This is a genomic window from Planktothrix paucivesiculata PCC 9631, from assembly GCF_900009265.2.
Classification (GTDB): Bacteria; Cyanobacteriota; Cyanobacteriia; order Cyanobacteriales; family Microcoleaceae; genus Planktothrix; species Planktothrix paucivesiculata.
The window spans coordinates 1-57,671 of the sequence record NZ_LR735023.1; the positions used below are offsets into that span (position 1 = coordinate 1).

Annotated in this window: 41 protein-coding genes; 17 read left to right on the top strand and 24 right to left on the bottom strand. The window is 40.5% G+C overall.

The features are described 5' to 3' along the window. Positions 1-195, bottom strand: a 195-nt coding sequence (locus PL9631_RS19505; RefSeq protein WP_156090636.1) for a DNA ligase-like domain-containing protein, incomplete at its 3' end; no start/stop codon positions are given. A gap of 62 nt (positions 196-257) precedes the next feature. Here PL9631_RS19505 and PL9631_RS19510 point away from each other — a divergent pair. From PL9631_RS19510 to PL9631_RS19520, 3 genes are all read left to right on the top strand, one after another. Next, on the top strand, positions 258-1,418 hold the full coding sequence (locus PL9631_RS19510) for a hypothetical protein (RefSeq protein ID WP_083622911.1): 1,161 nt from the start codon (positions 258-260) through the stop codon (positions 1,416-1,418). A 71-nt stretch (positions 1,419-1,489) separates the two neighbouring features. Then, positions 1,490-2,848, top strand: a complete 1,359-nt coding sequence (locus PL9631_RS19515) for a hypothetical protein (protein ID WP_083622912.1) — start codon at positions 1,490-1,492, stop codon at positions 2,846-2,848. A 39-nt stretch (positions 2,849-2,887) separates the two neighbouring features. Beyond that, on the top strand, positions 2,888-5,533 hold the full coding sequence (locus PL9631_RS19520) for a hypothetical protein (protein ID WP_083622913.1): 2,646 nt from the start codon (positions 2,888-2,890) through the stop codon (positions 5,531-5,533). 367 nt (positions 5,534-5,900) lie between these two features. On the opposite strand, the gene PL9631_RS19530 is transcribed toward PL9631_RS19520, so the two are convergent. Further along, positions 5,901-7,211: a hypothetical protein gene (locus PL9631_RS19530; protein ID WP_083622914.1), complete on the bottom strand. Its 1,311-nt coding sequence runs from the start codon at positions 7,209-7,211 to the stop codon at positions 5,901-5,903. A 380-nt stretch (positions 7,212-7,591) separates the two neighbouring features. Between PL9631_RS19530 and PL9631_RS19535 the strand changes: the two genes are divergently transcribed. From PL9631_RS19535 to PL9631_RS19575, 9 genes are all read left to right on the top strand, one after another. Then, on the top strand, positions 7,592-9,565 hold the full coding sequence (locus tag PL9631_RS19535) for a S8 family peptidase (RefSeq protein WP_083622915.1): 1,974 nt from the start codon (positions 7,592-7,594) through the stop codon (positions 9,563-9,565). A gap of 105 nt (positions 9,566-9,670) precedes the next feature. Beyond that, on the top strand, positions 9,671-9,922 hold the full coding sequence (locus tag PL9631_RS19540; RefSeq protein ID WP_083622916.1) for a cyanobactin biosynthesis system PatB/AcyB/McaB family protein: 252 nt from the start codon (positions 9,671-9,673) through the stop codon (positions 9,920-9,922). Positions 9,923-9,974: 52 nt separating this feature from the next. Further along, positions 9,975-10,217: a cyanobactin biosynthesis PatC/TenC/TruC family protein gene (locus PL9631_RS19545; RefSeq protein WP_083622918.1), complete on the top strand. Its 243-nt coding sequence runs from the start codon at positions 9,975-9,977 to the stop codon at positions 10,215-10,217. 55 nt (positions 10,218-10,272) lie between these two features. Continuing rightward, complete coding sequence (locus PL9631_RS19550; protein WP_083622920.1) at positions 10,273-12,600, top strand: TOMM precursor leader peptide-binding protein; 2,328 nt, start codon at positions 10,273-10,275, stop codon at positions 12,598-12,600. Between the two features lie 136 nt (positions 12,601-12,736). Continuing rightward, the gene (locus PL9631_RS19555; protein WP_083622922.1) at positions 12,737-12,985 is read left to right on the top strand and encodes a DUF5837 family cyanobactin class RiPP; all 249 of its coding nucleotides are present in this window, start codon (positions 12,737-12,739) and stop codon (positions 12,983-12,985) included. A gap of 257 nt (positions 12,986-13,242) precedes the next feature. Continuing rightward, on the top strand, positions 13,243-14,181 hold the full coding sequence (locus PL9631_RS19560) for a LynF/TruF/PatF family peptide O-prenyltransferase (RefSeq protein ID WP_083622924.1): 939 nt from the start codon (positions 13,243-13,245) through the stop codon (positions 14,179-14,181). A gap of 82 nt (positions 14,182-14,263) precedes the next feature. Next, positions 14,264-15,184 carry a LynF/TruF/PatF family peptide O-prenyltransferase gene (locus PL9631_RS19565; RefSeq protein WP_083622926.1) on the top strand — a complete coding sequence of 307 codons (921 nt, stop codon included), beginning with the start codon at positions 14,264-14,266 and terminating at the stop codon, positions 15,182-15,184. Positions 15,185-15,293: 109 nt separating this feature from the next. Further along, entirely contained in the window at positions 15,294-16,097 is an 804-nt protein-coding gene (locus PL9631_RS19570) for a DUF5829 family protein (protein ID WP_083622929.1), read from the top strand. An 89-nt stretch (positions 16,098-16,186) separates the two neighbouring features. Continuing rightward, positions 16,187-20,104 (top strand): PatA/PatG family cyanobactin maturation protease, encoded by a 3,918-nt coding sequence (locus PL9631_RS19575; RefSeq protein ID WP_407947598.1) that lies wholly within the window; start codon positions 16,187-16,189, stop codon positions 20,102-20,104. 895 nt (positions 20,105-20,999) lie between these two features. Here PL9631_RS19575 and PL9631_RS19580 read toward each other — a convergent pair. From PL9631_RS19580 to PL9631_RS19610, 7 genes are all read right to left on the bottom strand, one after another. Next, on the bottom strand, positions 21,000-28,049 hold the full coding sequence (locus PL9631_RS19580) for a LamG-like jellyroll fold domain-containing protein (protein WP_083622931.1): 7,050 nt from the start codon (positions 28,047-28,049) through the stop codon (positions 21,000-21,002). A gap of 336 nt (positions 28,050-28,385) precedes the next feature. Then, on the bottom strand, positions 28,386-28,940 hold the full coding sequence (locus PL9631_RS19585) for a hypothetical protein (RefSeq protein ID WP_083622933.1): 555 nt from the start codon (positions 28,938-28,940) through the stop codon (positions 28,386-28,388). Between the two features lie 229 nt (positions 28,941-29,169). Continuing rightward, positions 29,170-29,424: a UPF0175 family protein gene (locus PL9631_RS19590; protein ID WP_026794451.1), complete on the bottom strand. Its 255-nt coding sequence runs from the start codon at positions 29,422-29,424 to the stop codon at positions 29,170-29,172. A 63-nt stretch (positions 29,425-29,487) separates the two neighbouring features. Further along, positions 29,488-30,168, bottom strand: a complete 681-nt coding sequence (locus tag PL9631_RS19595; protein ID WP_083622935.1) for a type 1 glutamine amidotransferase domain-containing protein — start codon at positions 30,166-30,168, stop codon at positions 29,488-29,490. Between the two features lie 19 nt (positions 30,169-30,187). Then, complete coding sequence (locus tag PL9631_RS19600) at positions 30,188-30,580, bottom strand: YybH family protein (RefSeq protein WP_083622937.1); 393 nt, start codon at positions 30,578-30,580, stop codon at positions 30,188-30,190. Positions 30,581-30,813: 233 nt separating this feature from the next. Next, positions 30,814-31,230 (bottom strand): pepsin/retropepsin-like aspartic protease family protein, encoded by a 417-nt coding sequence (locus tag PL9631_RS19605; RefSeq protein WP_083622939.1) that lies wholly within the window; start codon positions 31,228-31,230, stop codon positions 30,814-30,816. Beyond that, positions 31,223-31,456, bottom strand: coding sequence for a hypothetical protein (locus PL9631_RS19610; protein ID WP_083622941.1), 234 nt, complete (start codon positions 31,454-31,456; stop codon positions 31,223-31,225). The genes PL9631_RS19605 and PL9631_RS19610 overlap by 8 nt, the downstream gene beginning before the upstream one ends. A 280-nt stretch (positions 31,457-31,736) precedes the next feature. On the opposite strand from PL9631_RS19610, the gene PL9631_RS19615 reads away from it, so the two are divergent. Further along, entirely contained in the window at positions 31,737-32,039 is a 303-nt protein-coding gene (locus PL9631_RS19615; protein WP_083622944.1) for a fertility inhibition FinO-like protein, read from the top strand. Between the two features lie 222 nt (positions 32,040-32,261). On the opposite strand, the gene PL9631_RS19620 is transcribed toward PL9631_RS19615, so the two are convergent. The 9 genes from PL9631_RS19620 to PL9631_RS19660 all read right to left on the bottom strand — a co-directional run bounded on the left by PL9631_RS19620 (position 32,262) and on the right by PL9631_RS19660 (position 49,471). Then, a complete protein-coding gene (locus PL9631_RS19620) occupies positions 32,262-33,149 on the bottom strand; it encodes a hypothetical protein (protein ID WP_083622946.1) in 888 nt (295 codons plus the stop codon). A 308-nt stretch (positions 33,150-33,457) separates the two neighbouring features. Beyond that, positions 33,458-34,636, bottom strand: a complete 1,179-nt coding sequence (locus PL9631_RS19625; protein WP_083622948.1) for a cysteine desulfurase family protein — start codon at positions 34,634-34,636, stop codon at positions 33,458-33,460. Continuing rightward, entirely contained in the window at positions 34,636-39,996 is a 5,361-nt protein-coding gene (locus tag PL9631_RS19630; RefSeq protein ID WP_083622950.1) for an FtsK/SpoIIIE domain-containing protein, read from the bottom strand. Before PL9631_RS19630 ends, PL9631_RS19625 begins: the two co-directional genes overlap by 1 nt. Continuing rightward, positions 39,996-41,558 (bottom strand): hypothetical protein, encoded by a 1,563-nt coding sequence (locus tag PL9631_RS19635; RefSeq protein ID WP_083622952.1) that lies wholly within the window; start codon positions 41,556-41,558, stop codon positions 39,996-39,998. The genes PL9631_RS19630 and PL9631_RS19635 overlap by 1 nt, the downstream gene beginning before the upstream one ends. Then, positions 41,555-43,414, bottom strand: coding sequence for a hypothetical protein (locus PL9631_RS19640; RefSeq protein ID WP_083622953.1), 1,860 nt, complete (start codon positions 43,412-43,414; stop codon positions 41,555-41,557). The genes PL9631_RS19635 and PL9631_RS19640 overlap by 4 nt, the downstream gene beginning before the upstream one ends. Next, a complete protein-coding gene (locus tag PL9631_RS19645; protein WP_083622955.1) occupies positions 43,411-44,211 on the bottom strand; it encodes a phosphoadenosine phosphosulfate reductase family protein in 801 nt (266 codons plus the stop codon). The genes PL9631_RS19640 and PL9631_RS19645 overlap by 4 nt, the downstream gene beginning before the upstream one ends. Before the next feature lie 117 nt (positions 44,212-44,328). After that, positions 44,329-47,841, bottom strand: a complete 3,513-nt coding sequence (locus PL9631_RS19650; RefSeq protein ID WP_083622957.1) for a hypothetical protein — start codon at positions 47,839-47,841, stop codon at positions 44,329-44,331. Beyond that, a complete protein-coding gene (locus tag PL9631_RS19655) occupies positions 47,838-48,773 on the bottom strand; it encodes a DUF4007 family protein (RefSeq protein WP_026789256.1) in 936 nt (311 codons plus the stop codon). The genes PL9631_RS19650 and PL9631_RS19655 overlap by 4 nt, the downstream gene beginning before the upstream one ends. Before the next feature lie 401 nt (positions 48,774-49,174). Further along, positions 49,175-49,471: an HNH endonuclease gene (locus PL9631_RS19660; RefSeq protein WP_083622960.1), complete on the bottom strand. Its 297-nt coding sequence runs from the start codon at positions 49,469-49,471 to the stop codon at positions 49,175-49,177. A gap of 136 nt (positions 49,472-49,607) precedes the next feature. Between PL9631_RS19660 and PL9631_RS19665 the strand changes: the two genes are divergently transcribed. Further along, a complete protein-coding gene (locus tag PL9631_RS19665; RefSeq protein WP_083622962.1) occupies positions 49,608-50,567 on the top strand; it encodes a tyrosine-type recombinase/integrase in 960 nt (319 codons plus the stop codon). 271 nt (positions 50,568-50,838) lie between these two features. Here the strand turns inward: PL9631_RS19665 and PL9631_RS19670 are convergent, their stop codons facing one another. The 6 genes from PL9631_RS19670 to PL9631_RS19695 all read right to left on the bottom strand — a co-directional run bounded on the left by PL9631_RS19670 (position 50,839) and on the right by PL9631_RS19695 (position 55,308). Then, positions 50,839-51,582 (bottom strand): class I SAM-dependent methyltransferase, encoded by a 744-nt coding sequence (locus PL9631_RS19670; RefSeq protein ID WP_083622965.1) that lies wholly within the window; start codon positions 51,580-51,582, stop codon positions 50,839-50,841. A 48-nt stretch (positions 51,583-51,630) separates the two neighbouring features. Next, positions 51,631-52,752: an iron-containing redox enzyme family protein gene (locus tag PL9631_RS19675; protein WP_083622967.1), complete on the bottom strand. Its 1,122-nt coding sequence runs from the start codon at positions 52,750-52,752 to the stop codon at positions 51,631-51,633. Between the two features lie 339 nt (positions 52,753-53,091). After that, on the bottom strand, positions 53,092-53,958 hold the full coding sequence (locus PL9631_RS19680) for an endonuclease/exonuclease/phosphatase family protein (RefSeq protein WP_197046440.1): 867 nt from the start codon (positions 53,956-53,958) through the stop codon (positions 53,092-53,094). A 76-nt stretch (positions 53,959-54,034) separates the two neighbouring features. Beyond that, positions 54,035-54,259 (bottom strand): hypothetical protein, encoded by a 225-nt coding sequence (locus PL9631_RS19685; RefSeq protein WP_083622969.1) that lies wholly within the window; start codon positions 54,257-54,259, stop codon positions 54,035-54,037. A gap of 34 nt (positions 54,260-54,293) precedes the next feature. Further along, complete coding sequence (locus tag PL9631_RS19690; protein ID WP_083622971.1) at positions 54,294-54,989, bottom strand: hypothetical protein; 696 nt, start codon at positions 54,987-54,989, stop codon at positions 54,294-54,296. Next, positions 54,949-55,308: a hypothetical protein gene (locus PL9631_RS19695; RefSeq protein WP_156090637.1), complete on the bottom strand. Its 360-nt coding sequence runs from the start codon at positions 55,306-55,308 to the stop codon at positions 54,949-54,951. The genes PL9631_RS19690 and PL9631_RS19695 overlap by 41 nt, the downstream gene beginning before the upstream one ends. Positions 55,309-55,684: 376 nt before the next feature. On the opposite strand from PL9631_RS19695, the gene PL9631_RS19700 reads away from it, so the two are divergent. The 3 genes from PL9631_RS19700 to PL9631_RS19710 all read left to right on the top strand — a co-directional run bounded on the left by PL9631_RS19700 (position 55,685) and on the right by PL9631_RS19710 (position 57,528). Further along, positions 55,685-56,116, top strand: a complete 432-nt coding sequence (locus PL9631_RS19700) for a hypothetical protein (protein ID WP_083622975.1) — start codon at positions 55,685-55,687, stop codon at positions 56,114-56,116. Further along, positions 56,037-56,816, top strand: coding sequence for a hypothetical protein (locus PL9631_RS19705; RefSeq protein WP_156090638.1), 780 nt, complete (start codon positions 56,037-56,039; stop codon positions 56,814-56,816). The genes PL9631_RS19700 and PL9631_RS19705 overlap by 80 nt, the downstream gene beginning before the upstream one ends. A gap of 178 nt (positions 56,817-56,994) precedes the next feature. Next, the gene (locus PL9631_RS19710) at positions 56,995-57,528 is read left to right on the top strand and encodes a hypothetical protein (protein ID WP_083622978.1); all 534 of its coding nucleotides are present in this window, start codon (positions 56,995-56,997) and stop codon (positions 57,526-57,528) included. Positions 57,529-57,671: the final 143 nt, after the last annotated feature.

Consider the following 57,671-nt stretch of genomic DNA (forward strand, 5'->3'; position numbering starts at 1 on the left):
GCCTTGTTGCTTACAAATAGCTAGGATATGGTCTATCCCAACGAATTTTGATTTCAATGTTCGACTAAAAATTGATTGTTCTGTTGGTAAGTAGAGTCCCCGTACTCCGTCGAGTTTCGGTGAACTCCACCAACTCGAAACCCCATAGTTTTTGGTGGGATAGTAGGTATTTGCCAGTTGACAAGATAGTGCCATTTTTGTTGTCCTAAAAATCAACTTTATGATACGATAATACTATCAAATTACCAGGTAAAATTATGGCTGCGGGGAAATTAAGTTTCACTCAAACTGAGTTTAGAATCCGAGAAGATGGAACTTATATTGGAGCTAAAGTTTCTGTTGAAAGAACTGAAGGAAATGTTGGATTAGTTAGCGTAAAAGTAACAAATAGTTCGGCTTCTAGTTTGGGTCGTGCTACTCGAAAATTAGATTTTCTTCCAATTAATCCAACAACTTCTACTGGGAGTTCTCAATTATTAACTTGGGCTGATGGAGAGGGCGGAATAAAAACCCTTGAATTTACTATTATTCAAGAAAACCTTGTTGAAGGAGACGAGTTTATTCCTTTGAGTTTAGGAAGTTATAAAGGCGGTGCGGTTGCTGGTGAGATTCCTAAATGCAGCCTGATTATTGTTGATGATGATTCGGCTAAAGGTATTCAAGGTATTCAAGGAGAGAAAGGGGAAAAAGGGGAAGGAATAAGATGGAAAGGAGTTTGGCAATACGGCCCTTATCAAGTCGGGGATTTAGTTAGTTATTTTGACGCTGTTGAATGGGCGGTTTATATCTGTACTAATCCACCAGTAATTAACTATCCAATTGGATTAACCGAGGCAGATTATTCTGGTTTTGAGGACTCCAGCATTTTCCCTAATGTTTCCCCTAGTTGGGAATTGTTCTGCAAGGGAGCAAATGGTCGGGATGGTCGAGATTACATAATGACCTTCAAAGGGGTGTGGAACCCAGAAACCCTTTATGTTCAAAGGGATGCGGTACTTTTTAATGGAAGTTCCTATGTTTGCATCAAAGAGAATGGCAGGGGACGTAACCCAGTTTCTGAACCTACTTTCTGGGCATTGGTGGCTCAAGGAACCCAGGTATTTTTTGGTAGTGGATTTGCCACACTTAAAAAACATTTATTTGCCTGCCGAACCTCAGATACTGCTGGAGGCACGAGAACTTTCCCCCATGGTTTGAGTAGCTCCGGTGTTAAGGGTTATTCTGCCGTATTAGCAATGTCTGAACCTGTTGGACAGTTTGGATATGCGCCGCTAATTTTACCAGGAGGTTTCCGTACTCTACCGGGATACTCTTACGATATTGCTGTTAATGATACCCACATTGTAATTGTTACTACTGCCTCGGATAGCTCAAAGATTCTCTCTAAAGAAGTCTTTGTGACCCTTGACACTTTCTAATCCATTCTGTTGTCCCTAATTCTAGCTTTTAGGGATAACAAACCAATAACAAACTAATAACAAATAACATTATGGCATTATTAACAGCAAAATATCTACAAAAGTTAAAGAGTCGGGTTGTTGATTCTGAGGATTCTAAGAATTGGTTAGGAAAAGATGTTTTGGAAATTCCCATTGATTTGTACAATCTCGTCAATAATGGGGTTAATAATTTTCCTCCCGCTAGGATATTAACAGGATTAACTGAACCAATATTAGAACCAATAAAACAAATAGCAGAAAAACTTTTAGCCCTTCCTGATATTGGAATTATGAGTGGATTATTAACCCTAGAAAGTATTTATGGAATCAACAAAGCCTACAATACAAAACTCTACAAGGGACAAAATCTATTAGCTTATGCGAATAGTATTATGAATCGTGATATCCCATCTTCAGATGATGATTATTATTATATTATGGGGATTTCTGCTTACAATGAAACTCTCAATATTCCCTTACTAAATACTCAGATAAATAGTCTTCAATCTCAAGTTGGAAATATTCAATCTCAAGCTCAATCAACAATAGATAGTTTTGAATCTAAATTTGGCATTGATTATATTCAAGATAAAATTACTGAACTTGAAGGATTAATTTTAGAAGCCGGAGACAGTGCATCGTCAACTATTAAAAATCAACTCTATCGTCTCAGAAGTTTTGTTAAAAAATTTATGGGCATTAGTTCTAGTTCTCAATCAATACCAATATCAAGTTATGGGAGTTTTGGAGCAATTGAATTAATAGTACCAACATTAACACCAAAGTTAGGGGATGTTATGGGGGTAATTAATCAGTTAGCAAATTGGTTCCTATCAATGTTTTCAATACCAAATCAAATCCTAGAAGTATTAACCCATACGGTGACATCGGTTGTTTGTAAGGCTATTGGTTCAGCAGGTGCAGAAGTTAGTCGGTATTTGTCGGCAGGACTATTACAATCTTTACCTCAATTAGTTCCTGCTGTTGGCTCGGCAACGGGAACTTTATTTGGTGGTGCGTGGGCAGTTCTAATGGCTTATGCTCCTTGGATTGCTTTGGTTGCAGGATTGATTCTGGTTGCCCTTAAATTAAGTGATAAGAAAGTTAAGTTCGGGAACCTTGTTTATCTTTTTGGAACTAGGTTGGGAGATTCTCCTGATACTGGATTTGGCGTTACTTACGATATGAATGAAAAACAAATGAGAGATTATATTCTTGATTTTGCCAAACGAATGCTCAATGAATCTAAATCTAGTTATGTTAAATTTTGGGCATTTAATATCAATGATGATGAAGTTGCTCTAATGTTTGACTTAACAAATGTTAGTAATCCCATAGAAATAAATGATGAAACTTTTCAGAAAACTACCTGGGATTCGTTAAAAACTTTTGCAAGAGAACCATTCTAATTTCTATTAAATATTTCTATTAAATATAAGGAGGAGATTATGCCCACACAATTTGAGAATATAAAACTTAAACAAGATGGTACAGAAGGTCAAATAATAACAGTTTCAACTTTTTATGTTTGGGATTGTACGAACCAGAGGTTTTCAACCGCGCCACCAGTAGTTCTCCGTAATACAATGTTAGCGGCTTTATACCCTGACAAAAAGTTTATTATTGGGGAAATCCCTAAAACATCAACTAACGCAAGTTTATTAGACCCTTTTAAAGTTCCTAATGTTTCTGATCCTTACTTTCTGGATTTAGCATCTAATAGTCGAACCCATGGAAGATTTTTATTTACTCCTAAAAGAACAATTGGTAGAGATTATTTCCCTAGTAAAGATGATTGGAAACGAATAATTTATGGTTCAATTCTACATACCGGATGCAATAGATTATTTTATAGAGAAATAAAATATATTGTTGTTGATGATGAACGAAGAAATCCCCAAACAAGTGAGCCTCAAGATGATGGAGTAAATGGAGTTCATTGGGATACAGGGGATTGTCATGCAAAAGTTTCAAAAAGTCTCCTAACCCTATTAGAAAGCTGGGACACAGTTGGCAATGAAGATAACCCAAAAACAATTCAGATAAGAGCCGCAATTTTTAAAGAATGGACTATTAAAGGAACAGCAAGTCATTCATATAAGTTTGAGAATGATAATAGATTCAAAGGTTATGATTTAGTTATTCCCCTCTCTTGTTTTAAGGGTAATAAACCCGCACCTGGGAATTATACTGGTAAAGTTTTGATTGGGGTTGTGCATGAAGCTGAAGAACGGCGTGCTAAACCTGGTTGGATGTTATGGCAATGGTTTAGTTTTGAAACCCTTGAAGAAGATGGAATAATTAGTAAACTCCATGAGAAATGTCAGAAATTAAGCACTGCCCTTGATGATATTTATAAATTAGCTGATGTTCTCCGAATAGACCTTGATGAAGCTGAACAAGAATTAGCCAACCTTGACGATAATCCTGATGCTGAAGTAGCTTATGTTGATTCGGTTCTCAAGATAATTAAAGCTGATAAAAAAGGGGTTTTAATTCTTCATCCTTATGTTTTATTAAAGGTTAAATTTAGACTTCGAGAGATGTGGAAAAACCTTGCTAAATCAGCCGGAGTCCGGTTTTATTCAGTTATGTGTACACCGGATACAAGTCTTGAAAAATATCAAAAACCCTATGGCAATGATTTTATTTTCAAGCCTAAAGTTTTTTGCTCACCAAGTTTTAATGAAGGTCAATATATCGTTTTCTGTAACCCGATGCGCCATTGGGGAGATGTTCAACTGTGGGAAAACTTTCATGAGGGTAGATTCCGAAATACTAGGGGAGTTTTAGCCGCGACTCGTGAACTTTTATTGAGTCTGGGGAGGGATACTGATGGAGATTTTATACAACTAATAAATAGTAGTCGATATCCTAACTTAACGATGGCTTTATATGATATGGATTCGCCCCCAAAAGTTAAGAAGTTTCCCAAGGTTGCACTTACAGGAAGTCTTCAACAGATTGCTATTAATTCAATGAATGATATTACCGGAGTTGTTGCTAGTTTGTTGGGTAGAGCTAGAGCTATTGGGGCTGAATTGATTGTTTTAGATATCCCAAAGGAAGGGGAAATGAGAATTATTGATTTTCTATCCCAAGAACTTCAAATAGCCGTTGATAGTTTAAAATCCGCTTATCCTAATAATCAAGATGGTCTAAAAGTTGTTAAGGATTTCCTAGATAAATCTGGTGCTGATATTCAATGGCTCAAGGATTTAAAATCTGATGATTGTTACCTTAACCGTCCTTGTCTTGTGAATAACAATTTAACTGATACTGTTACTCGAATAGTAAGTTTAGTTAATAGTTATTGGCGATATCCTAATCTTGTCGAAGATACAACCCCAAAAGATTATAGATTCACATTATTTTCTAATGTCATTAGTGATGAACTTCAAGATGCGATCGCACTACGGGAACGTGACGCTTATAGAGCCGAAATGGGTGCGGCTTTAGCTTATAAAAGAGACACTGAAGATGATAGATTAGTTAAAGAAGTTACGGCTAAATTTAAAGCTTCGACTGAAGTTATTTTGAGGGAAACTCTCAATCCGCTTAGAAAACCCTATCCTCCCAGGACTTGGGCAGCCGCCTACTGGAGAGCCAATCATTTAGCACAAAGTGGGACTGCGGGATTAGTTTTCTTGTTATTTTGTGATGAGATTATTGAGGAACTAAAGAATTTAGAAAATAAAAAAGTTTGGTTAATAACAATTTATGCCGTTCAATTCACCCCATTTGCTCGTCCCCAGTTGAATGCTTGGAATGGAGAAGAACTAACAGTTAGGAGTAGTTTTCTGAATGTTAATGGCAAGGATAAAGTTAGTTTAGAAGGGAAGTTTGATGGACAGCCTGGGTTTATTAATATGGGGCTTGTCAACGAGAAAGATATTGCTCAAGTTCCGAACGGTTGGACTGGTCGGGTTAAAATTTATGCCAAATCTTATGAGAACGACAAATATCCCCGAAAGATGTCAGCTAATGATGTTTGTACAAGTCTTTATTGCTTTTCAGTTGATATGCTTCAAGAAGATATTGATGACTTTATGAATGATCACTGGTCAAGTAGCAGTAGATTTAATCCCTTATGATAACTGATACGGACACAAAATTAACGTCCTTCACAGCCAATGCCATCTTTATCAGAATCAAAGTTGTGGGGGTCAGGAGTTTGTTGTTTGAGGAATACTTGGTTTTATTGCTTTTTATAATAATATTTAACTGTTTGTTTCTAATCAATTAATTTCCCCCAGCAAGTAGGGAGTATTGCCATGTAAAAAATGAATATACTCCCTACTAATTTCTAATCAATTAACCTCCCTAGCGAGTATGGAGCCTAACCATACCTGCCGAGGTGGTGGAGATGAGTGGGATAATGTTAAATATCCTGACATCCCTATTCCTAATTTCCCCTAGTTCTGTACTTTCTAACTGATCGCCTTTCTAATGACAGCCACTTTATCCAAATTTGCTAATAAACTGAGATGCGTTATAGGTAGTACCATTTACCGCAAATAGTTCAACCCCTTTGATTGTCTGAGTCCAGGCATTAGATTGTCCAAAAGTATCAAAGTGATTGCCAAGATTGTCGGTTGTTCCACTAATCAAGACATCTCCGCCTGAATTGGTACTAACTATCACATTGGTCGGTTTTTGTGTGCTGGGATCGAGTTGGAAATAATCGATAATCAAGTTATCTTTACCCCTTCCACCGTCTACAGTACCTTGACCTGTCCCAACAGTGAAAGTGTCATCTCCATTGCCACCAGATATTAGGGCATCTTTAATCCCAAAGTTAGTACCAGAAATATTAAGGGTGTCATTGCCATTGTCACCGCCTACAGATGACTGATACACCCCAATGCCTAGAGAGCTATCCAAATCCCGGAGTCGAATTTTAGCCTCACCAACACCAGATCCATATCGATAATTACCGTCAATCACTCGATTGAAAGCGGCAAAGATGTCATAATTAACAGGCCCTTCTGTATCGGCTTGACCGTTAAGACTATAAAGATAGGGTGAATCGAGACTACCTGATATTCCTGAGTTATTATTCCAAGCTAGAAACTCATCTTGAACAGTTAAGTTAACAGTGGAACCTTGACTCACCAAATCTGGTATAAGCTCCAATTGTGGGGATGGTGCACCATCGTGAGCCCAAATAAACAGGTCATTATAAATATTAGAAGAACCTATAACTCCTCCAATATTCAGTTCTGCATCATTGCTCTGAGTAGCCCCATCTCCACCAAAGCCGTTGTTCGTGCTTGAATCTCCAATATTGACCGTGATCCCAGTGGGTACTCCATCATATTGCACCTCAAATTCAGCAACATCATAGGGATTACTGGATGCTGGCCCAAGGTTGATCTTGAGAACTGTTTCAAGCCATCCATCATGATTAAAGTCTTCAGGGGGAGTGACAAAAGATAGGAATGGAGATGGAGGCAGAGAAGAAACATTATTTCTGAGATCAATTGTGTAGACAATATCGTCAGAACTGCTTCCAATACCAGAAATCTTGATAATATCATTCCCGTTATTGCCATTAAGAGTTGAGTTGTAAGCCCCATAACCAACTCCAGAGGCACCAGCTTTACCCATCAGCGTAATAGTATCAATGCCATTACCCGCATCAATCTGAGCGTTAAACGCACCATAGGCTGTAGCACTCTCCGCATTCCCTGTCACTTGGCCAGAAAAGGTATCAGCTTTATTGGTGCCTAATAGAGTTCCTTGAAACGGTGATCCTGTAAATGTAGCCATAATTGTTCCTCCATCTAATGGTTTAGACGCTTGTAACGCGGCAACCGCCAGAAGTCCAGGGGAAAGAAATATTAATAACTCAATGGACAGTCGCTCTACTGTTGCAACTACCTCGAATGAATTTTCTTTAATTAAACCGAAAAATTTTGAAGTATTTATGAAGAAACTCTATTGGGTGTATACTTGAGGGGGCGACTACCCAACCTCGTCAGTTAAGAAATATTAACCAATAGAAATTTCTATTGCTAACTACAACTAACTATGGTTCGATAAAAATTATAGCTAGCCTAAATATCAGAACCCCCTTAATCACAATTTTTGAGATCCCATTATTTAATCAAGAATCTAGGCTACATAAATAAAAAGGATAACACCTTTAAATGCTAGATACATTACATACTATCTCCCAAGGAGATAGCAGTATTTGTGTGGCTGTTTTGGATGGGCCTGTTGATCAAGCTCACCCTTGCTTCCAAGGCGCAAACCTTACCTATCTGCCCACATTGGTGCAAGAAGCCGCTAAAGTTGATGGCAGTATGTCCATGCACGGAACTCACGTTGCCAGCATTCTCTTTGGGCAACCCGGTAGCCCCGTTCAGGGAATCGTACCTCAATGCAAAGGCATTATCATACCTATTTTTGCCGATGACCGTCGCCGAACTTCCCAGCTAGATTTAGCTCGGGGAATCGAGCAAGCCGTTCATGCCGGAGCCCACATCATCAACCTCAGTGGGGGTCAACTCACTGACTTTGGTGAAGCCGATGGCTGGTTAAAAAATGCTGTTCGTTTGTGCCGAGAGAATAACGTCTTGTTAGTGGCAGCAGCAGGCAATAATGGTTGCGAGTGTTTGCACGTTCCGGCAGCTTTACCGTCAGTGCTGGCCGTCGGGGCAATGGATGCCCAGGGGAAACCCCTCGACTTTAGCAACTGGGGGGAAGCCTACCAAACTCAAGGCATCCTGGCTCCAGGGGAAGATATTCTGGGAGCCAAAGCTGGGGGGGGAACCCACCGATTAAGTGGAACCAGTTTGGCTACTCCTATCGTTTCTGGTGTCGCTGGGGTATTACTCAGCCTTCAACGGGAACAGGGAGATTCCCCCGACCCCCAAAAAATTCGTCAAATTTTGTTGCAGAGTGCTTTACCCTGTGACCTTGACTTGCCAGAAGAAAGCCGGCGGTGTCTGGCGGGCAAACTCAATGTCTCTGGAGCAATCACGTTACTAAAAGGAGAAAAAATGGCCGAGGAATTTTCGTCTGTTGCGGCATCAGAAGTAACAGCAGCAGGTTGTGGTTGTGGAGGCACATTAAGTGCTACCCCCCAAGAGCAAACGGCTCCTAGCTTAACTGCTGTGGCTTCCAGTCCATCGGCTGGGGCTGTCCCCAGCGACACTCCCAACTTAAACAACTTAATTCAATCATTCCCTACTGCTGTAACTCAACAACCAACTATGCCCAACTTCACTGCTAATTCCGTTACTGCCAGCCAAGCTCCTAGCGAACTCGCCGAGATGGGTCAGCTTGTTTATGCTCTAGGAACCCTTGGTTATGACTTCGGCACAGAAGCTCGTCGCGACTCATTTAAACAACTCATGCCTCCCTTTGATTTAGGTGGAGGACTCATGGTTCCGGCGAACCCCTACGATGCCCGTCAGATGGTGGACTATCTAGGGGAAAACATCTCCGAGGCGCGATCGCTGATTTGGACATTAAACATTGAACTGACTCCGGTTTATGCGATTGATCCGGCTGGCCCCTTCGCCGCCGAGTCCTACCGCGCCCTTCAAGAACTCCTGGCGGGTCAAATCCAACCGGAAAACGATGGCGAATATGTTGAACGGGTGAGTATCCCCGGTATTTTAACTGGACGTAAGGTTAAACTCTTCTCCGGTCAAGTCATCCCGGTCATTGAACCCCAAAGCACCCGTGGTCTCTACGGTTGGAAAGTCAATAACCTGGTCAGCGCAGCGATGGACGCGGTACAAGCTGAAGATGGCACTGCCGACGAAGAAACGATCCGCAAAACCTTGGATGGCTTCCTCAACCGCATCTACTACGACCTCCGCAACTTGGGAACCACTTCCCAAGACCGCGCCCTCAACTTCTCCGTTACCAACGCCTTCCAAGCTGCCCAAACTTTCAGCCAAGCGGTAGCCGTTGGCATGGAACTCGATAGCATTACGGTAGAGAAAAGCCCCTTCTGCCGGATCGATAGCGACTGCTGGGATGTGAAGCTGAAGTTCTTCGACCCGGAAAACAGCCGCCGTGCCAAGAAGATTTACCGCTTTACCATTGATGTCAGCGATCTAATTCCTGTCACCCTCGGCGAAGTTCGTTCTTGGTCTTCTCCCTACTAAGGAGCCGCACAATTTTAGTGAGAGTGCAATATTAGACCCCACTCTCACTAGGAGATGCAGATGTGTTCAGTTAATTAATACTCTCCATAGGGAGAATCCTAAACTATGCGACTTCCTCTATTATCTCCCCCGATTGAACGTCCCCATTTCATCCAGCCAGGACTGTGCGTGGATCTAGAAAATGGTCGTCCCGAAGATTTGGTGCATATTCGGATGGATCTGCTCCATGCCGCTAACTATAACGATCCTCCAGCCTTTGCTAACCGTAGTTTCAACCAAGTGATGCACTCTAGTGCCAGCCAGAGTTCAGCCAGCCCTGGCTGGGGCGGTTTTGGCAGCATGGGAGGATTCTATTAATGGGCTGCTAATCACGCGATGCCTCAGCCAACCCTAAACATCCAAGGACACTATGAGCAAGAACAAAACCACAACAACATCCTCGGAAGTCCCCTCTAACCCTGAACTGACCCCGCCTGAACCAAGCAAGTCTGAACCAACGACGATCGCAACGCCTGAACCCAAAAAGTCTTACGTTCCCACTTCCCAGACCGGGCTGCAAGATTATTCCTACTGGTGCCAATACGTCAAGGATCAAGCCAAGAAATCAGACAAAGACCCTAAATCCTTCCGGCGCGGTCGCATCTGGGCTTAACCCCTAGCTGCTGCTGGTCTTGTTATCGTCCACTTAATCACTGACTGTTCGTTCTATGCAATCCACCCCACTGCTCCAAATTCAACCCCACTTTCATGTCGAGGTGATCGAGCCAAAGCAAGTTTATCTCCTTGGCGAACAGGCTAACCATGCCCTGACTGGACAGCTTTACTGCCAGATTTTGCCCCTCTTAAATGGGCAACACAGCCGTGAGCAGATTGTCGAAAAGCTGGATGGGGAAGTCCCAGAAGAATACATCGACTATGTACTGGAGCGCCTCGCTGAGAAAGGTTATCTGACTGAGGCAGCCCCGGAACTGTCCTCGGAAGTGGCGGCATTTTGGAGCGAGTTAGGGATTGCACCTCCGGTTGCTGCGGAAGCTTTACGGCAGCCTGTAACCCTAACCCCTGTGGGCAACATCAGTGAAGTGACGGTAGCAGCCCTGACAACGGCTCTGCGGGACATTGGTATTTCCGTGCAGACCCCAACGGAAGCAGGTTCTCCAACGGCGCTCAACGTCGTCTTAACCGATGACTATTTGCAGCCCGAACTCGCCAAGATTAATAAACAGGCACTAGGGAGTCAACAAACTTGGCTACTGGTCAAACCTGTAGGCAGTGTGCTGTGGCTGGGGCCTGTGTTTGTTCCGGGCAAGACGGGGTGTTGGGACTGTCTAGCTCATCGGCTACGGGGCAACCGGGAAGTGGAGGCATCGGTGTTGCAGCAAAAACAAGCCCAGCAGCAACGCAATGGTCAGTCCGGTTCTGTAATCGGTTGCCTGCCTACCGCACGGGCAACCTTACCTTCCACCCTGCAAACGGGGCTACAGTTCGCGGCAACTGAGATTGCTAAGTGGATTGTCAAGCACCACGTCAATGCCACTGCACCGGGTACTGTGTTCTTTCCCACCCTCGATGGCAAGATTATCACCTTAAACCACTCAATTTTGGACTTGAAAAGCCATATCTTGATTAAGCGATCGCAATGTCCAACCTGTGGCGATCGCCAGATTTTGCATCGGCGAGGATTTGAACCCCTGAAGTTGGAGTCGCGCCCCAAGCACTTCACCAGCGATGGCGGTCATCGAGGCACCACTCCCGAACAGACGGTGCAGAAATACCAGCACTTGATCAGCCCGGTGACGGGAGTCGTGACAGAACTGGTGCGAATCACCGACCCAGCTAATCCCTTGGTACATACCTACCGGGCGGGGCATAGCTTCGGCAGCGCCACCTCCCTGCGGGGTCTGCGGAATACTCTGAAACACAAGAGTTCTGGCAAAGGCAAAACCGATAGCCAATCTAAGGCTAGTGGGTTGTGTGAGGCAGTGGAACGCTATTCCGGTATCTTTCAGGGAGACGAACCCCGCAAACGGGCAACCCTGGCAGAACTGGGAGACTTGGCGATTCATCCTGAGCAGTGTTTGTGCTTTAGCGATGCCCAATATGCTAACCGGGAAACCCTAAACGAACAGGCAACAGTGGCTCACGATTGGATTCCCCAGCGCTTTGATGCGAGTCAAGCCATTGACTGGACTCCGGTGTGGTCGTTAACAGAGCAAACCCATAAGTATCTGCCGACAGCCCTGTGTTACTACCACTATCCCTTACCCCCAGAACACCGCTTCGCCAGAGGTGACTCCAACGGAAATGCCGCAGGCAACACCCTGGAAGAAGCCATTCTGCAAGGGTTTATGGAACTGGTGGAGCGCGACGGTGTGGCGCTGTGGTGGTACAACCGCTTGAGGCGTCCGGCAGTGGATCTGGGCAGCTTTAACGAGCCGTATTTTGTCCAGTTGCAGCAGTTCTACCGGGAAAACGATCGCGATTTGTGGGTGCTGGATTTAACAGCAGACTTGGGTATTCCCGCTTTTGCAGGGGTGTCGAATCGGAAAACCGGAAGCTCGGAACGACTGATTCTCGGCTTTGGGGCGCACCTCGACCCGACTATTGCTATTCTCCGCGCCGTCACAGAAGTAAACCAAATTGGCCTGGAACTCGATAAAGTCCCAGATGAGAACCTGAAAAGTGATGCAACAGATTGGTTAATAACTGCGAAACTGGCGGATCATCCCTATCTCCTCCCTGATACCACACAACCCCTCAAAACAGCCCAGGACTACCCCAAGCGTTGGAGTGATGATATTTACACCGATGTGATGACCTGCGTAAACATTGCTCAACAAGCGGGTTTAGAAACTTTGGTAATTGATCAAACCCGACCGGATATTGGGCTGAATGTGGTTAAGGTGACAGTGCCAGGGATGCGCCATTTTTGGTCACGGTTTGGGGTGGGTCGGCTCTATGATGTCCCGGTGAAACTGGGATGGCTAGATGAACCGCTCACTGAGGCACAGATGAACCCCACACCGATGCCATTTTAAGTTTTTTTAAAGTTTAGGGCCGACTTGCTTTCACTACATAACAAATGTCGTCCCAGTAGGCTTCTTCTCCAGGAAGAAGGGGACTGACCCACCCCAACGGGTCAATAAACCAAACAACAAAAAGAGGATTATTCTCATGGATAAGAAAAACATCCTGCCCCACCAAGGCAAACCCGTACTCCGTAGCACCAACGGTAAACTCCCCAGCCACTTGGCTGAACTGTCTGAAGAAGCGCTCGGTGGTAATGGTGTGGATGCGTCTATGTGCCCCTGCGTCTGCTCCTACGACGGTGTGGATGCGTCTATGTGCCCCTGCGTCTGCTCCTACGACGGTGTGGATGCGTCTATGTGCCCCTGCGTCTGCTCCTACGACGGTGATGAGTAATCTAGCGTGTCTCAATAGCATGGCGTTTCATCGTCTTTGCCTTGAGACTACACCGAGCTAGATAGCCAGATAGAGATGAGGTTAAAGATTGATAGACAGCAATCAGAATCTTTTCTAGAGCTTGCGTTTTGATATCTTCCTCATCTCTGTCACGCCGATGTAGTCTGTTACGTTAATCCTTATTGAATCACGATGATTGATTCGTCGGGTTCTATAAAAACCTTCTGCCTGCTTAACTGTTACTTAGGAAAAAGACTATGGCTCTAAATTCTTCATTGCAACAAATCAACTTACGGGAGCGTCGTCTTCAGTTTATCCGAACTCATCTAGATGCTTTTGATGTTGAGCCAACTTTCCCTATCCCTCTTTTTGAACAGGCAGTTTTTGAGATAGAAGGTTCTTGTGGAATTGAATCTTCTTGCAAAGTTGAAAATGATAGGCTATTTGCAGGATGTTTTGATGTTTCAAACTATGGAGATGTTTCTTGGCCAGGATCTTTGAAATATGCACTCAAATTCTTAGATAGAGTTGAAAGTAGAGTAAACGTCAAATTCAACCGTGACTTGCTTCAACAGTTTGCATCATTACACATTGATTCTAGAAAGATTCTTGATAGTAGTGTTGGACTCCACTTAGATCCAAAACTTGAGAATTCTGTTGTAAGGATATATCTTCATATTAAACCAGAAGAAGATCCTGAAGAATTAGTGAGAACAGCGATCGAGATTGATGGTAGCCACTACCCAATTGAATTGTTACAAGTTTTGCTTAAAGATGTGATAATTATTGGATTCAATCTCTTTTTTGACGGTTGCAGTGATGTAGAACTCATGGCTGGTGATTTAGGCAAGGAATATAGAGGTAATAATCAGCGCGGTAGGGCTTTTGCTACATACGCACAAAAAATCTTTTCTAAAAAAGTTATTGCTCTTTATAAAGCTTCTGATATTTTTTTTGTAAGCTTTTCTAAAATAAGAGAATATCCATTTTTGTATTTTCAGTTTAATGATATTAAAGAACTTAAAAAGCAGTTTTCGTTTAATAGCCTGGGAGATAGAATATACGGCTTTTGTCAGAATCAAGATTGTATTGCCTACGCTGCTGTCGGTGTCAAAGAACAAGATTTAGAAAGTAGCAGATTAGAGAATTTTCATTTCTCTTATAATCAACATGATGGATGCAAACCTCATCCATAACATTGATTTTTGTTAAAAATGAGTTTAATATTCCGCAATTTACCTTGACTATCATCCTCAAAGAATCCCGTCCTGAAACACTATGCTTCAAAATATTCAAAATAATCGGTTCAAAGACCGCCCTATTGAGTTTATCCGATCTCATCAAGAGGCTTTTGATGTTGAGCCAATCTTCCCTATCCCTCTTTTTGAAGAGGTAATTCTTGAGTTAGAAGGTGTATTTAGTGTTAAACCCTCTTGCAAAGTTGAAGGTAGCCGACTGCTAGCAGGGCGTTATGAGACTGGTATTCTCCCTATGAGAAAAACTTGGCCCCAATTGCTAACTCATACGTTTAAGTTCTTGAATAAAATCGAGAGTCGGGTGGGTGTATGTATTAATCGTGAATCGTTTGAGCAGTTTGCAGCAGTACATATTGGCTCTGACAAAATTATGGATAGCACGATTGGCGTTCACTTGGGGTCAAAGCTGGAAGATTCCAGTGTAATGATGTATATCCATTTTGACACGGAGCAAGATTGTGAAGAATTAGCAAAGACAGCGATCGCTCTTGATGGGGGTCACTACTCCGATGAATTAACACAGGTTCTGATTAGAGATATGGTCGTCATCGGTTTTGAACTTTTCTTCGATGGTCGCAGTCATGTGGAGCTATGTCCTGTTGCTCCAGCACAGCCTGGAGCATTAGGAATCAGAGGAAAGTATCTTACCCCCTACATCCAAAAATACTTTTCACAGAAGGTGAATTCCATTTTCAGAGGATCGCACCTCCTCAAAATATGCTTCTCTAAAGCCTATGCAACACCAGTTTTAGGGTTTTACTTCAAAAACCTCAAAGACATACCAAAATATTTTAGGTTTAATAGCTTAGGTGATAGGATTTATGACTTTTGTCAAAGTCAAAGTTGTATCATGGTTCCTGCTGTGTTTGCTACAGAGGCAGAGTTAGAAAAGAGTCGATTAGAAAAGTTTGATTTTTACTACATTCGATGGGAAGAATGTTAACCGCATCCGGTATTTTGATTTTTTTGAAAATGACTCTCCCCCTCTCCCCGTCTCCACTTTAATTATAATGATTGAAAATAACCTGATATCAGGCTCAAGAAGTAAGACTATGGGAATAGAATTTAACCATTTATATGTTACTCTCGACTCAGAAACCCTAGAGTCAATTGGTCAATCAGAGTTTATTAGCCAAGAATTCTGCACAATATCCAGAGATACTGTAAAAACTGATACAGAAAGCTGGACGGGAATTTATCTCAGAGGAAAACATTCCTATCTAGAGCTTTTTCCTCCCGGCGGTGCTGAAGGGTTAAGAGAAAGTTTTTCCGGTCTTGGTTTCAATAGTCAACAAGCAGGACAGATTGATATTGTCAAGGAAAAGCTTAGATCCTTATTAGGCTCTAAAGAAATCCTTTCTGATTTGCAAGTTCGTCAAACCGAAGATGGAAAAGTTCCCTGGTTTCATTATTTGTCCATCAACCCAGCAGAGAGAGAAGCTTTTGCTTCATGGTTGATGGAATTTCATCAGGATTATTTAAAGTATAAAAACATCAAACTTACCAGTGATGGTTGCTTTGACCGTGCTGCTTATCTAAAAAGCCTTGATACTTCCGAAACCTGTTTATTTGATGACGTATCGGAAGTTCATCTTGAATTGACTTTATCGGAACAGGAGGAGTTGGCATTACTCCTTCAATCTTTTGGCTATGAATCATCTTGCGAAGGAGATATTACTACCTATCATTCCCATAGTTTTATGATCAAAGTATGCCAGAAAGTTGCTCCCCGTTATCGAATTCGCAAGGTTGTTTGCACTCTCAAAGAGCAATTACAGCAGGAAAAAACCTTTACTTTTGGTAAAAATGCACAGTTAAATGTGGGTAACTCGTTAGCAATTTGGGAGTTTGGATGACTCAAGCAATCCGTTAAAAATTAAGACAAATTTCACCAATTGCTGTTTTCATTGCTCCACCTATTTAATACCGTTTCTTATTATTAATCATGATCAACAATTGTCCTTTTGCTATTTCCCTTAACCCTGATGTCCAAATCACCGACACTAAAGATGGCTATACCCTGCACGGAGCAGAATCTGAGCCGAATGCTTTACTAACCTGGGAAACAACCCCTGGTATCAGTGCTGCTCTCGATTATCTCAAGGCAGGCAACACCACCCCTGAATCACTCGTGCAAGGGTTAGCCGAACTGGAGGGTCAGGCTGCCGGGGAACAGTTTGGGCAGATGCTACAACAATTGGACGAGCGAGGTTGGTTGAGTTATGCCGTGTTACCGCTGGCAGTGGCGATCCCGATGGTGGATTCCGCCGAGTTGAATCTCACCGAACCCTACTGGACACAAACCCGTCTCAGCCTCTCCCGTTTTGCCTACCAGCATCCCTACGAAGGCACAATGGTACTGGAGTCCCCCCTGTCGAAGTTTCGGGTCAAGTTCCTCGACTGGCGAGCCAGTGCGATCTTAGCTCAACTCGCCCAGCCCCAAACTTTAGGATCACTGACACCACCACCGTACTTGGGTGCAGAAACCGCCTATCAGTTTCTCAACCTGCTGTGGGCAACGGGGTTTCTGACGGCTGACCCGGAACCCCCCTCCCTCCGGCTTTGGGACTTCCATAACCTGCTGTTCCATAGTCGCAGTCGCTTCGGTCGCCACGACTATCTCGCCATAGACAATGATATAGAGCAGTGGTCAGATTTTCCAGTCGTGAAGCCTCCCATGAGTGACCAGATTGTGCCACTACCACGTCCGAACTTGGGGGCGTTGATATCTAATGATGCTACCCTCACAGAAGCGATCGAGACACGGAAATCCGTTAGGCAATATGATGATAACCATCCGATTTCGATCGAGCAACTGGGCGAACTGCTGTATCGCACCGCCCGTGTCAAGGAATTACTTAGCGTAGAAGAGTGGTTCGGTAAGAATTGGCGAGAAATACTCGGTTTTGAAGCAGATATTGACTATGGGGAGTTGAGCCGTCGCCCTTATCCGAGTGGCGGGGCAATGTATGAATTAGAAATTTACCCAGTTGTAAGGCTTTGTGAAGGTTTGAGTCAAGGAATCTACCACTACGATCCCCTAAATCATCAATTAGAGCAGATTATTGACTCAGAAAACGATATTTTCGCTCTATCAGGTTATAAGATTTATAAGATCGAAAAATCAACTGATTTAGGAACACCACAGGTAATTCTAGTAATTACAGCCCGATTTGGTCGGCTATTTCGTCGCTATCGCTCGGTCGGCTATTCGTTAGTGCTGAAACACATCGGAGTATTACAGCAAAATCTCTACCTAGTAGCGACGAATATGGGGTTAGCTCCCTGCGCGATTGGGGGAGGTGATAGCGATGCTTTTGGGCAAACAGTTGGTTTAAATTATGTGGAAGAGTCGGCAGTGGGAGAATTTGCGTTGGGGTCGTTGCCAAACCGTAATGTTGAAGCAAGTGGGTTGGAGTCGATGGAGGTGGATGGCTCAGAAGAACCTGCTGAAGCAACTGTCTCAGCCAGTGAGACAGAATTGGCTGGAATGGATCTTGAGCCTGATTCTGGTGAACCTGAGCCTAGTCAAACAGAAATATTGGGAAATCAGCTTGAGTCAGTTGAGTTAGTGGCAGAAATTCCCTCGGCTGAGATAGGAGAAAGTCCTGAAAATACCTCAGAGCAAGTCGAAGAGACGGAGGCTGAGGCTGTTGAATTGACGGCTTCAGATGCGATCGCCCAGACTCCAGATTTATCCAGTGTCGCTGAGGGAGAAAAATCAGCAGGGGTTTCAGCCAGTGAAGTTGAGAGTTCTGCAACCCAACTATCGATCGCACTCCATCCCCACGACCTCGACGATCGCATTCCCGGACTGGCTGAACTTCACAACCAAACATTAGGCGATCCTCGGATCACGATTGTAATTCTAGATGGCAACCCAGACCACACATTATCCTGTTTTGCTGGAGCCAATGTTTCTAAGGTGTTTCCCTACTGGCACGAACCCGCAGAACCAATCACCCCAGAAGATTATGCCACCTTTCAAGCCATTGAGGATCAGGGGCTGAAGGGTAAAGCAAAAGAAGCGGCGATCAAGGCTGCTTTTCCAGAAACGATGGATCGCATTGACATCAATCGCCATGCTTGCCATGTCACTAGCATCATTGTAGGTCAAGAACATAGTCCGGTTTTTGGACTGGCTCCCAACTGCCGAGTCATCAATGTACCCCAGGATGCTTTAGGGAAGTATGATGATATGCTCTCACCCCTCAATTTAGCCCGTGCCTTTGAGTTAGCCTTAGAGTTGGGTGCAAATATTATCCACTGTGCTTTTTGTCGCCCAACCCAAACCGGAGAAGGGGAAGAAATCCTAGTTAAAGCCATTAAAAAATGTATTGACAACAATATTTTGATTGTCTCGCCGACGGGGAACAATTTAGGCGAATGCTGGTGTCTGCCTGCTGTGCTGCCGGGAACTTTGGCAGTGGGAGCCGCAAAGGTTGATGGTACGCCGTGCCACTTTAGTAACTGGGGCGGCAATAATGCAGAAGAGGGTATCCTTGTTCCCGGTGAAGATATTCTCGGAGCGCAACCTTGCACGGAAAAACCTGTGCGCCTAACCGGAACCAGCATGGCGGCTCCGGTGATGACGGGTATTGCTGCGCTGTTAATGAGTTTGCAAGTGCAACAAGGCAAAACTGTTGATGCTGAAGCCGTCCGAACCGCACTGCTCAATACTGCTATTCCCTGTGACCCAAACGTTGTAGAAGAACCAGAGCGCTGTCTACGCGGCTTTGTCAATATCCCTGGTGCGATGAAGGTGCTGTTTGGACAACCTTCTGTTACCATTTCCTTTGCAGGCGACCAAGTGACCCGCACCGAATGGGCTGGCTATGGCACGGCGATCGCAGGGGATACGTTGAGTATTCCTGCTGGGATGACTGCGATCGCAGCAAGTTCGGTTGGAGGCTCTACTATGACAATGCAAGCCGCTACGCCAATGGCAGCCGAAGTAGCGGTAACTGCGGCGGCTGACCCGGCTACGGTGGAGGCTAGTACCGCTTTTTCGGGCCATGTTTATGCTCTGGGAACCTTGAGCTATGACTTTGGCGATGAAACCCGTGTTGATACCTTCAAAGAACGGATGGCTCCAGTGGAAATGGACAGCATCTTGGTTCCGCCAGACCCCTACGATCCCCGTCAGATGGTTGAACACCTCGATCGCAACCCAGACGAAAGCCGTTCGTTGATCTGGACGTTGAGCCTGGATGGAGACACGATCTATGTCCTAGAACCAACAGGAGCGTTTTCAGACCAGATCTACGAGATGTTTGTGCTGATGTTAGCAGGTCAACTGGAACAACAAAGCAGTGATGAATTTGTAGAACGAATTAGCATCCCCGCCCGACAAACTAACCGCACAGTTGAACTATTCTCTGGTCAGGTTGTGCCAGTCGTGAAGGTACATGATATCCGAGGAATGTACGGCTGGAAAGTGAATACCCTGGTCAACGCGGCGATGGTGGCGATCTCTCGTCAGGTGGACGAAGCCCAAGCACCCCTCATCCAACAAGCTCTGACTTCGTTCCTCAACCGAGTCTACAATGATCTACGCAATGTGGGTCAGACTTCGCGCGATCGCGCCCTCAACTTCGCCGCCACCAACATCTTCCAAGCAGCTTCCGTCTTTGCGAAAGCGATCGCCGAGCGTCGTCAACTCGACACTATAGAAGTCGAAAAAAGCCCCTTCTGTCGGCGAAACAGTGACTGTTGGGATATCAAGCTAGAATTCTCTGACCCAGAAAGGAGTAGCCGGGGACGCAAGGTTTTTCTATTTACCCTGGATGTAGTGCTTCAGATGCCCGTCACTTTGGGTAAAATCAAGAGTTGGTCAATGCCTTCGCGTTCTGAACAAACCTGATCTACAACAAAATGGGCTACCAACCTAAGTGTCGGCGTAAACAGAAGGTTCGTGTCACCAGGTGCAGCCTTGTAAAGTTTTGCAAAAATGACCCATTTTTTCGGCGAAATTGATAAGAAATACAAATGATAACATTGCCCAGTTTGAGTCAAACTAGGCAATGTTTGAAAGCAATAAATACATGAATACTTTACAAAACTTTACGTCGTGCTAAATTTTGCGCGTATCTTGTCTTTACCCCATATGGAACAATCCGATATTGATGATTTTATGAATGATCACTGGTCAACTAACAGTAGATTCAATCCTGTTTGATAACTGATATATAGTATTCAATCCCTCATAGTTATTATTAAGCAAATCTTCTGGTAATTAAACCCAAATAGGGTAGCCACCGAGATACCTGCAAAATGGGACACGTTGTAAAGTTTTGTAACGTTAATGTTTAAAATCCACGATTTTACGTTGTTTCAACACTGGATTCCGCGTGTCCTCTTTTGTAAAACATCCCCTAAAAAGGTCATAAATGGGCAAGTTTGAAAGACTGAATAGTGTTAACAGTGGATTTAAGTATCCAAAAACTAGAATGTTTCAGTACCATTTTTGGGCAAGTTTTTAAATCATTAAAAGACATTTTGCAATATTTGTTTACAAAGTGTCCCATTTTGCACGTATCTCGGCGACTACCCAAATACTACATTTTGTCGAGCGGAATGTGGGTTAAAAAGAAATTTTTCTTTTTAACCTACATGGATATCAAGTTGTCATCAGCAGAGGATTAAAGTGCGGACTCAACTCTTGACGGAGTTACTCTACTGAAGCCTGAAATCCCCCATATACTGGGTTTTTTCAGAACAAATCGCACTGACACGGATCTCGGCTCAATGCCTTCTTTTTATTTGGACTGTTGCAAATACTGGAGGATTTGATCGAGTTTCGCTTCGAGTTTGCGGTTATCCTCCTCCAGCTTGGCAATTTTATCCAACATTTGTTGATTTTCGGAGGTTGTCGCCGCCGCTTTTAATTTACGGACATCTCGACCAAAACCCATTAAAGCCGGACGTTCTACATAAGTAACCCGGTGTAGCACCCGCCATGCTTTATTGGGTTTACCCGCTTGAGCTTGACGCAACGCCCGTGCTTCTTCGTCATTGCTGCGTAACCATTCGGGGTCAACAACATAACTAAAGAAGTCTTGAAAGTTTTGCGTGCTACCTTCGAGATAGAAGCTCATAAACCGATAGCGGTCTACTTTTTCCCCTGGTAGAATGGGGTTGTCGTTGTAGTCAGTGATGCCTTTATATTCCAGACCGCTTAGGTCTACACTCAACTCAAAGCCCTTACTCCGAGATTCAGTTTTACTCATGGTTTGAGTCAAGTTTACCGTAGCTTGGGCGGTGAGTTCCACATCAACACCAAAGACTGAAAACTCACTTCCAAGCCCTAACCCGGCATCCATACTAAAAGACCCACCAATGGTATGCTCTACCGTATTGGCAAAACTTTGAGCTTCCGTGCGTAGTCCACCGTCAGCATCCCAAACGTAGGTATTGACGATATTACGCTTACCAGAGCGAATTTGGATACTTTCCATGCGTTTTTGCCAACCAGCAAAACTTTCAGTCGCTTGTACTCGTTTTTCCTGATCATCAATTTTGCTCTGAATTTCTGCCTGTTTCTGTTTAGCCGCCGCACTCGTCGCCTCAGAAGACTGAGCCGCACTATCCCGAACCTGTCTTACTATCTCGTCTTGCTCCTCTTTCCTTTCCTCATCCGTCATCTCAGTGTCAGGTTTATCTTCTTCTCGCTGTAACCCAATAGTAGTAGGTGCATCTCCACTATCAATATTGCGATCTAAGGACATTTCATTCAATAAACGCACATCAAAGTTAGAAAAGTAAGATTCTCGGCGTTTATCCTCAGCTTCAATCTGTTGTTTGAGATCATAAGCCTCTTTGAGACGGTAGTAACTAGCAGGATAGAGCGAACCATACTGAGAGCGCATTTCAGGAACGTGCTTAAAGAAGCGATCGCTAGTAGCACTGCTTCCGGTCATACCATCCAAACTACCATTCATCGTATAGGCAGGATTCATCAAAAAGGTAATGGTATTAACATCGGGAGGAATACCATCCACAGGTTGCACTTGATAACCGACCATTTTACCACTGCGCGCCAAACGAGTGATAAAAACATCAGCCATAGCCGAAACCACTAAAGCATAACCGATATTTTTAGGAATGAAACGAGTCCCTAAATGGGAGAAATGAGGTCTTTGTTCGGAAGTTCCTCGTAGTTCCAGCTTATCCGTCATAGTCAAAGATGAACTAGAGGTAATGCTACTCTCATTTTGGAATTGGTAGCTAAAATCAAAATTCCCTTGGAAACCAACTCTGGTACTGGTTTCGATTGACGAACCGACACCCATTGGCGCAGTTAAAATAGACATTGCACCTCCTCCACCAATAAAGGTGTCCAAAGTTCCTCCCAAACCAGAATCCTGCGCTCGATTCCAATTAAATTCCACATCTTCCGACATGGTTAACTCCACAGAAGTGGCCCCATTATAATCATCTTCGATCGTTAAATTTTCACTAGGAACTGGAGGCGCACCTTCAATATAACCCAAGAGAGTCGGCGCAAACTGGGCGTTACCAATCCATTTGAGTTCTAGGGTTTCAATGTGCTTATCTGGCAACAGGGTGACTCCATTGGTAGCAGGATAAGCAAAGAACCGCCGCATCATGGCAACCTTGGTTTTCGTGGATGGTTCCAGGGTAATGGTGCTGTATTCATTAGAAACAACGGCATCGCCACCAATGGGCAGGGTGTTGTCATCTACAATGATCGCTTCGTTGACAGTGCCGTGATTGTTCCCCGCTAAATCTAGGACTTTTTGGGTAGAACTTTCTGGTTTGATTTCATTGAGAGGATAGTAAGCGATTAAATTGGCTTCTTTGCCAGTGAGACGCTGATACATATCTCCCTGAATTTCGGCTTGAGTGCGAGCTTTATTCCAGATACGAACTTCTGCTATTTGACCATTAAACGGGTCGTTAATACCTCCAGACCAAACTCCTGCACCAATTTGAAAGTGCTCAGAAGAGGTTCCATAATTTGTGGTTTGAGAACCACCGGTTTTGATTTGTACTCCATCCAGATAAAGAAGTACATTTTTGCCGTTACCAACCACTGCCAGATGATGCCAAGATTGAAGCGGATAAGGAGCATCAGCATGACACCAGTTATCGCAGTCCTTTGTCCAGACAACCAGTTTTTGGGAACTGATGCCAAATTCAATCACATCGTTTTGCCCAAATAGAGAGATTGTTGCTGCTTCTGGTAGGGAGAGAGCTTTCACCCAACCTTCCAGAGTGAAGGCGGACAAATTATTCATTAAGCTGTTGGAGGTAGTAATATAATCATTCACCCCATCAAACTTCATGACTGTATGTCCTGGGTTGCCAATAGGAGCAGTACATCCCCACCAACTTGCACCCGATACCTTACCATTATTACCTTGTCCAGACTGATCCCGAACGACATCTCCTGTTGCCTCATTAAAAGGATAATAAGCTAATAAACCGGGTTCATTACCACTCAGTAAAGTTTTGCTATTGACAGCAACCTCCTCATTCGTAAGAGCAACTCCCCAAATACGAACTTCGGCAACTTTTCCAAAAGGTTCCCCACCGTCCTTACAGTTACCAATGAAAGCAACATCGCTATTAGATTTCAGACGAGCTTTCTTAAGGTCTTCAACCTTTTTCTTCGCGGCATCATCTTTGGGGTTTTTATTCAGATTCTCTTCCGCATCTTTTAGGGCTTTTGCTTTCACATCACCTACTTTTTTGCCATCAATATAAAACAGAGTAGTATCTCCCCGACCAACAGCAGCGACATGATGCCATCCCTCGGTTAACAACTCCATATTGAAACCGCTATCGTAAAAGTTCTGCTTCAAGGAATCATTGCTCAGATAAATCCCTAACTGTTTACGATTTTTGACCAGAATGTGAGTATCGATATCTTGGCCTCGGATTAAAGGATTCCATTCTGTCGTTTTTGCTAATGGATAAACGAACCAAGCTTCAATACTCCAGTCATCTGGAAGATACAAAGGTTTATTTAACTGAATGAAACTATTGCTGTTACTAAAGTTTAAACAAGCCCGTTGAGCATCGGGAATCCACTGTTCAAAGGTAGCATTATTACTGTCCGCAGTAGCATCATAGTTCGTTTGTCGCATCCGTCCTTGATTATCAAAGTAACTCAGTTGAACATTCCCTTCGCTAGTTTCGATCGCATTAAGACGAGTCACAGAATTAACAAAACCAAGTATCGCTCCCTGGGTAACTAAACCTTTGCTATCTGTAAGAATTGAGGGCATAATTTGGGCAGTTTGTTGTTCCTTGACTCCAACAAGGAAATTGCCGTTTAATTGGTTGATTTCAGTTTGCAGGGTAGTAAGTTGAGCGGTAACTTCTTGGAGACGTTTTTCCCATTCTTGTTTTTGAGTCCCACTAGCGTTTAATATTTCCTTGAGTTGCCCTAATTCCTTCTTTAAACCATCAAGTTTTTTCCATATTGCTTGCCAATCTTCATAGGCTTTTTGGATATTATTGTTGACTTGATCATATGTTAGTTGGAATTTCCACTTATTCGACTTATTACTACTAGAAGCGCTTGCTACTAACGATACGACATTATTTATACTTGAGGTGTTGACAAAAGAACCTGTGTTCCTGTTTTGGAAGTAGTATCCTTCACTTTCACCTGCTTTACTAAGCTTCCACTGAGCCGCAGGCTCATAGATAATAGTACGTCTCAGTTCTAACTGTCCATTTATTAATTCGACATATGAATTTGTTTGCTTATCTTTGATATGGTAGTATCCTTCCGTTTTTGTAGCAGTGAGGTTCCACTGACTGCAATCATGACCCTTAGTAGAGGTCAGGTCTATAAGTCTTTTTGTATTGGAATTCTTGCTCTCTTTCCAGAACGAGTCCGTTTCTACCTCTTGAAGAAAACACCAGTAATTTAAAGGGTTAACCAGGCTATCATCGTAAATTGACTTGAGCTCTTTTTCTTCAAGTTCAAGATCTTTAACTTGCTGGGTTAAATTATTGAATTCTATTTGTTGTTGTTCGATATTAGCTAATCCAGCAATTTTGGCATCTAACTCTTGCATTTCCTTGAGTAATACCCTTTCCTGTGGCTCTTTTAATTCCAGTTGCTTCAATTGACTGGCTAATGTGGCATGATTATCGACTAAATTTTTCAAAATAACACTATCACTGTATTTAAACTCGGTAATACTGTCAGACATTAAACGGATACGGTGTTTACGAATTTCCAAAGATTGCCAGTCACCTTGAACATTAATAATCTCAAAACAACGTAACATACTAATCCCATCAGGAATAGTTACATTTGCAGAGACGCGATACCAACCCTTGCCCAAGTCTTCAAATTTGTTTTGTTTAATTTGTTCGGGGGCAATAATTTTTTTCTCTTCCGCACTGTGGCTGCTTTTTCCCCAATAGGATAGAGTAAAAATTTTAGTGCATAGATTATTACCATCTGCATTGTCTAAATAGGCTAGATCAACGGGGGTTGCAGAATTAACCTTAAACTCAAAGCTTTCTTCATAAGTGGCTCGTTCACTGACTGCAAATAGCTCAGAATTGCTATATTTAACGGCATCGGTTCCTCCTGCGAGTTTGCGATTTAGTGTGGCAGCACTTACATAGACATCGCCATGCACAATACCATCATTGCAGTTAACAGAAAAGTCAACCACTTTGCCTTCAGCGATCGCACCTAAGCGCCAATAACCCTCTAAACCAACTTCTTTACCTGTCAGTTGCAGGTACATATTATTTTTGATGTCTTCGGCTGTACGGCTTGTTTTCCAGATACGGACATCGCTGATTTTACCCTGAAAATGGCTATTATTAGACCAATTACTGCGGGCGATGTAATTCTTAGTCCGATTAATAGTTTTAGGAAGATTAACATAACCTGTTTGAATAGCTGTACCGTTTTTGTAGAGGGTAGCATTACCTGACTCATCAATTGTTGCCGCCAAGTGTATCCATTTTCCGGTTTCTAAGACTTCTTGAGCTATAATACTCTGGATTTCTGTGTCATGATAGATATGAAAGTTTACGTTATTGGTTGTTCCTTCATTGGCAAAGATAATGTTTTCTTTGCCAGCACCATTGCCAAAGTCAATAATTCTTGACCAATTTTTAAAACCGTCATACCATACCCATGCTTCTACGGTTAAGCCTTGAGAGTAGTTATGATTCATCTCAGGTAAGCCAATATAGTCATCTACTCCATCAAAAACGATGCCCCGTCGTCTGTGAGAGACTAATTTAATATTAATAGCCGATCCCGTTGCCCATTGATGTTCAATCACAAAATGGGTATCATCAATTTTTTTGATGGGATAACTATCGTTATAGTTTTCTGTACCCGTAATTTGCACCTCATCGCCATTTTCTAAGCCATGATAAGGACAGGTTACTCGTAATTTACCATCAGCCATCTTTTCGTAGGCGGTAATCATGCCATCAAAAATTAAGCCACCTTCTTCTTCCTCTTGTTTTTCCCAGTAACCGAGTTCTTGGGTTAATTTTAAGTCAAGATCAAAGGTATTTTCATCAACGTTATTGGCTCGATAAAGCCCTTGATAATCACGGGTACCCATGATTTTCACCAAGTCGCCATTCTTCAATTCTCCGGCTTTATCATCAGTGGCAATTTTGACCAAATTTTCAGCATCTTCTTCATCACTTCCTTCCATTAATCCTGTAATAATTCCTTGAGGAGGAGGTGTTCTGTCTGCTAAGGCTTTAATTTCATCTAAAGTGTTTAAAGGAAGCAGAATTTCTCGTTGTTTGTTCCGAATAATCGTTTTATCGGGAGTTTTGTCAATTTCTGACAGAGTTCCATCTCCAGCAATCGCAAAACTAAAGGCGGCTGTCCCTTTGTTGGTGGGAATTGCTAACATTAGTCGGGTGACTGTTTTTAACAGTTGCATTTCCCCAGATTGGGTTTGTTGTTCCTGTTGTAAATCGTATTTAGTGGCTGATAAACCGTTGGTTACAGCTACACCATTAATGTCTAAAGTTCGTTTAATAATTCCTGGGATTCGGCGAGGAACCAGAGTGTCATTTTCTTCTTCAAAAATGGTATAATCTTGCACATCAAATAGCCCTTCTCCTGAAGCCCGAATTGTGGTTAACTCGACTTTCTGAGTTTGACTATTATAGGCAAAAATATGCCAGCGATAAACATCGTTTTCAATCGTGGGAACTAATACTATAGAAAACCAACCTTTGTGCAGGTTATTAATTAAACATAATTCTGTGGTGGGTTCGTAGAAAAAGTTACCATTGGCATCACGGAAGTCTAAGGAGTCAATATTAACCAGTCCATTAGACCCCTTATTCATATTTTTTGTGGGCGTGTGCTTCTGCTTACTGCGCTTAAACCGGACTTCTAATTTACGGTTTAGCTTATTGGTCATCCCATCTAACACAAAACGGTCTACTAACAGAGTATTAGACTTAGACTGGCGGAAAACATAAATATGTCCCAGAGCAGAAATAGCTTGAACAGGGGCGACGGCCGTTTTATCTTCGGTTTTGTAGAGCGACCTGAGAATAAAATTGCTATTGTCTTTCTGGTGGGTGAGTTTGGCTGTTTCTTGGTCAATTACTGACTTGTCATCAGTTTCATTTGGGAATTCCAGAGATTTCCAACTTTCCCAACCCGTTCTTTGGTCTGGGGGTGTATTGAGGTAGCTATCCTCAAACCCATCTTGTTTAACAGTATAGGAAATTTTTCCGGTGGCATCGGTAGCAAAGACGAGGACTTTTCCTTCGTGGGTAATGCTGTTGATGTGCTGAAGGTTTTGTTGTGTGAGGTACATAGATTGATTGGTGGAGTCGAGAGTCTCAAAAAATATTGAAATCGCACTTTCTTTCCCAAATCTAAACGGATGTGACGGCTCGGTCAAGATTTTATTTGTTAAGTAAAAACAATTTTTGTAAAGTTGATAGTGGGACTTAAACAAAAGTCAAGCCCAAATCAAGCCTAAACTTGCTTTGTAGGAGTAAAGACAAGATACGCGCAAAATTTATCACGATGTAAAGTTTTCTAAAGTAGTCATGTATTTATGTCTTTCAAATATTGCCTAGTTTGAGTTAATTTAGGCAAAGTAATCATTTGTATTTCTTATCAATTCCGCCTAAAAAATGGGTCATTTTTACAAAACTTTACCCGGCTGCACCTGATGACACCAACCTTCTATTTTCGCCAACCTCTTTTTTAACTCTACTGCGGCCAATTCCTGCTCTCGCACCTTACCCACCCGTAAACTATCCACCAAACACAATAACTCATAAAATAAAGAATCCGCCCCCACCACCTCCGGTACAGACCCATACAAAGGCGTAATTTCCTGACCCTTTACCTTTCCTGTTGCTGAAGGCCATACTAATGGATTTAGATCATCAACCATTAATAAACCCTTCAACGGTTCCGCAGAATGGGCCGTGGGTACACCCCGCACCAACGCCCCAGGATAAGCTGGAAAAACGTATTTTAAACCATGTATCAAAAACTCCTCCACAGCCCCCTTTAAAACCTTCCTTTTTTTGCTGTTATATAAATGGCACTGCTGACAACGCCTTAAAGCATCATGTACCACCGAAGAACTGGTATTCAAACTTTTTGCCAAATCATCATAAGTCCACTCCGAACCTAAACAGTGAACCTTTAACAAAATTACCATATCTTGAGGTTTTTGAGCATATTTCATGAGCATCTACTCAGCTATATTCTTTATTCGTGAATTGCGAATAAAAATATTATAACCCAAATTATTCAAACTACAAGAGTTCTGATAATAGGTTTCGATTTAGAGTTGATTAGATTTAGCTTTTAGCTTGATTAATTATTTTCTCCGGCTTGTTTTAGGGCAAATTCAATCACAGTTGTACTTAATCGAATCCCTTGGTTAATCATTTGTTGAATCGATTCTTTCGGGGTTAGGCATTCTCTAAATCAGATAGTAGTTCTTCTTCTGTCAAGTCAATCATGGGGATACCATAATCTTTTAATTTGAGGAGAAATGTAACTCTATCTACCCCAATTAACGCTGCTGCCATTCCAGAAGAAAGGCGTTTGAGTTCAAATAGTTTAACTGCCATTGCCCATTTAGCTTCTTGTTCAAATTGTGCTTTTGTTTGTTGGAGGGCATCGGGGAAAGTTTCGGGGTAGTTGATTGTGAGTTGGTAGGGCATCGGGGAATAATCGGGTTTTGAATTGGTGGTTTGGGATTTGTCTTGAGTTTGCCAATGTGAACTCTATTTTAAAGCTGCAATCAGTAAATCAGCGACAGCGCCACCAGATGCTGGATTCTGCCCAGTAATGAGTCTTTGATCTTCAACAGCAAAAGCAGCCCAAGGTTCATCCGCTTTTTTGTAAATGGCCCCTCGTGCTACTAATTCGGTCTCTGTCAGGAAAGGAACAAATTTATCCAATTCTGCCAGTTTCTCTTCTTCATTGGAAAAACCAGTGACTTCTTTATCTTTGACAAGCAACAATCCATTGGACAATTTGATATTCAGCAAGCCTGCGGCACCATGACAGACTGAAGACACAAAACCACCCTTTTCATAAATTTTTTGACTGATGGATTGTAGGGCCTCATTTTCGGGAAAATCCCAGATTACACCATGACCACCAGTGTAATAGATCGCAACGTAGTCATCTGGATTCACTTCACTTGGTTGGAGTGTTGCCCCAAGACGATTCATAAATTCTTTCTTCTGATACCACTCCCAATCAACGGAATCAGCCATTGCAAGACTGTGTGGGTCAATGGGGGTATATCCACCTTCAGGGCTGACGTAATCAACTTCATAACCAGCCTCTTGGACTTTCTTGACAAAGTGAACAGCCTCTCCCAGCCACAGACCAGTTGCTCGCTCCAGGTTGGGATACTTTTCAACACTGGTTAGAACGACAAGTATTTTCTTACTCATAATGTTTTTTTCTTGTAATTTAGAAAGGCTTTAGGGTTTGAATTTGACGAGCAATTTTCCATTCCCCCGCCTCTTTTTGCATTAACCACACTTCTCGACATTTGGACTGTTTAGAAGGACTGCCATCTTGAGGGTAAATCGTAGAGAGGCTAATCCCAAGAACATAACCAAAATCGCCCATAACTTCAATTTCTTCGGCGGTGAAGATTGGATCTATTTCTTGATTAGAAATGTACTCTGCAAATCCTTCAACAATGTCATATACCCCACGCCGATCAGGAACATTAGGCATCATCCACAGCGCATCTTCTGTGTACATACCTCCATAACCTGCTAAATCACGCGAACGAGTATTTGATGAATAGACTTCTTCAAAAACCTGTCTGATATGCTCTTTATCTGCATAAGACATTGAATTGCTCCTTAGTGAACTATTCCCTCAGCAAGCACTACCTTACTACAAATCCGTAACTAATGCTGCGTGAACTAAGGTTGATTCACAGATTCTACTCAAATTTGATTTTGGATGAGCGGTTGTTGATTGATCCAGTGGTTTCTTGATAGAAAAATTAACAAGTGGCTCAAACCTTTACACCGAAAAGGTTTTACTGGCAACCTTGCGGCTCGTGTCAATTAAGTTGATTGCTACTCTCTTGGACAAATCTCAAAAGCCAAATCGTGACCATAAAAGCAAACATTAAACTCCGCAAAAAAATTCATGTGTCCAAGAATCACTGGTACATCATTTAATTGAGTCCAAGCAAACGCCAATAGCACAGGCGCGAAAGACGCAACTGAACCAGAAACCACCAAGCCCCGCGCTTCATTACTTGCTAAATTTCCACTCATCGGAATCGTCACATTTTGCTCCTCCCAGATACCCCCTAATTGCAGACCAATTTCATAGGGCAAAACATTAACACTCGCCCCTGTATCCAACAGAGCCATCACTTCCACAGAGCGATCGCCTAATGTTAGTATTAAAGGAATATAGGGCATAACTAGCCATCTTCCTAAGCTATCCCTGCGTTCTGTAAAAGTAAAACGTTGACCCTCAAGCATTAGTCGCTCCCCGTGCTGCTTCTAACAAATCCGATAAAGATTGCACTGCTGGCTGATCAACCTGTGGAGACCATACCACCGCCTCAGTCGCTTTTAATTGACTTATAAGCTCTTCCCCTTGCCGTTGCAATAAGGCCTCAATTCTTTGCCAATCTTGGTAATTAATAATCACCGCCACAGGGTTAAAATCCTCATCTGTAACAATTTGCTTTTTTATAGCTGGCATTTTAGTTAGCTCCTAAAGTGTTTAAATTCGATCCAGATTCTGACCTAGAGAGTAATCACCATCAACTCCTATGCCTAACTGACATATCCTAGTTTAACCAAAAATTCATTCAACTCTCCTAAAGTTTGCGATCGCTCCGCCTCCAATTCCTGACTTGAAACCGCATACTTAGGGGTGAAGTGAGCAGTCGAACAGAAACTTACGCTAAGGAATTAATGGAAGGCGTTACTCACGTTTGGGTTTACAATCTGGATGGTGTTGAAATCATCTCAATTAAGATATGGCAGTTACAGGAAAGCTGGAATTAACCCTTAAAATTACGGAATTTCCAACGGATGTTCAGACGGTTGAGAATAACTGGAAGCAATTTATTGTTGACTGTGATGGCAGAATCTTCACAATAACAGTGAAGCCAAAAATGTTCAAAAAACTAGAGGAAGCGCAAGCGAATTATCCGATGTGGGTAGCTGCGATTGCTGGGAAGATGGGAGAAGCTACTCCTGATGGCTTTGTCTTGGCTGACCCCGCAATTCAAGTGTTTGAGAAAAAACCGAAAGACCCCCAGGAAGCTGCACCTCAGTAGAAAGGTTTGAGTAGCAATCGTACAGAAACTTACGGTAAGGCTAAAATCAATTACAGCATAGGTTTTAGAAGTTGACTTTTCTTAACAAATCTGAATCCGTTTTGTACCAATTCAATTAAGGTTTAACGGGTACAGTCAAAGCCAAATCCTTAACGGCACTTTCTGCACAGTTGCTACTCAAACCCGATTATTCAACGTTGAGATGCGTTTGCCCCAGATGATTTAAGCAATGAAGATTGTCTGATCGTTCGTTAAACTACTAAAGTCATAGGTTTGGTTACCAGCGATGAGTTTTTCAAATTCTGAAGTGTGCATAATAGCACTGCCCTTGGTAAAGCTGACTGTTGTTCCTGATATCCCAATTGTGTAAGTTCCTGAAGTTAATTCAAGTGTATCTTTAGAATCCCCTCCATAAAAATTACCATTGCCGAAACCTTTAAGGTAATCTTTTTGGCCTCCTAGGAATATATTGCCCATACCATTGAAACCCCCATTGGCAATAATGGAATCATTACCATTTCCAGTATTAATGGGGCCGTCGTTGTAGATGCCAGGGCTGCCAGTGCCAGTAATTATGTCATTGCCATTTCCAGTATTGATGATGCCGTCGATGTTGTTAAATATGCCGCCGTACCCACTGCCATCAGTGGCAGTGGCAGTGCCAGTGATGATGTCGCTGCCATCGCCGGTATTGATAGTGCCGCCGTTGCTGATGCCAGTATCACCGCCTGTGGCAGTAATTGTGTCTTTACCAGCACCCATATTAATAGTGGCATCAATATTGTAAATGCCGTAAGTAGAAGCCTTGGCAGTAATTGTGTCTTTACCAGCACCCGTATCGATGATAGCCTTGGCATTGTAGTTCTGAATGCCGTACCCCCAGCCATCCATGATGCCAGTGATGATGTCGTCACCATCACCAGTATAAATCGCCCCGTAATAGTTGTTTATACCAACAGTGTTGAAGTCAGAGGTGGTGCTAGTGCCGATGAGTATATCTTTGCCATCAAGGGTATTAGCAGTACCTTGATTAAGGATTTGATCAGCCCCAGATTGGGGAACAATATCAGCCTTATTGGTAAATGTTAGACCTGAAAGTTCTATCGTCATAAAACCTCCGAATTTAAAGAGAGATTTAAAAAAACTTCAATGCTAAAAAAATCCACTTGCTATAAATATATTTTGTCGATAAACTCTTAAATGAGATGCTTAAAATTTATAAAAATTTATAATTATTATTGATTTTTAATACTTCAACTATCCTCCTTCTGTCAGTCATCCATTTTCGGCAAAGATATATTTGAAAAACTTATGAATTAGGGATAAAAAGGAAGCTAAGAGAGAAAAGTTATTAAGAGGCTAGAATCCATATATATCAAGTGCTATAGCCACAGGCTGCACCTGGTGACACGAACCTTCTATTTTCGCCAATTCAGCATTTTTTGACGAACTAGATAAACAGCTTGAGATAGAATTTCAGCCGCTTTATCAATTTCTTCTGAAGTAGTAAATTTACCAATCCCAATTCGGAGCGCACCATCTAACAGTTCTGAGGATAAACCCAATGCTCTCAAAACATGAGAAGGGGCAGGTGTCCCTGATGAACAAGCGGCTCCGGTTGATATTGCTAGTTTAGAACGGACTCCGGCAATTATCGCAGTATTAGGAACCCCTGGAATCGAAATGTGCAAGTTTCCAGCAAGGCGAGAGTTAATATCACCATTAATCACTAAATCAGGTATTCTTTCAATAAGTAAAGCTTGTAACCTATCGCGGAGGAGAGCGATCGCCTGTTCATCTTCCTCCATCTCCAGCAAGCGCAAGTGACAAGATTCTCCAAGCCCCACAATTCCTGGTACATTTAGAGTTCCTGAACGAATTCCATTTTGATGCCCACCTCCCCAGATTAGAGGTTGTAGGTGGTATCCTTTTTTAATAACTAATGCTCCAATTCCTTTAGGTGCATAAAGTTTGTGTCCAGATAGTGCTAAATAAGTGATACCCCAGTCATTAAAATTAATAGGAATTTTGCCTACTGCCTGAGAAGCATCGCACAGAAAAGGAATATTATAATGTTGAGCAATATGACCAATTTGTTCAATAGGATAAATAGTTCCAACCTCATTATTAGCTGCCATAACACAGAGTAGGTCAGCACCATCAGAACAGACCTTTTTGAGATAATCTAAGTCAATTTGAGCCTGTTGATTGACTTTTAACCCAATGATTTTAGCAATTCCTTTTTTTTCTAAAGCGTTACAAGTATCTAAAACCGCTTTATGCTCAACTGGGGAAACAATGATTTTAGAGGGTTTATTTTGTTTCGCAATATGTCCTTGAATCACTAGATTAATACTTTCCGTTGCACCAGAGGTAAAAATAATTTCTTTAGGAGAAGCATTGATTAATTCTGCTGCTTGTTGACGGGCTTGTTTAACCGCTTGGGAAGCTTCATCACCATAACCATGATCCACACTATTAGCATTACCAAAAGCAGTGGTCATGTAATACATAACTTTTTTCGCTACTCTAGGATCAACGGGAGTAGTAGCATGGTAATCGAAGTAAATGACAGAAGAAGTTGGTTTAGGTGTCATTAATCTAGTTTATAATCTTGTTGAATTGCTTCAGCTACTAAATAAAAATCATCATCAGAAAGAAGAGGAACTTGAGCATAAATTAAATCTGATTCTCCTGATAGTCTAGCAACTAAATGACCTTTTCCCAATAAGTTTTCTGCACCTTTTTGTCCCAAAGAAAATTCTGATGTTCCTGTACTTTCCACTCTTAAAATCAGACGATTACCTAAGTTATCTCTTAGTTGCATTGGGAAAATGTCTTTATCAGGACGTTGAGCGGCGAAAATTAAATGGATTCCGGCGGCACGAGCTTTAACTCCTAATCTTTGGACAGCAGAAGATACAGCTTCTTTATATTCATTAACTAACATCCAATCAGCAAATTCATCATGAACGACTAATAAAACGGGTAGTTTTTGATCATTGGATACTTTTTGATTATAAGTAAATAAATTGTTAACTTTTTGCTGTCTAAATAATTGATATCTGTGTTCCATTTCTTCGACAATTTCTCCAAAAATATCTATTGCTTGTTCTTGTTCAATAATAATTCCTTTCTGAAGATGGGGTAAATTTTCGAGAGCAAAATAATCAGTTCCTTGTTTAGCATCAATGAGATAAATTTGTAAGTTTTTCGGTGAATTAGTAGCACAAAAATCAAGTAATAAATTTCTCAATAAAACTGATTTTCCACTGCCAGTTGTACCAGCAATTAAAGTATGAGGATGATGTTGTTGTAATCCTGCAAATTCACGTCCCAAATTTAAGTATAATATTTCACCATCAATTTCTTTTATCCCAATCACAAAACTAAGATTAATACTATTATTGTTATTGATTTTTCGTTTTTGCCATACTTCTCGGAGGGAAATAACTTGCCGTTGAGGACGGGCAACGGAAACAATTATTTTTCCGGGTTGCCCAGAAATATGAATAATTTTTAAACCATGAGTTGTTAGTAGTTGGGAACGTCGTTTTTCAATATCTGAAATATTAAGTCTATCTGAACCTTGAAATTGAATTAAGGCAGCATTAGGTGTTAATCTTTGTTCTAAAACTTTAGCTTGGAGATCATAACTCAGTAAAGCTTGACGAAGGGAATTAACAGTTTGATTTAACCATTGTTCTTCTTCTATTTTATTATTAGATGATTTATAATTTTGATTAAGCCAATTAGCAAAATGAATATTTGTCCAAGATTTATCTTGTTTTTCGCTAGTTAATTTTTCAGTTAATGAAGTTTTTTGCTCATTACTTTGATTGATTAAAGATGATGAATTAATATCTATATTTTGATTATTGAATGATGAACTATTATTGTTAGTTTTAATAGAATCATTATCTCGCAGATTAATATTTTCTTCTTTAATGTCAACTACTTTAAACTCATCGTCAATATTGTTAGTCCAAATAACTCTTTCAGCCGGAAATTGAGGCTTAGAAATTAACCAAGGTTTTTTTTCTCCAAACTCCCCTCTTACTGTTAATAATGACTTGCCATTGTGGTAAGCCAGAATTAATTTTCTAACATCCGCACGACTAAAAATTTCTTGAAAACATCTTTGAGCTTTAGGTATTATTATTTGTTCACTGTTAACAGAATTGTCATTAGGCCCAGAAATAAAAACATGAGAATAGCCTGATAAATCAATCTTAATTTGACCATAACGAATTTGTTCACGCCATTGTTCAATGGAAATTGTCGAATTGGGATCAAATTCAATTCCTTCTAATAATAAATCTCCAAAACGAGATAACCATAAATCACGATCTAAACGCCCTGGTGTAATAAATAGCGCATTATTAATACGTTCAACTGTATCTCTCAATTGTTTTTGTGATTTTTTCCTAACTTCTGTAACACCATTTGCATTAACATATTTAGCCTCAGAAATAACAATTTTTAATACTGGTTGATCATCTATAATTTGAGGACTAATAGCTAAAATGTCAGCAATTTGTCCCTCTTTTTGTCCTAGCCATGTAGCATAATCATCTAAAAAATACCATCCTAAAGGATCATTTTCATTTAATTCTGATTTAAGTAAAGCTTTACTTAAAACTACCCCAATTAATTCACTAGCATTGTTACCACATTTGGCTGCTCTTAAAACAATATCGCCTGATAATTGATTAGCTGAATCAATAAAACGTTGAGATAAATTAACTAATTCCTGCTCATTAAGATTGAGATTTAATGATTCTAAACGACGTTTAACTAGCACTTTTAATAAATTTAAAGGTGCAATCGAAGAAACTAAAAAATTACGTTCATAGGTACGATGTTGTTGATAACGTATTACTTGAACTCCCTGATTAATTAATTGTTTTCTTTCTAATAAATCATCATAATTAACAACCCACTCCCCTAAACGATGGACTTCTTCAAAAATAGTTTTAGTTGTATCATTTTGAAAAGAAATTTGTCGGGCGGGAATAAAATGTTCTTCCGGGGATAAATCTTTTCCTTCAATAACACTATAAATTACATCTAAATAATTTTTGCCAATATCAGGTTGACTTGGACATACTAAATAAACTGTTGATTTTAATTCATCTTTAGCGGCTGGGCGTTTTCTTGTCCATCTGGAGGGAACATGATGTAAAATATCAGGAGTTATTTTTTCTGTTGGTAAAGGTTGCCAAACAACTTGTGCTTGTCTGGAAATAACATCTTGTAAAAAAACAATATCTGCTGCAAATTTTCCTTCCTGATTATTGTGGGATTGAATGGCATCAGACATCACACTAATTCGCAGTTTTGCCATAAAATTTTGAGAGGCTTCACTGGCAATAAAGACATCAGGATCTGCATCAGAACTTTCAATCATTTGTTCATATAAACGACTCAGTTTTTCTGATTCTCGATGTTTTAAAATAATATGACAACGAGATTCTTCTTGATTTTCTTGTAATGATGCTAATTGATTAACAACAGCTTGAGGTAATTTAATTGAATCACATTGATACAGAATTATACTTAAATTAGTTTTTTCATGGGGTAATAGTTCTAAATATCTTTGGACTAATTTAATTAGTTTAGAAGTGGCTTCAGTGGGGTCTTCATTAGTAATTTGATTTTTAACTTCCCAAGTCGGTCGCTCTAATAAACTATAATCATTGACAGTATCAGACAATGTTAAAAGAACAGGTTGCTCACCTTGATAACCAACTGCAATTTCAGGATAATAAGGATGGGCTAATTCAGTAATTAAATCAGAAAAGAAAAGACGAGAATCTCCAAATTCTACTTGTTCAGTATTCAGAATATATTTTAATAATCCTGATATTTGACGGGCTTTAATGGCGATTCCAGCTAATCTAAAAGGATGCCAAGGAGCAATAATAGCAGATGGATTTCCTCTTTCTACTTTAATACACCCTAAACTTAGTAAAGGTTGATAAAGTTCAATTCGATTTTGATCTCCTTTTGCCTCTTGTAACAAAATTTCTAATAGTTTTTGATAGGTTTTACTTTGTTTCAAAATTTCATAACTGGCAATTCCTTTTCCAGTTAATAAGTTTTGAATAGCTTGTTGATAAGATTCTTTAAATTCTTGCCACACTTGATTAATTTTTTGTGCAGAATCAGAATTTAAACGATTTGCTTTAACGGCTTCTTTAATCTTTTTTGGAAAAGTTTTAGCTAAATCAAATTTAGGATCATATTTAGGAATTAATGATCCTCTATCCTGTCCAAATGCTGCCATAATTGTGCCAACGTCTTTCAAAGAAATACCTTGAAGACGACCTTTTTTACTAACTAATTCTCTGGAAATATTAGAGGAAATAAAAGGCGATTTAGAAGAATCATAAAGACGTTTTAAATCTGTATAAAGTTCTAATCCAATTGCATTAGGATTATACTTCCAAATTAATTTAATTTTTTGATTACCTGAAAATGAAGATTTCAGTTCGATTTCAAATTTAATTTCTGTAGCTGATCTACTAATTGAGGTGTTTTCTTTATATTTATTCTCTTGTTTTTTTCGAGTTTCTTCTAATAGTTCATCATACTTAAATAACCAATGAGTTTCCCATTTAATTTCTGGGGAAGTTAGTTGTTCAATTCCTTTATATCTAGTAGAAAAATAAATTCCTACTTGTGCATTAAGTTCAAGCCATTTACTTTTTCGGCTAGTTTTTTCTGTTTTAATAATTAATTTTTGTTGTCCTTCTCTTGATTCAGATTGAGCGTATAATCTCTCAAAAGCTTGTATTAATCCAATTAAAAAGTCATTACATTCTACCGGTTGTCCATAAACAAATTTATCCCATTTTGCTTTTAATCTGGGATCTTGTTCTAAAGACTGACGATGAGTTTCATAAAATTCTTCATCATCTTCATTAGAATTTTTAGTAGTAGAACGTTTTTTGAGAGCTTTTAAATATTCTTGTTCTTTTTCTGTTAAAGCATCAGAATACTCGTCTTCAAAAAATTGAATTGTTAAAGATGCTAAATCTGTTTTTGGCGGTTTTAATCCGGTAAAAAGAACATCAATATTATCTTTTTCCCATTCAAATAGGGCTAAATTTAAGGCGTTTTCATGCCAACCAGAAGGACTATTAATAAATTCAAGAATAGCTGAATGGGCTATTTCAGGAATTTGCTCTTTTCCTTTAAAAAAGGCTTTATTAATTTCTTGTTCTTCGATTGGTTTCAAATTAGGCATTTGTTTTCTTAGATAACAAGCTCGTTTATCATTTGCTTGTTTATAAAGATTTTCCCAACGTTTAGCATGACCACGATATTTGTCAGGAATTGCCTCAAAATAGCTAGAATCCCTGGGAATTTTTAAAGCGGGTAATGCCCACCCTAAAGCATTAATCAGAGGTTCATTTTCTGTTGAAATTCTGGAATGAGTATCAACAATATAGTAAGCAAAATTAGCTAGACTTAAGTTAATAGTTGTTTGCAATCCTTTTAAAGCTTTTTGCCAATATTTAATTTGTTCATCTGATAACAGTAAATTACGACCAGCAATATTAACCCAAATCTCAGTTTCTGCCATTAATTCATTAGCACCAATTCGAGGAATATCTTGTAAAGATTGTCCTTGATCATCATTGGTATTTGCTAATAATAAAATCGGTTGATCGCAAGAAGCATGGCGTAAATGAACTGTGCGTTCCGAAGTAATAATTGACTTTGGTAAATCAGTAAAATCGCCGATTAAAGAATAGGGAATTTGGATTTTAATTTTTGGTGATAAATGGGGATCATTGAGAATTTGACGACAAATTTCAGCAACTTGTTCGGGCTGTAAACAATCTAACAAAAAACGTGCCACTCCCCCAGAGGTTTCTTCTTCCTCTATGGAACTCGAATTTTTGAGAAATTGTGCGGTTACTTTACCAATTAATTCTAAAGGATTCATTACACTAACTCCACTGCAAAAGGATTTTGAACATAAGCACAAGCATCTGAAAGTCGTTTTAATAAGCCTAAACTCGCTAGACGTGCTTCTAAACGCTCGGCATTACTTTTAAAAGCTTCTTGATCCGCTTCTCCGGCTTCAATAAATTTAGTCGCTTGGCGATCGCCAATAATAAAACCGTATTTTTCTGATAATTTGGCTAAAAACTGTTGAAATTCTAAACGATGCTCTACTGTAGATAATACAACAGTTTTTAACAGGGAATCACTGGGGGCATAACGTAGTCGGCGACTGCCACGACTAGAAACTAAGCCAATTTCTTTCGCCCAACTACTATGACATTTTGCAATATGTTTTTTATGACGAGAAATTGCTTGTTCGCAAAGTTCGTCAAGCATCTCATCTGGTGAATTGGCTGTGTCTCCATCCCATGCAAACTTTTCTTTGAGTAATGTTTTTGTATCCTCCAAAAAATTAGGTGAAGTTTTACAATCATCCCATTCAGTGGTTTTTGTGATACTCCGAATATAATGTTGTACAGCTTGATGTGAAAAATTATTATTTTCCAAAAAAGAGGTAGAAGCTAAATCTCTAATTACGGTTTTCTTGGGAGCAATAATTTCTAAAATAAATTGAGGTGATTCCTCATTTTCTAAAACAGCTTTTGCTCGTGAAAGTAAGTAAATAATTAGATGCAGTCCAGTGAGAGTAACTAGATAGGGAATAGCATCATAATCCGGTAAGTTATAATTTAAAATTCTCAGCCAGTCGTCAGCAAAATCCTTATACTCTGTTAGTTTTTTATATGGCAAATAAGGAGGATTACCACCTTCTCTTGTGTGTGTTAGTTCAAATTCAGGCTGTAACAGTTTAATAATTCGATTCCATTTTGAGGTTTGATCAGGATTTTCAGCTTCTCTAACAATTCCTAACTTCAACAAAGCTGTTTTTAATTCTGATCCTTTTCCACTTCGACATAACATTAAATATAATAGTTCTCCCGTTCTCGCAAAAAAGCGGCGATCTTGAGAAAAGTTAGTCCCTGTAACCCTTAAATCAGAATATAAACAATCGGCTCCATAAGGAAAAACAAATTTAGAAGTCCAACGTTTATTACTATCTCCTTCAGTCGCATTACTTTGAAAAAAATGGATGATTTTCACAAAATCTTTGAAAGAAGCAAACCTCTTTCTTAAATAACTAAAATCTACGGGCTGATTAATTCCACCACAACTATTAATCATAATTTTTTCCCATTCTTTCCAACAAGCCTCTTCAGCCAAACCTTGATTACTAATAGATTCTAAGTAAGGATTATTAAATAAAAGATTACGCAAATAAAGTCGAGGGTAGTAATAGTATTTTAAATTGTTAAGCTGATTTTCTTCTTCTTTAAAGCCTTTATTGACTTCAATTTGGGATTGAAGAATACCTAAAAATTCTAATAAAGTTAACCAAGGAGTTTGTTCATCATAGAGGCGATGTCCCCAAATGGCTTCATCAACCCACATTTCAATATTTTCTGGTATTTTTTGAGGGAGCGGTAGAAAATTATTATTCATAGTTGAATCTCCAAGTGAATATGGTGAGCAATTTCATCTTTTACCTCAAGTAACTGAAGTAAAATATAGTTTTCTGAGTTTATTTCTGGTTCATTGTCAAGACGTTTTCTTTTGGCAATTTGTTGTATAATCTGAGTTTTAAAAGCTAAAATGTCTTCATAACATTCTTGAGAAAAACTACTAGGCAATGTTCCTTCAGCAACTCTACTTAAATATTCATATCTAGTTAAATTTAAGCCTAATCGGATCGGAGCTAATTCAGAATTTGCAGAAAGATTAACCACTAAATAGGGTTTATTTTGGTTTTGATCTAGTTCAATCCTAACTTCCTCCCCCCTTTTTTTTCTAACCGATATTTCATCTTCAAAAACTTTACTAATTCTAGCTTGGGAGTAACTTCCAGAAGTTGCAATAATTAACTTATCAGGATTTTTAACTAACATTCCTGTAAAAATACGATTAATTCCTCTAACTAAACGTCCGATTAGGTTTTGAGAAATCTGTTTTTGCTCTTTTAATACTCTATAAACATCATTCAGGTATTCTCCAGCATATTGAAATACGGTTAAATTCCAAAAATTAAGACTTGATTCTTGTTCTGGCGGAATAATAAAAAATAATCGTTGTCTTTGGGATTGAAGTAATGTTAAAAAATGCTCTCTTTCCTCAACAGAATTACCCTCAAGATAACGCTCTTGTTCTGAGCAAAATTGACGAGAAGCACCATAAAATAAATCCCTTTTGACTAGATCATTGTAACTTTCTTGTAGGTCAGGATCATCCGATCCAAAGATTAAAATATCATCAATTTGATTGCTAGTTTCAGTACCTATACCGAAATAACTTAAAACTTTAAATACTTCGTAAGAGTTTCTTTTTCTTGGAGATAAATTTTCACCAAAGACATTACCATAAAGACTTGCATTATTACTTGTTCCTTTTTCAATAATTTTAGGGATAGTTTTACAATTGAGAATGTAATCTTTTGCATCAGAATGACCAAGTAAAATATTGGCAATTAGTAATAGTAATTGTCTAATTGGCAAGTGCATTCCATTCAGTTCTGCTAATTCAAGTAGATCAATTAATCTTTTTTGTATCCTTTGATTATTTTCTATCCCGTCAAGTCTAATTTTATTTTCAAAAATAGGACACTTTTCATTTGGATTTAGGGGATTATGATAATAACATTGTTGACATTCCTGCCAACCATTATTATTTAAGACGGCATCTAAAATTTTCGGAAATATTTGAGCCGCACTTAAGCGACTAAGATTATAAAGCCGTAAATTATAATCTTTATTACATTTAGCATCAGTAACTAATAATTCTTCAATAAGTTGACGAACTTTTATAACATTAGAATTGTCTATAGCTTGATTCCATGCTTCTATTAGTTGTCCATCATTAGCGGCAATCAAGTAAATATTATCGAGTGAAGATTCAATAATAGCATTCGCCATTTCAGTTAATAAATTGATTTTCAGATCATTTTCCAATTCACTTAAATCTTTAACAATTAATAATTGCTTATTTCCAATCATTAATTTATAAACTTTTTGGTCTTTTTCCCAATCTTCAGAACTACCATTTAATGCTTCCCAAATTTCTCGACAACAGAAGGTTTTTCCGTCTCCGGCTGTTCCTGTTAAAATCACTGATTTAGGTGATTCTGATTTAAAATTATCAATTAATTCTTTTAGATATTCAGTTTCAAAGGTAATTGGCTCAACTTTTTTACGTTTTAAATTGCGTTGAATGACCTCATCATACATATTGTCATTACGGGGAATCGCTCCGTAATGTCTAAGAAAATCAATCCATTTAGATTTGGGAAAAGAAGAAGTATGATTCATAAATGACAAACCAAACAAGGCAACTGTTCATCCTCTTTATCTAAAAGAGCTTCTAAGGCCTCAGCTAAAGTACGATTAGGAGTTAACTTTTTTTCCTTAGCCATTGACTTCTGATGATAAGCAATAATTTCGTCCTTACGTTTTAAAAGTTCGGATAAGCTTTCCCCTTCAGTCCAAGTATAAGTGCGACCATCTGCATGATTTTGTTCATAATCAATTGCTTGTTGAAATAAATCTGGATGTTCCTGTGCCAACATTACCCACTCATACTTACGTTGGAAGAAGCAGAAAAAGCAACCAGAACGACTTCTCCATTGATAATATTTAGGAAGCCCAATTCCACTATCTTCTAAGATTTGAATAATATCTTGTTTAACCAAACCTCTTTCCTTAAAAGGAAAAACAGGCTTGATATTGGGCTTTGTTGAAATATAACCCTCCCGATTTTCGTCAGCCCGAATCCCAATATAGCTATAAGTTAAGTCATTGCCTACAAACTTTTCTAGGGGTTCTATCTTCATCTTGACCGTACACCAACGCATTTGAGGCGACGGTAACAATCCATCGTGAATAGCCAACCAATGGTCAAAACCTCGTTCTGAATTCAGATAATCAATCTTAATCCCTAGACGGGCTTTAATCCTTTCCAGGTATTCATAGGTTTCAGGTAACTCTTTATGGGTATCACAAAAAAAATACTCCATATCTGGAATTTCCTTGTGTAGTAAGACAGCAAGGGCTGTACTATCCTTTCCACCCGACAGACCCAAAATATGCCTTGCCTTTGTCTGTGTCATTGTTTACCCTACAGTAAATCCCTGAATAAAACTCTACAATTAAAATTCCAGAGTTTTACTCTCTTAGAGTAGCACCGAAAAGTTAGTTTAGTAAAGCACTACTGTTAAAAACTTAACTTATGCTTGGTTAAGATTGGGTTTAACTTTCTTTGCCTGTCGAGAATTGTGAATTTTAGTTACATTTTCTTCTGAAGTTACTCCAAAGACTTTCTCAGTAAACGTAGCAATAAAAGCTTGTTGAAGTTGCGGATTATTGATGAGCAATGGATTTTGAAGAACTTCATTCACCAAATTTTCAAGCTGGTCAGTTGTTTCATTTTCAACCCAGACCATGCGGTGAGTTTCTTGGCCATCAGGACGAGTCACCGTAATCCGTCGGGCTTCAAAGCCTTCTCCTCGAGTTGCCGATTCTTTCTGTAAGGCTTCTAAATTTTTAAATCGTCGTGCAATATCCGATAATTTAAGCTCAAAAGATGTAAAATCCTCATCCTTCCATGATTCTGCGGGTTTATCAGCCACAATCATTAACAAGGCTTCCAACCATTGTTGATCTGGTGCAGTTGTATCTGTTGCGGCTCGTGTGAAACGATTTAGTATTGATTCGACGCAGCGCCCTGAAATATAATTAGCTCTCACTCGCAAATCTTCCCGCAACTTAGTTTCTTCACTTCGGACTGCAAAGGCTTCATATAGCAGATTTTGACAATCATTCAGCAGACGGTCATAAGCGGTATGAATATCCCGTAGGACTTGGACAAGCTGGGTGCGTAATGATTTGGCTATGGTCTCATCCTCAGCCTCCTCAGTTCCAATCGGAGGAAGGTTAAAGGCTTGGGGCAATTCCTTAAATAACAATTCATCGGGTTCTATTGTCTGTTGGAGAGCTTTTAATACTGCTTGAGCCTGGGTACTTAAACGTTTAGTTTGTCTAGTATAAACGGGCAGCTTACTGGCAAATTGATACAAAGGCGTGACTACAGAGAGTAAAGTCGCATTTCTTAATTTTCCTTGTTTCCTGGCATCGGGTTGGCGCAGAATTGCTTCAAGTTCTCGAAAGACTTGCGATCGCAATCCCACCACTTCAAAATACTTCACTGCATATCGTTCAGGATATTTAACGAGTAATTCAAAATGTTCCGGCCCCAAGACGGGGACAAACGTACCATCTTTGTAAACTCCAATATCATCAACGTGGTACAGCAGTACAGCAGCCAGAATTACTGGAATGGCACCTTGTTTTACACCATAAGGGGGAGCGGATAAAAGTTTATACAGTTGAGCCACTGTTTGAGGTTTTTCTTTAGCTTCTAAGCAAAACGCCTCAATTGCTTGCCATAATGTCCAAATTTTGGAAGTGTCTAAGGGAGGATAAAATCCCCACTCTCCATCCACCAATTGATGAATCCCCGTTTCAGCCAACAAAGAATAGTAAATACTAACTTCAGGGCCATATCCTTCCAGGCTTAATCGTTCTTTCTCAGGGTGTAGAAGCATCGCTTCAATGAGTTCCCGCCTTGCTTTTGCCCCTTGAGCGGTTAGTTCACGGCGATTAATCAACTCGTTCCATAGAATCGGACTTTCAAAGTAAACTCGATCACAAACTTCTGAAAGTTTGGCATTGAAATCTGTGACATGGGTAATTTTTTCCGGTTGCCCTTCAACCCAACAAAGGTTTTGATTAATCGCTACATCAAATGCCCGATTTAATGAGTCATCAAAGGATTCTTCTGCTTTCAGCAATCGATAGCGCACTTCCCTTCTGGCGACCCCATCGCTTTGTAATTCGGGAGCGTTTTTCCTCATGGTTTTCAAGGCTGCATACTCCTTAGCTTGCACTCTTAGCACATCCAACTGTGCAGCACAGAGAAGGATTAAAGGCTTTCCGTCTGCGGTCTTTGAGGGAACAACAGTAGGAGGTTCGATATCAATCCAGTAACCCACCAACCCATCAAAATTAGAATCTGAACATTGCAATTTGGCTAATTCTGTTGTGGTATCGAGATAGCATCGTTCAAAATAACGCAGTGTACCTTTTTCATAACTGTGACGTTGAGCAACTAAAGGCTTAAGAGGACGAATATCTGATAGGAGTTTTACTAAGGGCGATCGCTCTTTATCAATATAGGCAGTTAGTTCCAAATCAACGTTAAAATCGGAACCTTGCCAAATTCGTAACTCATCAAGTTGCCGACGATGATTAATTAAGCCTTTTTGTAGAAGGTTTTCAATTACTTTTTCCCATCGCTCAAAGCTCTCTGAATTGGGACTATCACACAGAGCTAGGGTAACTAATCTTCGGGTTGCCCGAATTGCTCCTGTTGTTGTCACTAAATTTAACGTGCCAATGGTTTTTAAAACTTCTAAAGTATCAGCATCTAAATGTTTAGCATCAGTAATTAAACCATGAATTTCTACCCACCGTTGTACATTAGACCGAGATGCTAACCCCATTCCTACTGCTTCGATAAAATAGTCATAAATTCTAGCTAACTTCAGAGTGGGTAAAACATCTTTTCCTACCGTTGTTTCTTCTAAAAATTTTTTGAACGAGTAGGGTTCAGCACTGGTCAGAAATGTAAATAGAGAGCGATCATTTTGAGCATATCGTACACATAGCATCGGTAACACTAATGCTGCTAGGGGATGTAAGGGATAGTTGAAAGCCAGAATTTCAGGGGACGTATCTAAAAATATATCATTGGGTAAACGCTCAATCCACTCCTGGGTTTGGTTAGAAATAGCACATTGAATAGCATCAGCTTGAGAAGCATCAATCGCCTGGCCTATCAAGCGCATCATTTGAGCCGGAGAATCCTGAAAAGGAATATCCTCAAACCGTCCTTGAATTTTAGACCATTCACTACGTTGAACTGCCGCTAGTCTTTCACCATAATCTACAAAAGATTGATGTAATAAACCTACAATGTAAACCTGAGTGCCTTCGGCCGTAGATAATTCCGCAAGCTGTTGTAATAGATATAAATCTTCTGCTCCTTGGTTACGGGCAGCATATTCCAAATTCTTGCCCAGTTCGTCAATAATCAGGAAAATATCAGTGGAGGTCGTTTGAAGAATTTCCTTAATCAGTTTAGGAATTTCCCGACTGTCCACTGTACTGCCTGTTGCGACTTGAGTATTAAAATCTGTTAACTTACGACCTACTGAAAGTTTGGATCGTTTTTGGGGCGACCAGAATAGATCAGCGCCCTGGTATAAAGCACGAACAATGGTATTACTGATGGGTTCTCGTTGGGCGACGGCAATAGCTCGAAATAATCCTTGACTGGGGACGCGCTCACTTAAAACGTTATATTCTGGACTGGACTGTCCCAATGTTTCTGCCGCAATTTCTAAGGCTTTTTGTCGCATCGGGTTCTTATGATCAGCCAGCAATGCAGTGAGATAATGAGCAAAGGCTGACTTTCCAGTTCCATACACGCTGGTAACTGTCCAGGCTCGATGACCTTCAGAGGTTGTCATGCCCGTTATAATTCGTCTGAGGGCATCAACAGAACGTTCTGTTAGAATGTAACCTTCCAAAGCATCTAACCGTTCTAAATCTCGTTCTAAATTAATAGAGCGAGAATAACGTCGGTTAAGACTGAAATAGTTAGATAGTGTTTTGTTCATTTGGACGTTCTGTTGCCTCTGTTGTGATAGTAATGCTCTAGGATATCTGTTGCTAATTGCCAAGGATCAGCAGTAAAAGAAAATTGAATAATTCCAGCCGTATCTGAAAGAAATAAAGAATTAAAGTGACGACTAACTCGTTCAATGGCATCACAAACATCCCCTTCAATAAGTTTAAATGCCATACCAGGACTACCTGGATCATAGAGTAAGCGCGGCATCGCAATGGTTTTTTGACCCCCTACCCCGACGGCATATTCCAAGCAGGCAGCCACTACTATTTCAGGAGGTAAATTATTTTTTTCTCCGATACGAAAGGTAAAGTGTTTAGTATCTCCCGCCGTATGCAAAATTCCTAATTCAGTAAACGGACAATCTAAAGTATCTTCGCTGGGCTTATCCTTAGAAGATTGTTCAACATACATCCGCAAAATGCAAGTAATATCTTTTTCTAAAGACGAATCAGCAATTTTCCCGCCCAAACTATCTCGATAGTCACATAGAGCTAAAAATAAGTCATTTTGTGTAAAATCATTCCCTTGAAATAAGTGAAATACAAAATACCAAGCTGCTGCATTACAAGGAGGTTTAAGTAAGTTCCAATGGAGCAACCACAAAGATGCCGGATCTTCACAAAAAGCATCCCAGCTTTGATTACCTAATAAACATTGTCCAAATCGTGTAGGTTTGTCATTATCAAGAACTTTAAATGTATTACACCAGTAGCGAATTGAGCGAACCATATTTTTTCCTACGCCCAAACGCACTGTTGCTTCATCATCCAAAAAAATTTCTGGATTTTCAATTGCTGCATCAAAGCCTTTTTTAAGCCAACCAAATCGGGGGTGAAAGGTTTCATGACGTGCAAAAACTGGATTCACCAAAGTTGATGGAGTAATATTTTCAATAAACGAAAAGCTTGTTTGAATCACTGAGAATAAATTATAATGGTTTAATTCAAAATCATATTATACCATCTTTGGCTCAAGTTAATTATTTTATTTCAGGAAAATATAAAAACTCACAAAGAGTGAATTATTTTAAATTTATTAATTTTTTATCAATCCTCTATTCAATAAATAGATGTAGCTTGAAATGAATCGTTAAGTTTTTATTGTGAATATTTTTTAATTCTTGGTTCAATCTTTAGTTTAAAACACTAAGGATTCTTTGAAAACCTGATTTTAATTAAACTTATAAGTGAGGTTTCTCTTTTTCTGGTACTTACAGCCCGATTTGAATTACAAACACTGCCTAGATTTTTGCATCAATTCGGCTTTACCCCATCAATAGATTATTGGAACTGCCTCATCCGGGGCGGTTTTTCCGTATTTTAGGGTAGTTTTAAATTAAGAGACAACTGCCCAGGTGAGATATTTCCTCGACTTCGACAATGACAAGCCAGGTGGCAACTGGTACACAAAGCCACTAAATTTTCCAACCTATTATCACCAGGGTCAAGATTCCAATGATGGACTTGCAACACATAAGCTCGGGGTTTTAGGTTGTCGGGTAAGGTTTCTCCAGGTTTTAGACATAAACGACCACATCGTTGACATTGCCAGTTAGCTGATTCCTTAACCGCCAAAGCTAGTTGCTTCCAATTTTCAGGATACCGACTTGAACTCATGGACAGATTTATTGCTGTTTTCCCCCAACCCTTTCCTACAGTCTAGTTTTTCATTGACCCAATAACATAACGAATAGCATAGCGGATAGCAAAACAGAATAACATAACGAATAACAGGAATAGCAATTGAATCAATATGTCTGGACTCATTGGATCTGATAAGAAAGGTTTCCGTAGTCTTTCGCTCAACTCTGACATTTTGGGGGATTTACTAGCTAATAAGCGCAGTGTTCAAACCCGTCAAGCCTACGCTAAGGATTTGCGAGATTTCTTTACTTTCATTGCCAATAGTGACCCGACACCGGAGTTAGTTAGAGAATTCCTAGCTTTAGAACAGTTTGATGCCCTAGCCATGGTTCTCAACTACCGACAACACTTAATTAATAAGGGTCTGAAGGAATCTACCGTTAACCGTCGGCTGGCGGCTATCAAATCCTTAGTTAACTATGCCCGCACCATTGGCCGTTGCAAATTCACTCTTGCTGATATCAAAAACGAGAAAGTCCGCCGCTACACTGACACTTCCGGTATTCCTACTGACCAAATGAAAACGCTTCTGGAACTTTGCGATCGCTCTACTCTCAAAGGGAAACGCGATTACGCTATCTTCCGGTTGCTCTGGTCAAATGCTCTGCGCCGGGGGGAAATTTCTAATGCCAATGTCACCGATTTAGATATTGATAACCGTTGTCTATGGATTCAAGGCAAGGGTCGCGGCACCGATAAGGAAAAGATTGAGTTGGGTTTGGCTACCCTAGAAGCGATTCAGGATTGGCTAACAGCTAGGGGACGGGTCAGGAAAACTGCGCCTTTATTCTGTACCCTCGATTACTGCACCAAAGGGCATCGGCTCAGTGGAGAAGCCATTTACACGATTGTGCGCGAGTTAGCTGAGAAAGCCCAAATTAAAAAACGTCTCTCCCCCCACCGGATTCGACACAGTTCCATCACCGCTGCCCTCGATGCCACCGGGGGAGATGTGCGCCGGGTGCAAAAACTAAGCCGCCACCATGACCTGAATACTCTGATGATTTATGACGATAATCGCCAAAATGCTCAGGGAGAAATTACGAATTTATTAGATGATTTGTTGTGAGTATTGAGTTTGAACCTAACCTTGTGTAAATAATTTCAGGAGGTGCTCGCATCTTCAAGGAAACACCACCATTTTCCGATGATGTCTCCTTGAATCAGCTTAATATTCCGATGGCAGCATCAGTAAACCACCAGTGACATAGAGTTTGAATTCAATCAGGGGAAAATAGGACACGATGTAAAGTTTTATTGCAACTAATCGCTGTAACCTTTACACCGGAGGGCATTAAGTTTCTACTTTGCGGTTCATGACACGCTCGCTATTTTCGCCCCTATAATGCGGTCATAACCTTCAACAATTCTGCTGATAAATCCACATTAAAAGAATCTTCTTTTTTAAACAGAACCCCGGCTAAAAAGTAGATATTTTCAGAATAAAAGGCTTTCTGTTTTTTCTGAAGGTCTTCAATGGTTTGTTTAACTTTTGGTTCGCAACTATAGTAACCAAACTTTAACGGTGAAATCATAAAATCAACCACTTGATAACCCTGCGCTTGAGCATACTCAATGGTTTCCACCGGATTAGAATAAGCCGCAATCATTAATAAAACATTCGTACAACCCACTGTAAACAGTTTCTTCGTAATGGTAGCCCCATCAATTCCCCCATGCAAGGCAGGCAGATATAAATCATTATCAGGTGCCGGAAGATAAGGAGGATTTGCAATTAAATAACTGGCGGAACCTGGGGAAGCACTAAAAAAACATTCATTATGAATAATATACTTGTTTCTAAGCTGATATTTCTCAATGGTAGACCAAGCTAATTTACAAGCATCAATGTTTAATTCATAGCCGTGAATACAGCCTTTAAATCGAGTTTTAAGTAAACAATTAATGATAGGACTCCCTTCACCCGTTCCAAATTCAATAATTGAGTCAAAGGGTGTACATTCATTTAATACCATTTTCTCAATACATTGAGAGTAAAATTGAGATTCTTCAGGGCAGAAGAATACTTGATCAGGAGAATAAGGTTCTGTAACTTGATGGGAAGATAATAATCCGGTTTGCATGATGAATATTTGGAGATAAATGTTAATGGGAAATTGTTGAAAATTGAATTAGGAATTACTAACAGATTTTTCTGCTTGTTTAACAGCTTTAATCACGGCATCCCCGGCCCGATCGCCCATCCATTTTTCTTGGTCATAACCGAGCAGAATTTGCCAAGCATCATTCGGATATCGATCCACTAGGGGTAACGCAACTTTGTCTAACATCCAGCGACCGTGACGTTCATCTTCACGGATATGTAATGCCCAATACCCCATGGCCGTATCTGAAAGTTTGATCCGTTCTGCGGCTAATTTATAATCGGTATAAATGGCAGGGCCAGCAATTTCAAAGTAAGTTAAGCCGCCGTTATAACGCAAGAAATAACGCTTGCACTCTGTTAGGAGAAAATTATGATTAATTGAGGCTAAAACTTCCCAAGGAACCATGTTAAAATAAGCTTCTGGCTCCGTCTCTAACCCCAATTCTGCCATCATTTGAGCAAAAAAGGTTGAATGTTTTCGATGGAGATGACCATTGCCATATTCTTCGAGTAACACTAAGATTAATGTGGCTTGGACTTCGTTACTCGCACCGCCCAAAATCCGCGACATTCGACTGGCTTCTACTAATCCATCTAAAGAAGCGATCGCTAATAAATGTTTATACCCTTCCCGGGTCATTTCGTGCCGCAAATAATATTTATTTTCACTAATTGCTGGGTTGAGATCAACCTCGCTCCGTTCATTTAACGCTTGCTTAATATCTTGTTGTTTGTATTCTTCGAGATCAAATTGGGCATTTTCCCAAGTTTGCCAAACTTCCTCAATGCGATCGCGCACCCAGTTTATATAATAAGACCGTTCGTTGCTATAGTGCTTTAAATCATCATACCAAAACAAATTCAGCCGATTAATTCGATAAAGAATGCGTTGTAAAAATAAGCGGGCTAAATTAATATCATTATTTTCAATCTTTTCGGTATAAGCCCTTAATAAAGCTGTATTGATTGGGGCTTCAAACGGTTCTACTAATTCTGGGTTAATACTGATTTCCTGATCGAGATTTTCTAAATTTAGCAGTTGAATAAAGTGCTGTTCTGCCTCAATAAAATTAACGGATTGAGAAAGTGAAGGCAGATTGGTTGATATCCCTTTAATCACTTGATCGGGACTCAAAGTTGCTGTCATACGATAATTCCTAATTATTTCCTAACGATTAATTCCGACCTGAGCTAAATATTAAGATTTATTTAGTCAGCTAATCTCACTATAATCAAGTTTCAGTTCTTCTATAATCTATCTGTAGATGGATCATCAAAAAATAGCCTAAAAGTCAACAGTTTTTGCCAGATATTTGATGAGTTTTTAAGATTTCAAGATTTATCAATCTCTTTCTAAAGAGAGTTGAATTAATCGATTTTATCCCTATGTTTCCATGAAGTTAACTTCTGTTTAATAGCGATCGCGTCTATCAGTTGCGTAAGTCCTGTTGGCGTTTCTGACCCATTCATTATCAGTGTTTATAACTTAATGGAGGATGTACAAATCAGCCATGATGCCAAAATGGTCAGAAGGATAGAGAGTACGACTGTTAGAAGCGGGTTGGTTCAGTATTAATTGGCAGTTCTTGACCCGCAGATGGTGATTGACAAAGATGTAATCTAAGGTGCCTCGCCAAGGGCGAAGTGTGTGATTGAAGCGCAATTGCCGCAACGTATGCCACAGCACTTTCTTCCAATTGCGTCGGACTAGGGGAGTCGGGCAGGTATAGACTGGTTCTTGACCGTGGTGTGCGGCATAGGCAGACGTGAACTGTTGCCGCATAAGGGCGATCGCTGAGGTCTCAGGGGTTCCATTAAAGTCTCCGACTGCGACAACGGGTAGTTCTGGTGGAAGCTGTCCTAGCCAATCTAAAACCTGCTGCACTTGAATATCCCGATCCCGATGAGATCCCGGATACCAGTAATAATGTCCATTGCAGAGGACAAGCGGTTGCCCATCCACCACAACCTGAACATATTGGGCAACGCGGTTCTGCCCTTTCAATGCCAGCATCTCTTGCTTGACGAACGGATAGCGGCTGAGAATGGCGATTCCTTCAGACAGAGCGGTTCCTTCATCGTTGACTTTAGGAGCGAGGTACAGGTAGGGCATATCTAGCTTCTCTGCAAGCCAGGCTCCTGTATCTTCCGGTAATTTGACGACCTCCTGCAAAGCAATTAAATCCGCATTCTCTGCCGCCAGTCCTTCAACCAGGAGTTCCCGTCGCTGTGTCCATTCTTTGAGGTCAAATAAGATGTTGATTGTTGCAACTTTAACCATATTTGTTTTTCTATAAAAGTTGAGTTTAGCTGATAGTTTTTCAGCAATCCTGCGTGCAAGTTTTGAGAGCATGGCGCTTTCTCAGTTACTTGGGGGACTCCAAAAGTTGGGGAGTAAAACGGGTTAGCCGTGTTCTGAGCTATCAACTTTAAGAATTACCACCATCAATAATTAATGGGTCGCCCTCAGACCGAGTGATTAACCCTTCTATTGAGGCTTCCTCTCCATCTGTGTCGGTTTCAATCTCAACCAGAAGTTGATTAATTTCATTCACTAACTGACTAACCTCTGATTCCTTTTGGGTGAGGCTTTGCAATCTAAGGATAAGTTCTTTTAATCGGTTAAATTGTTCCTCTGAAATTGTTGTAGGCATGGGTTTTACTCCTAATAAATAACTAAAAATATTGCTATGGTGTCGTCAACAATTCCCAATCAGCAAGTCCTGAAACACCAACCCTGACAGGGACACCCAGATAATTTGCGGTGTAGTAATCAGTCTGATATCGTGCCATTGAACCATCAGGGCGTCTCAGTCTGTATTCAAACTTGGGAATATAAACGTCACGGGTTAGGAGGTCACGGAGCGCGGCGTAATCATCCATTGAGTCGCGCCAATACCATAGATAATTCTGTCCAATCCATTCAGAGGGTTGAATGATAGCCCGTGCCGGGAGAAGTTTGTCATTTTGGAACAAGCAACGGTTATCAATTTGACTAACTACACAGACTGATTTTCCATCCTGCCAATGACTTAATAAAAATTCTGTTACCCGTTGATAGTCGTCATCAGGTCTAAGGGTGATGGGGTTAACTTTGGGGTTGACGGGTTCCGATGGTTTGTTAGGGTTAGGGTTAGGGGTTGAATTGGACATTGTTGCACTCGCTCCTATTTTTCTTAATCCCTGTTTCGCTCCGTTATACAGTAACCGCACCTCACCCCACTTAGCCGCCGTTTCCGTTAGCCAGTCCTCAATATCTTTATAAATAGATAAAACTTCCCCTTTTCTTAGTCCATCGGGAGCAAGAAAAGCTAACCCTGATGGACTGATAGCGGGTTCCCAGTTAGCTATGACATGGGGCGTTTTTAGTTCGTTTGTTTCCATTGGTGTTTTTATCCCGGCAGTGCTGTAGAACGGCTTGATCAATGTCTAAGGTGTCAGCTAATAACGCGAGTTCGACATCCTCAAGAGTCTTCCCTTCAATGGCTTTACAGAGGATGGGCAGAATCTCACTAGGATCTATTCCTTTGGTGTTAGAGGCTGTTTTTAGTGTGTCTATCCCTTGTTCATAGTTTGCAACATCTAACTCTATAAGGCATAAAGCCCTAGCTTTCATGTTGGTATAAAGCTCAAGGCACATCTTCTTAAATTTGAAGTGCAGGGCTTCAGGCGGGTCTACTTTTAGCGGTTTGATTTTTTCCATCGTCATCGTTTGAGCTTTTTACTATTATCACCCGCTTTACCCTTAAATACCATGTCTACACTTATACCCCTTGTACTCCTTGTACCCTTCAAACCTTTTAAGACCCCCAAATATTTTAAATATATAATTACCCTTGATTATTTCTTGACATTCACGGGTAATAAGTGTAATACTAGCCAACATAGCACCCCAGAACATCCTCTCGCAGAACCCTAGATAGGACTCAGAAGATACCCAAAGGAAGCTATCACTCACCCTGAGAGGCTTTACCGCTTCTCCCCCTCGGAACCTCGAAAACTAAACAGCCTAGCCACATCCTCAAAATAAGAGGCTCAACTGTGGGAAGCAATTAATTCACTTTATTATCCAAAGGAAAATGACAGTAATTAACCCAGAAATTATCCCAAACAATGAACGGGTTAGGCTTTACAAGAATCGAAGCGAGAACAGTTTGTACACTTCCCAAAAGGATTTAACTGAACGGCTAAAACGCAAGCCCCAAACACTCAGAACATGGGTCAACCTTTTAATTACTCATGTCGATGATTTTTGGAAGTATTACAAACCTCGTAAAGCCTACTGTGATTATGTTGTTTGGTGTATTGAGCGCATTGATGAACATGACAAAAAGCAATGTAAATCAGCACCACGCCCGGACTTAATTGACGATTTCATTGTTAACAATTCTCAATCATTAACCATCAAAAAATACTTAGAGGAGCTAGAAAATGTCTGCACAACCGAATCAAAAATCGACAATGCAAAAAGTACAGTTTCTGATTCTGAAAAACTTAGCCAAGCAGCTTAATGTTTCCGAATCAGAAATCTTAATCGCTATCAAACAAATGGGCTATGACCCCAACAAGATTCACGAGTCTTGGGAAGTTGCGATCGCAAATCACCTAACCGGAATCGCGCCCCAAAAGCTAAACGGCACAGTCCCAAAATCCGAAACACCGGAATCATTCAGTATTGAGGACTCAGAGGAGTTTGTGGACTGGGAGGAAGTCGAGAATGAGTTAGGGGACGGCGCTCTAAGTTTGGTTGAGGAGTTGGGACTAAACCAAGATGCTATTAGTAAATCGGATTTAGCGGCGCTCCGAGAATTGGCTTTATCAAATCCCGTTCATCAGAATTTAGCTGATCATATTGGGGCGGTGGGTTCCGTTCAGGAGGGGTTAACTAATGAACATATCCGACAGGAATTTGAGAAGGGTTTAGCCATTGGTGAAGCGGGTTCAGTCGCTTTAATTACTGGGTTGTTACAGTCGCAACTAAACGGACTTGAACAAGCCTACAATCTCCAAACAGCAATTAACTCAGATTTCCAAAAAATTATCAATTCTCAACTGGAAAACCTAGGGAAAACCAACAAAGGGACACCGGATAAAACTGTTCAGGACTTGGGGAAGCAAGCCACAGCCAACCAACAGAACAGCAAGAAAAAAACAGCAGTTCGGACTCAGAAAGTCGATGTCATGACTATCAAGAAATCATTGAACAAATAAACCAACTAAGAGAGACGGTCATCCTGCTAGAAAGCCGCCTCTCTAATAAATCCAACCATCACGAAGGATTAATTATGAAAGCGATTATATCACGATTCAAGCGCATCCTACGACAACTTGAGAGCATATCACCCTATCAATATGACGGTTTAGTTATGCAGATGATGGGGGGTTTCTAATGGGAATATTTAACGCCATTGGCAGAATATTCGGAGGCGGAAAAAACGATACTGCTACCGACCCTAAAATAGCCATTAAAGGGGATGTTTCACCTATCCCACAAAACCTAATCACCCCTGATTATAGACCACAAAATGGGGTCTACATCACCACTTCTGCCGACCTTTTAAGGGAATGGGAAGCCCGACAATGGGCATTATCTCCTGAAGATTTACAAAAATTAAAGATGATGCACAAAACCCTTGAAGGTTACGAGAAATTGTCTCAGGAGTACGGAAAGGAATTGGGAGCTTTTAGTAAAACAGAAGCCAAATTAGTAAAGACTGTAACAGGCACTATCCCTAAAGTTGCGGGTGCTAATTTTGCCCAATATTCCCACAATCAAAAGCTTAATTCTAATATGGACGGAATAGCTGCGGAATATCAGAAAAACATTGCTTTGAGGCAAGCTGAAGCCCAAAAAATCCAACAACAATTATCACAGTTCCGAGCCAAGATGCAACAGCGAAAAGCAGATTTAAGAGGGGGATAGATGTCAAGATTTAGTCTCTACTTTGGGACGGGTTTAGCGAGTACAGGAGCAGGACATTTTTTAAGTCTAGTTTCTCGTTCCGTCCCTAACTTTAGCTGGCTGTATTGGTCAGTTTTTTTATGTCTAATTATCGCTTGCTTGGT

Excerpts from the sequence above, each read along its gene's own strand:
- PL9631_RS19530 (WP_083622914.1), bottom strand. The coding sequence starts at position 7,211 with ATGGCTACATTTACAGGATCACCGTTTCAAGGAACTCTATTAGGCACC.
- PL9631_RS19585 (WP_083622933.1), bottom strand. The coding sequence starts at position 28,940 with ATGAAATATGCTCAAAAACCTCAAGATATGGTAATTTTGTTAAAGGTT.
- PL9631_RS19700 (WP_083622975.1), top strand. The coding sequence starts at position 55,685 with ATGACAGTAATTAACCCAGAAATTATCCCAAACAATGAACGGGTTAGG.
- PL9631_RS19695 (WP_156090637.1), bottom strand. The coding sequence starts at position 55,308 with ATGGAAAAAATCAAACCGCTAAAAGTAGACCCGCCTGAAGCCCTGCAC.
- PL9631_RS19520 (WP_083622913.1), top strand. The coding sequence starts at position 2,888 with ATGCCCACACAATTTGAGAATATAAAACTTAAACAAGATGGTACAGAA.
- PL9631_RS19680 (WP_197046440.1), bottom strand. The coding sequence starts at position 53,958 with ATGCTCTCAAAACTTGCACGCAGGATTGCTGAAAAACTATCAGCTAAA.
- PL9631_RS19600 (WP_083622937.1), bottom strand. The coding sequence starts at position 30,580 with ATGTCTTATGCAGATAAAGAGCATATCAGACAGGTTTTTGAAGAAGTC.
- PL9631_RS19545 (WP_083622918.1), top strand. The coding sequence starts at position 9,975 with ATGAGCAAGAACAAAACCACAACAACATCCTCGGAAGTCCCCTCTAAC.
- PL9631_RS19575 (WP_407947598.1), top strand. The coding sequence starts at position 16,187 with ATGATCAACAATTGTCCTTTTGCTATTTCCCTTAACCCTGATGTCCAA.
- PL9631_RS19535 (WP_083622915.1), top strand. The coding sequence starts at position 7,592 with ATGCTAGATACATTACATACTATCTCCCAAGGAGATAGCAGTATTTGT.
- PL9631_RS19710 (WP_083622978.1), top strand. The coding sequence starts at position 56,995 with ATGGGAATATTTAACGCCATTGGCAGAATATTCGGAGGCGGAAAAAAC.
- PL9631_RS19580 (WP_083622931.1), bottom strand. The coding sequence starts at position 28,049 with ATGTACCTCACACAACAAAACCTTCAGCACATCAACAGCATTACCCAC.
- PL9631_RS19665 (WP_083622962.1), top strand. The coding sequence starts at position 49,608 with ATGTCTGGACTCATTGGATCTGATAAGAAAGGTTTCCGTAGTCTTTCG.
- PL9631_RS19510 (WP_083622911.1), top strand. The coding sequence starts at position 258 with ATGGCTGCGGGGAAATTAAGTTTCACTCAAACTGAGTTTAGAATCCGA.
- PL9631_RS19590 (WP_026794451.1), bottom strand. The coding sequence starts at position 29,424 with ATGCCCTACCAACTCACAATCAACTACCCCGAAACTTTCCCCGATGCC.
- PL9631_RS19540 (WP_083622916.1), top strand. The coding sequence starts at position 9,671 with ATGCGACTTCCTCTATTATCTCCCCCGATTGAACGTCCCCATTTCATC.
- PL9631_RS19550 (WP_083622920.1), top strand. The coding sequence starts at position 10,273 with ATGCAATCCACCCCACTGCTCCAAATTCAACCCCACTTTCATGTCGAG.
- PL9631_RS19645 (WP_083622955.1), bottom strand. The coding sequence starts at position 44,211 with ATGACACAGACAAAGGCAAGGCATATTTTGGGTCTGTCGGGTGGAAAG.
- PL9631_RS19570 (WP_083622929.1), top strand. The coding sequence starts at position 15,294 with ATGGGAATAGAATTTAACCATTTATATGTTACTCTCGACTCAGAAACC.
- PL9631_RS19630 (WP_083622950.1), bottom strand. The coding sequence starts at position 39,996 with ATGAATCCTTTAGAATTAATTGGTAAAGTAACCGCACAATTTCTCAAA.
- PL9631_RS19690 (WP_083622971.1), bottom strand. The coding sequence starts at position 54,989 with ATGGAAACAAACGAACTAAAAACGCCCCATGTCATAGCTAACTGGGAA.
- PL9631_RS19670 (WP_083622965.1), bottom strand. The coding sequence starts at position 51,582 with ATGCAAACCGGATTATTATCTTCCCATCAAGTTACAGAACCTTATTCT.
- PL9631_RS19685 (WP_083622969.1), bottom strand. The coding sequence starts at position 54,259 with ATGCCTACAACAATTTCAGAGGAACAATTTAACCGATTAAAAGAACTT.
- PL9631_RS19565 (WP_083622926.1), top strand. The coding sequence starts at position 14,264 with ATGCTTCAAAATATTCAAAATAATCGGTTCAAAGACCGCCCTATTGAG.
- PL9631_RS19705 (WP_156090638.1), top strand. The coding sequence starts at position 56,037 with ATGTCTGCACAACCGAATCAAAAATCGACAATGCAAAAAGTACAGTTT.
- PL9631_RS19595 (WP_083622935.1), bottom strand. The coding sequence starts at position 30,168 with ATGAGTAAGAAAATACTTGTCGTTCTAACCAGTGTTGAAAAGTATCCC.
- PL9631_RS19635 (WP_083622952.1), bottom strand. The coding sequence starts at position 41,558 with ATGAATAATAATTTTCTACCGCTCCCTCAAAAAATACCAGAAAATATT.
- PL9631_RS19515 (WP_083622912.1), top strand. The coding sequence starts at position 1,490 with ATGGCATTATTAACAGCAAAATATCTACAAAAGTTAAAGAGTCGGGTT.
- PL9631_RS19640 (WP_083622953.1), bottom strand. The coding sequence starts at position 43,414 with ATGAATCATACTTCTTCTTTTCCCAAATCTAAATGGATTGATTTTCTT.
- PL9631_RS19560 (WP_083622924.1), top strand. The coding sequence starts at position 13,243 with ATGGCTCTAAATTCTTCATTGCAACAAATCAACTTACGGGAGCGTCGT.
- PL9631_RS19555 (WP_083622922.1), top strand. The coding sequence starts at position 12,737 with ATGGATAAGAAAAACATCCTGCCCCACCAAGGCAAACCCGTACTCCGT.
- PL9631_RS19625 (WP_083622948.1), bottom strand. The coding sequence starts at position 34,636 with ATGACACCTAAACCAACTTCTTCTGTCATTTACTTCGATTACCATGCT.
- PL9631_RS19615 (WP_083622944.1), top strand. The coding sequence starts at position 31,737 with ATGGCAGTTACAGGAAAGCTGGAATTAACCCTTAAAATTACGGAATTT.
- PL9631_RS19605 (WP_083622939.1), bottom strand. The coding sequence starts at position 31,230 with ATGCTTGAGGGTCAACGTTTTACTTTTACAGAACGCAGGGATAGCTTA.
- PL9631_RS19620 (WP_083622946.1), bottom strand. The coding sequence starts at position 33,149 with ATGACGATAGAACTTTCAGGTCTAACATTTACCAATAAGGCTGATATT.
- PL9631_RS19650 (WP_083622957.1), bottom strand. The coding sequence starts at position 47,841 with ATGAACAAAACACTATCTAACTATTTCAGTCTTAACCGACGTTATTCT.
- PL9631_RS19610 (WP_083622941.1), bottom strand. The coding sequence starts at position 31,456 with ATGCCAGCTATAAAAAAGCAAATTGTTACAGATGAGGATTTTAACCCT.
- PL9631_RS19660 (WP_083622960.1), bottom strand. The coding sequence starts at position 49,471 with ATGAGTTCAAGTCGGTATCCTGAAAATTGGAAGCAACTAGCTTTGGCG.
- PL9631_RS19675 (WP_083622967.1), bottom strand. The coding sequence starts at position 52,752 with ATGACAGCAACTTTGAGTCCCGATCAAGTGATTAAAGGGATATCAACC.